General features: G+C 62.6%; 43 protein-coding genes, 1 tRNA gene and 1 rRNA gene. 29 read left to right on the top strand and 16 right to left on the bottom strand.

The window, feature by feature from the left end; genetic code table 11:
• Positions 1–109: ribosomal RNA gene (locus MRBLMS1_RS18810) — 16S ribosomal RNA — on the bottom strand; the annotation flags it as partial.
• 482 nt (positions 110–591) lie between these two features.
• Here MRBLMS1_RS18810 and MRBLMS1_RS18805 point away from each other — a divergent pair.
• Entirely contained in the window at positions 592–1,971 is a 1,380-nt protein-coding gene (locus MRBLMS1_RS18805; protein ID WP_485881016.1) for a sodium-dependent transporter, read from the top strand.
• Here the strand turns inward: MRBLMS1_RS18805 and MRBLMS1_RS18800 are convergent, their stop codons facing one another.
• From MRBLMS1_RS18800 to MRBLMS1_RS18770, 7 genes are all read right to left on the bottom strand, one after another.
• Positions 1,972–2,586 (bottom strand): M15 family metallopeptidase, encoded by a 615-nt coding sequence (locus tag MRBLMS1_RS18800; RefSeq protein WP_485881014.1) that lies wholly within the window; start codon positions 2,584–2,586, stop codon positions 1,972–1,974.
• Entirely contained in the window at positions 2,586–3,488 is a 903-nt protein-coding gene (locus tag MRBLMS1_RS18795; protein WP_485881012.1) for a LysR family transcriptional regulator, read from the bottom strand. Before MRBLMS1_RS18795 ends, MRBLMS1_RS18800 begins: the two co-directional genes overlap by 1 nt.
• Positions 3,489–3,571: 83 nt before the next feature.
• The gene (locus tag MRBLMS1_RS18790; protein WP_485881010.1) at positions 3,572–4,372 is read right to left on the bottom strand and encodes an N-acetylmuramoyl-L-alanine amidase; all 801 of its coding nucleotides are present in this window, start codon (positions 4,370–4,372) and stop codon (positions 3,572–3,574) included.
• Positions 4,369–5,349, bottom strand: coding sequence for an N-acetylglucosamine kinase (locus MRBLMS1_RS18785; protein WP_485881008.1), 981 nt, complete (start codon positions 5,347–5,349; stop codon positions 4,369–4,371). The genes MRBLMS1_RS18790 and MRBLMS1_RS18785 overlap by 4 nt, the downstream gene beginning before the upstream one ends.
• Positions 5,350–5,442: 93 nt before the next feature.
• The gene (locus MRBLMS1_RS18780) at positions 5,443–7,104 is read right to left on the bottom strand and encodes a glycoside hydrolase family 10-like protein (RefSeq protein WP_485881006.1); all 1,662 of its coding nucleotides are present in this window, start codon (positions 7,102–7,104) and stop codon (positions 5,443–5,445) included.
• A gap of 91 nt (positions 7,105–7,195) precedes the next feature.
• The gene (locus MRBLMS1_RS18775) at positions 7,196–8,506 is read right to left on the bottom strand and encodes an MFS transporter (RefSeq protein ID WP_485881004.1); all 1,311 of its coding nucleotides are present in this window, start codon (positions 8,504–8,506) and stop codon (positions 7,196–7,198) included.
• A 45-nt stretch (positions 8,507–8,551) separates the two neighbouring features.
• Positions 8,552–9,433 carry an N-acetylmuramic acid 6-phosphate etherase gene (locus MRBLMS1_RS18770; RefSeq protein ID WP_072456195.1) on the bottom strand — a complete coding sequence of 294 codons (882 nt, stop codon included), beginning with the start codon at positions 9,431–9,433 and terminating at the stop codon, positions 8,552–8,554.
• A gap of 120 nt (positions 9,434–9,553) precedes the next feature.
• On the opposite strand from MRBLMS1_RS18770, the gene MRBLMS1_RS18765 reads away from it, so the two are divergent.
• Both MRBLMS1_RS18765 and MRBLMS1_RS18760 read left to right on the top strand, forming a co-directional pair.
• A complete protein-coding gene (locus MRBLMS1_RS18765) occupies positions 9,554–10,678 on the top strand; it encodes a helix-turn-helix transcriptional regulator (protein ID WP_485881001.1) in 1,125 nt (374 codons plus the stop codon).
• Positions 10,679–10,805: 127 nt separating this feature from the next.
• Positions 10,806–11,951 carry a nuclear transport factor 2 family protein gene (locus tag MRBLMS1_RS18760; RefSeq protein WP_485880999.1) on the top strand — a complete coding sequence of 382 codons (1,146 nt, stop codon included), beginning with the start codon at positions 10,806–10,808 and terminating at the stop codon, positions 11,949–11,951.
• 2 nt (positions 11,952–11,953) lie between these two features.
• Here the strand turns inward: MRBLMS1_RS18760 and MRBLMS1_RS18755 are convergent, their stop codons facing one another.
• The gene (locus MRBLMS1_RS18755; RefSeq protein WP_034752424.1) at positions 11,954–12,694 is read right to left on the bottom strand and encodes a GntR family transcriptional regulator; all 741 of its coding nucleotides are present in this window, start codon (positions 12,692–12,694) and stop codon (positions 11,954–11,956) included.
• 226 nt (positions 12,695–12,920) lie between these two features.
• Between MRBLMS1_RS18755 and MRBLMS1_RS18750 the strand changes: the two genes are divergently transcribed.
• The 12 genes from MRBLMS1_RS18750 to MRBLMS1_RS18695 all read left to right on the top strand — a co-directional run bounded on the left by MRBLMS1_RS18750 (position 12,921) and on the right by MRBLMS1_RS18695 (position 27,099).
• Complete coding sequence (locus tag MRBLMS1_RS18750; RefSeq protein WP_485880997.1) at positions 12,921–14,249, top strand: serine hydrolase domain-containing protein; 1,329 nt, start codon at positions 12,921–12,923, stop codon at positions 14,247–14,249.
• Between the two features lie 81 nt (positions 14,250–14,330).
• Entirely contained in the window at positions 14,331–15,617 is a 1,287-nt protein-coding gene (locus MRBLMS1_RS18745; protein ID WP_485880995.1) for a D-amino acid dehydrogenase, read from the top strand.
• A gap of 81 nt (positions 15,618–15,698) precedes the next feature.
• Positions 15,699–16,142 carry a YchJ family protein gene (locus MRBLMS1_RS18740; protein ID WP_139092149.1) on the top strand — a complete coding sequence of 148 codons (444 nt, stop codon included), beginning with the start codon at positions 15,699–15,701 and terminating at the stop codon, positions 16,140–16,142.
• Between the two features lie 40 nt (positions 16,143–16,182).
• Complete coding sequence (locus MRBLMS1_RS18735; RefSeq protein ID WP_034752436.1) at positions 16,183–17,805, top strand: carboxyl transferase domain-containing protein; 1,623 nt, start codon at positions 16,183–16,185, stop codon at positions 17,803–17,805.
• Between the two features lie 12 nt (positions 17,806–17,817).
• Positions 17,818–18,606 (top strand): enoyl-CoA hydratase/isomerase family protein, encoded by a 789-nt coding sequence (locus MRBLMS1_RS18730; protein ID WP_034752440.1) that lies wholly within the window; start codon positions 17,818–17,820, stop codon positions 18,604–18,606.
• Between the two features lie 46 nt (positions 18,607–18,652).
• Positions 18,653–19,981, top strand: a complete 1,329-nt coding sequence (gene bioA / locus MRBLMS1_RS18725) for an adenosylmethionine--8-amino-7-oxononanoate transaminase (RefSeq protein WP_485880992.1) — start codon at positions 18,653–18,655, stop codon at positions 19,979–19,981.
• Position 19,982: 1 nt separating this feature from the next.
• Positions 19,983–21,179, top strand: coding sequence for an 8-amino-7-oxononanoate synthase (gene bioF / locus MRBLMS1_RS18720; protein ID WP_139092146.1), 1,197 nt, complete (start codon positions 19,983–19,985; stop codon positions 21,177–21,179).
• Positions 21,169–21,954, top strand: coding sequence for a dethiobiotin synthase (gene bioD, locus MRBLMS1_RS18715; protein WP_485880989.1), 786 nt, complete (start codon positions 21,169–21,171; stop codon positions 21,952–21,954). The genes bioF and bioD overlap by 11 nt, the downstream gene beginning before the upstream one ends.
• A 45-nt stretch (positions 21,955–21,999) precedes the next feature.
• Positions 22,000–23,046, top strand: coding sequence for a biotin synthase BioB (bioB, locus tag MRBLMS1_RS18710; protein ID WP_070303144.1), 1,047 nt, complete (start codon positions 22,000–22,002; stop codon positions 23,044–23,046).
• Positions 23,047–23,206: 160 nt separating this feature from the next.
• Positions 23,207–25,234: an acetyl/propionyl/methylcrotonyl-CoA carboxylase subunit alpha gene (locus tag MRBLMS1_RS18705; RefSeq protein ID WP_485880986.1), complete on the top strand. Its 2,028-nt coding sequence runs from the start codon at positions 23,207–23,209 to the stop codon at positions 25,232–25,234.
• A gap of 10 nt (positions 25,235–25,244) precedes the next feature.
• Positions 25,245–26,177, top strand: coding sequence for a 2-hydroxyacid dehydrogenase (locus tag MRBLMS1_RS18700; protein ID WP_485880984.1), 933 nt, complete (start codon positions 25,245–25,247; stop codon positions 26,175–26,177).
• A gap of 1 nt (position 26,178) precedes the next feature.
• A complete protein-coding gene (locus MRBLMS1_RS18695; RefSeq protein WP_485880982.1) occupies positions 26,179–27,099 on the top strand; it encodes a hydroxymethylglutaryl-CoA lyase in 921 nt (306 codons plus the stop codon).
• Positions 27,100–27,228: 129 nt separating this feature from the next.
• Here MRBLMS1_RS18695 and MRBLMS1_RS18690 read toward each other — a convergent pair.
• Positions 27,229–27,305, bottom strand: a tRNA-Pro gene (locus MRBLMS1_RS18690).
• Positions 27,306–27,453: 148 nt separating this feature from the next.
• Here MRBLMS1_RS18690 and MRBLMS1_RS18685 point away from each other — a divergent pair.
• The 3 genes from MRBLMS1_RS18685 to MRBLMS1_RS18675 all read left to right on the top strand — a co-directional run bounded on the left by MRBLMS1_RS18685 (position 27,454) and on the right by MRBLMS1_RS18675 (position 29,166).
• Positions 27,454–28,113, top strand: a complete 660-nt coding sequence (locus MRBLMS1_RS18685; protein ID WP_485880980.1) for a hypothetical protein — start codon at positions 27,454–27,456, stop codon at positions 28,111–28,113.
• 65 nt (positions 28,114–28,178) lie between these two features.
• Positions 28,179–28,790: a nucleotidyltransferase domain-containing protein gene (locus MRBLMS1_RS18680; RefSeq protein ID WP_252867093.1), complete on the top strand. Its 612-nt coding sequence runs from the start codon at positions 28,179–28,181 to the stop codon at positions 28,788–28,790.
• Entirely contained in the window at positions 28,729–29,166 is a 438-nt protein-coding gene (locus MRBLMS1_RS18675) for a hypothetical protein (protein WP_485880977.1), read from the top strand. The genes MRBLMS1_RS18680 and MRBLMS1_RS18675 overlap by 62 nt, the downstream gene beginning before the upstream one ends.
• A gap of 5 nt (positions 29,167–29,171) precedes the next feature.
• Here the strand turns inward: MRBLMS1_RS18675 and rsmI are convergent, their stop codons facing one another.
• A complete protein-coding gene (gene rsmI / locus MRBLMS1_RS18670) occupies positions 29,172–30,080 on the bottom strand; it encodes a 16S rRNA (cytidine(1402)-2'-O)-methyltransferase (RefSeq protein ID WP_128140647.1) in 909 nt (302 codons plus the stop codon).
• 165 nt (positions 30,081–30,245) lie between these two features.
• On the opposite strand from rsmI, the gene MRBLMS1_RS18665 reads away from it, so the two are divergent.
• The 7 genes from MRBLMS1_RS18665 (at position 30,246) to MRBLMS1_RS18635 (ending at position 35,135) form a co-directional block, all read left to right on the top strand.
• Complete coding sequence (locus MRBLMS1_RS18665; RefSeq protein WP_485880975.1) at positions 30,246–31,457, top strand: penicillin-binding protein activator; 1,212 nt, start codon at positions 30,246–30,248, stop codon at positions 31,455–31,457.
• Positions 31,458–31,466: 9 nt separating this feature from the next.
• Entirely contained in the window at positions 31,467–31,826 is a 360-nt protein-coding gene (locus MRBLMS1_RS18660; protein WP_128140648.1) for a YraN family protein, read from the top strand.
• 57 nt (positions 31,827–31,883) lie between these two features.
• Positions 31,884–32,480: a phosphoheptose isomerase gene (locus MRBLMS1_RS18655; RefSeq protein WP_034752465.1), complete on the top strand. Its 597-nt coding sequence runs from the start codon at positions 31,884–31,886 to the stop codon at positions 32,478–32,480.
• Entirely contained in the window at positions 32,473–33,156 is a 684-nt protein-coding gene (locus MRBLMS1_RS18650; protein WP_139092136.1) for a BON domain-containing protein, read from the top strand. The genes MRBLMS1_RS18655 and MRBLMS1_RS18650 overlap by 8 nt, the downstream gene beginning before the upstream one ends.
• Positions 33,157–33,238: 82 nt before the next feature.
• A complete protein-coding gene (locus MRBLMS1_RS18645; RefSeq protein ID WP_034752467.1) occupies positions 33,239–33,760 on the top strand; it encodes a peroxiredoxin family protein in 522 nt (173 codons plus the stop codon).
• A 92-nt stretch (positions 33,761–33,852) separates the two neighbouring features.
• Positions 33,853–34,443, top strand: coding sequence for a sigma-70 family RNA polymerase sigma factor (locus tag MRBLMS1_RS18640; RefSeq protein WP_034752469.1), 591 nt, complete (start codon positions 33,853–33,855; stop codon positions 34,441–34,443).
• Entirely contained in the window at positions 34,440–35,135 is a 696-nt protein-coding gene (locus MRBLMS1_RS18635; RefSeq protein ID WP_485880972.1) for an anti-sigma factor, read from the top strand. The genes MRBLMS1_RS18640 and MRBLMS1_RS18635 overlap by 4 nt, the downstream gene beginning before the upstream one ends.
• A 106-nt stretch (positions 35,136–35,241) precedes the next feature.
• On the opposite strand, the gene MRBLMS1_RS18630 is transcribed toward MRBLMS1_RS18635, so the two are convergent.
• Together MRBLMS1_RS18630 and MRBLMS1_RS18625 are read right to left on the bottom strand one after the other, a co-directional pair.
• Positions 35,242–35,664, bottom strand: coding sequence for a PaaI family thioesterase (locus MRBLMS1_RS18630; RefSeq protein WP_034782761.1), 423 nt, complete (start codon positions 35,662–35,664; stop codon positions 35,242–35,244).
• Between the two features lie 84 nt (positions 35,665–35,748).
• Complete coding sequence (locus MRBLMS1_RS18625; RefSeq protein ID WP_485880969.1) at positions 35,749–36,906, bottom strand: PepSY-associated TM helix domain-containing protein; 1,158 nt, start codon at positions 36,904–36,906, stop codon at positions 35,749–35,751.
• A gap of 221 nt (positions 36,907–37,127) precedes the next feature.
• Between MRBLMS1_RS18625 and MRBLMS1_RS18620 the strand changes: the two genes are divergently transcribed.
• The 4 genes from MRBLMS1_RS18620 to MRBLMS1_RS18605 all read left to right on the top strand — a co-directional run bounded on the left by MRBLMS1_RS18620 (position 37,128) and on the right by MRBLMS1_RS18605 (position 41,147).
• Positions 37,128–37,673 carry a YbhB/YbcL family Raf kinase inhibitor-like protein gene (locus MRBLMS1_RS18620; protein WP_485880967.1) on the top strand — a complete coding sequence of 182 codons (546 nt, stop codon included), beginning with the start codon at positions 37,128–37,130 and terminating at the stop codon, positions 37,671–37,673.
• On the top strand, positions 37,663–38,484 hold the full coding sequence (locus MRBLMS1_RS18615) for a helix-turn-helix transcriptional regulator (RefSeq protein WP_485880965.1): 822 nt from the start codon (positions 37,663–37,665) through the stop codon (positions 38,482–38,484). The genes MRBLMS1_RS18620 and MRBLMS1_RS18615 overlap by 11 nt, the downstream gene beginning before the upstream one ends.
• Positions 38,485–38,552: 68 nt before the next feature.
• Positions 38,553–38,900: a hypothetical protein gene (locus MRBLMS1_RS18610; protein WP_485880963.1), complete on the top strand. Its 348-nt coding sequence runs from the start codon at positions 38,553–38,555 to the stop codon at positions 38,898–38,900.
• 90 nt (positions 38,901–38,990) lie between these two features.
• A complete protein-coding gene (locus MRBLMS1_RS18605) occupies positions 38,991–41,147 on the top strand; it encodes a TonB-dependent receptor (protein ID WP_485880961.1) in 2,157 nt (718 codons plus the stop codon).
• Positions 41,148–41,215: 68 nt separating this feature from the next.
• Here MRBLMS1_RS18605 and ung read toward each other — a convergent pair whose 3' ends face one another.
• The 3 genes from ung to MRBLMS1_RS18590 all read right to left on the bottom strand — a co-directional run bounded on the left by ung (position 41,216) and on the right by MRBLMS1_RS18590 (position 42,524).
• Positions 41,216–41,878 (bottom strand): uracil-DNA glycosylase, encoded by a 663-nt coding sequence (gene ung / locus MRBLMS1_RS18600; RefSeq protein WP_485880959.1) that lies wholly within the window; start codon positions 41,876–41,878, stop codon positions 41,216–41,218.
• Between the two features lie 90 nt (positions 41,879–41,968).
• Complete coding sequence (locus MRBLMS1_RS18595; RefSeq protein ID WP_456148085.1) at positions 41,969–42,274, bottom strand: Txe/YoeB family addiction module toxin; 306 nt, start codon at positions 42,272–42,274, stop codon at positions 41,969–41,971.
• Entirely contained in the window at positions 42,255–42,524 is a 270-nt protein-coding gene (locus MRBLMS1_RS18590; protein WP_128140656.1) for a type II toxin-antitoxin system Phd/YefM family antitoxin, read from the bottom strand. Before MRBLMS1_RS18590 ends, MRBLMS1_RS18595 begins: the two co-directional genes overlap by 20 nt.
• Positions 42,525–42,590: the final 66 nt, after the last annotated feature.

Raw genomic sequence — 42,590 nt, 5'->3', positions numbered from 1 at the left:
CACCCGTTCGCCACTCGCCACCAGAGCAAGCTCCGTGCTGCCGTTCGACTTGCATGTGTAAGGCATGCCGCCAGCGTTCAATCTGAGCCAGGATCAAACTCTTCAGTTTAATCTCTGTTACTTTGCCGTTTTACCGGCACCGTCTTGCGACGGGTCGCTCACTCAAAAAACTGACAGGCCACTACTTTCGTAGCGCCTATTTCATTATTTCTTGTGAACATTTGATATTTTAAGTTAGACGCCAATCCGAAGATTGACGCTGCACTTACATCAAATGCCCACACTTATCGACTGTTAATTGTTAAAGAACTGTATTCGGTTACTGCTTTCGCGCTATCGACAAAGCGTTGTGTTTGTCAGCTGCGAAGAAGGAAGAGTATGAAGCATTTCGCTAAATCCGTCAACTCCTTCTTTTCCTGCTCATCGCCGTTTCCGGTGATCCTCAACTGCCGCAGTGACTGCGTCTCATTGGGGAGGCGAACTATAGCAAAGCCCCCCGGGAGTAGCAAGGCTTTTCCCGGGTATTTGCGGCCAACTGCTACAATTTCGCCCCCTCAGCGCAAATTCGCGTCCCACCATAGAAGATTCACCATGAAACAACAAGCTCAAGGATCAGGCCTGACCCTGAAACGGGCTGGCTTTACCACTGGCTTCGGCGTGCTCGCCGCCACCCTCGGTTCCGCAGTCGGTCTCGGTAACATCTGGAAGTTCCCCTATCTGACAGGCGCCAATGGCGGCGCCGGCTTCCTGCTCATTTATTTACTCGCTACCTTATTAGTGGGACTGCCCGTGATGATCGCGGAAATCACCCTGGGACGCCGGGCCAAGGTCAATCCCATCTCGACCATGGAGCAGCTGGCACCGAAGGGCAAGCCCTGGTGGCTGGTCGGCTTCATCGGCATGATCGCCGCCTTCCTGATCGTCGCGTTCTATTCGGAAGTGGTGGGCTGGGTATTTGCCTATATTGCCAAGGCCATCGATGGCTCCATTCTCAGCAGCGACAAACTGGTGACGGAAGCGGCCTTCGCCTCCCTGATCAGCAATCCTCTGCAATCGCTGTTGTGGCAATGGGGCGTGCTGCTGTTTATCGGCGGCATATTGATGCTGGGCGTGACCAAGGGTATCGAGGCGATCGCCAAGAAACTGATGCCGCTGCTGTTCCTGTTACTCCTGCTGCTCTGTGCGGTCAGCCTGTCGCTCGATAAGGCAGGCGAAGGCCTGGCCTTCCTGTTCCGTCCTGATTTTTCCAAGCTGACGGCCTCCGTCGTGCTGACAGCCATGGGCCTGGCCTTCTTTAAATTGTCTGTCGGCATGGGCACGATGATGACCTACGGCAGCTATTTCCGCGACGACCAGAATATCCCCGTCACGACCTTGCGCGTGATGGCGGCCGACCTCGGTGTATCAATGCTGGCCGGCATCGCCATCTTCCCCGCCGTGTTCACATTTGGCTTCGCACCCAGTGCGGGACCGTCGCTGGTGTTCATCACCATTCCGGCCGTGTTTTCGCAAATCCCCATGGGGCAAGTCCTGATGGTGGTGTTCTTTATCCTCGCCGCCGTGGCCGCCACGGGGGCGATGCTGTCGCTGATGGAAGTGCCCGTGGTGATTTTCCATGAACGCTTTGGCTGGACGCGCACCAAGGCAACGGTCGTGACCATGCTGCTGCTGGCCGTGCTCGGTTCCGTGTGCGCCTTGAGTAACAGCACCTTGGCGAACTTCAAGCTGTTTGATTTGAATATGTTTGATCTGTTCGACTTCGTCTCGTCGAATATCTTCTTGCCCGTGGGCGGCATCGCGATTGCCTTGTTTACCGGCTGGGCCTGGGGCAAGCAGCATTTCATCGATGCGATCAGCAATCACGGCCAGTTGCAGAACAGAAAACTGGCACATGTGCTGCTGTTCCTGCTGCGCTTTGTCTCGCCCGTGCTGATCCTGATCGTGATGCTGAAGGGACTGAACGTCTTCTAGTCAGAGCACCCGGGTGTAGGTCTGGCGCACCAGCACCCGGTCGCCGCAATCGAAATGCCACCATTCGCTGTTGATGCCAAAGAAACCCGCCTGGAACATGGCCTCGCGCAACAATCGGCGATTGTCCACTTGCTGCTCCGTAATTTCTCCCCTTTCCAGCATCACCAGTTCCAGTGCCGGATGCGAGCGCTCACTTAGGTCATCAAAACCCGTGCCCATGTCCAGTTCCTGCCCGTCCGGCCCGACGATGGTGATGTCGAGCGCCATGCCGAACGAGTGGATCGAGCCACGCGACGGCTCGGCGATGTAGCCGAGCAACTCCGTTCCCTGCAGCGCATCCCATAGTTGCTGCTGCACCCGCTGCGGGCGCAGGGCGTCGAGCACCAGCAGATGATGATCGGGCCGCCGTTCGCCCAGCCACGCCACGGCTTTCTTCAGCGCCACTGCCGCATCGCGGTGCAGCCAGGCGCAATCGATGGGGCTGTATAAGTCGCGGCCGACAAAATTGTCGGGCGTGGCATAGCGCAAGTCGACGGCGATGCCGGCGATGCTGCTCAGGTGGCGAAATTGCGGATCGCTGCCGACCGCTTCCAATTGCAAACTTGCAACAGACATCAGACTCCTCTTTCCAGGCAATTGCGCGCCGCCACACCGATGCTGTCGGCCAGGCGCCGCGCGCCATGCGACAGCGGCGAGTGGCTCGCCGTCAATAAATACAGTTGGATCGGTATCGTCGGCGCCCAAGGACGGCGCTGCAGCCGCTCGGGCGAACCGGACGCAGCCGTAAACGGATCGACCACGGCCATGCCGGCGCCCGCTTCCACCAGCGAGCGGGCGATTTGATAAGTCTGCACCACGGTAGAAAACACGGGGTGGATATCCTGCGCCTCGCAAGCGGCGATCACCAATTCGCCTAGCGGATCGTTGTCCGTATGGCCGATCAGCTCGCCGTTCAGGCCATGCGCCGTCAACGGGGTGCCGCAATCGGCCGCGCGCCAGGTGCCAGCCGGCGCGATCACCGTCATGACGCCCTGCGTGATCGGTTCGGCCACGATGCCCGGATGGCGCGGGTCTTGCAGCGATACGGCCAGGTCCGCTTCACCGAGGCGCAAGGTATTGACGATCTCGCCCGTGTGATGGGTGGCCAGCTGGCAACGCGTGTGGGGAAAGTCGCGCCGCCACTCCGTCATGGCAAACGGCAAGACGCTGATGGCGATCGTCGGCGTGGAGACCAGGCGGATGGTTTCCACCGCATGGCCCTTCAGGCTGGCCGCCAGGCGGCGGATGCCCAACAAATCGCGGTTGAGCTTTTCCGTCTCGACAAACAGGCGGTGCGCCTCGGGTTTCGGGTACAGCTTGCCCCGCACGCGCTCGAACAGCGGCATGCCCAGTTGCAACTCGCAATGCTGCAAGACCTTGGTTACGGCCGGTTGCGAGATATGCAGCACCTGGGCGGCGCCGCTGATGGTGCCAACTTGCATGATGGCGTGAAACACTTCGATATGACGCAGCCGCATGAGCTATTCCTTTACCTTGCCGTGGCCGCCTTGGCCGTCAACGTTCAGCATATAAGAAAAAGTCATGGGCTGGAACGGCTATGCTACTTTGCAACAACAGCTGGCGCCGGCGTCGTCAGCACTTCCAGCAGGGCCGCCGTTTCGCCGTCGGGTGTGCCGTCAAACAAGGTGTTGCGGTATTTCATCTGGAAGGCGATCAGCACATTGCGCGTCGCCTCGTCGAAAACGCCCGTGTTCGGCGTCGCATAACCGTGCTGGGCCAGCTTTTTCTGGAACCAGACGGCGTCCGGTACTTGCTGCTCAAAAATAAGGCGCTGCGCGGCAACACGGTTCGCATCGGGCCAGACGATCAGGCCCGCATCGGCCAGCTGGCGCCAAGGAAACAGCGGCCCCGGGTCCTGCTTGCGCTGCGGGGCGATCTCGTTATGGCCGAGGATATTTTCCGGCGCGATGTTGTAGCGGGCCTGGATATCTTTCAGCAGTGGAATCAGCTCATCGATCTGTGCCTGGGGAAACGGATACCAGAGGCGGCCTTCCGGCGTGTCCTTGTAGCCGGGATTGACGATCTCGATGCCGATCGAGCTGACATTCAACTGTGTATAAGTCTTCCAGTTACTCACACCCGCGTGATTGGCCTGGCGCGATTCGTCGACCAGCACGTAAAACTTCGGCTTGTCCGTGTCCGTCAGCAAATAATGGCTGCTGACCACTTGTTCCGTCAGGATCTTGATCGAGCGGGGCAGGTCGCTGACCGTGTAATGAATGATGATGAATTTGACGCGCGGGCTCTGGCTGCGCGCGCTCAAGCTGTGGTCGAGGTGCGGTGCGGGCGTGGTACAGGCGGAGAGCAGGGCCACCAGCAGGGCGAGGGCGATTTTTTTCATGAAATATCCATGTTGGGGTTAATAAAATGTTCAGTATTGGCCTGTGTCTTGACCGCCGCCTTGACGGCTATCCTGGCTGCTGCGTCATGTGGACGGGCAACTTTCTGTTCCATCGTCAACGATACAGGCAAAGCGGCGCGCATGGCTGATGCGATGGCAGGGTGCAATTGCGCCGCGCGGCCGGCCAGCACCACGGGACGCGGACCATGGCGCGATACCAGTGCCAGGGCCAATCGCGCCAGTTCCTGTCCCGCGCGCTGCAAGATGTCCAGCGCCAGCGGGTCGGCGTCGGCACTGGCGGCCACGGCCAGCGCCAGCCGGCCGATGGCGCCCCGGTCCTGGCCATACATGAAGGCGCGCGACAATGACCAGTCGCTGCCGCCCAGTTGCGCAAACACGGCCTCGGCCATGGGCGACGCTTGCCAGCTGCCGGGCGCCTCGTCTTCGCGGCGCCAGATGTGGCGCAAGGCTTCGCGCGCGACCCAGTAACCGCCGCCGCCATCGTCGAGCAGCACGCCGCGCCCGCCTGCGCGGTGAAACACGCCATCCGCATCGATCCAGGCGGCAATCGAGCCCGTGCCAGCGTAGACCAGATAACCTTCGCCTGGTTCAAAACTGTCGCGATAAGCGATGTCGATATCGTTGCCCAAGCGGACGTCGACGGCGTCCAGCGCCAGCAACTCCGCCAGCAACTCCGCCAGCGTCACATCGTCGCCGCCAAAGCCCGTCAAGCCCGCCACCACGGCGCGCGGGTGGCCAACGGCCAGCACAGCCTGAGACAATTTCGCAAACGTGGCGTGCACGGCTGCGCGGCCCGCATCGCTGCTCATTTGCAAGGCAGACAAGCCTTCCACGGCCCCGTCCGCCACGATGGCGCCATCCGCGCCGGCCAAAGCCCAGCGCGTCTGCGTGCCGCCCGCGTCGATGCCCAGCCCGAGTACGGCCGTGTCAATATTGATTGCAGGGAAGGAAATCATGGCATGAGTGTAAAGCCAAGCGGAGCTTGCAGGCATGAAAGCTTGCGCATGTTTCATGCCTGCAGGTTATGGATTGCCGGTAAACCGGCAAAATTACTTGGCGGCGACCGTAAACGGTGCGCGCACGGTGACGCGGGGGCTTTCATTGCCGAGGCGGTCCACGGCGCTGACCACCACCGCATTGACTTTACCAATGGCATCGTCGATCAGGGTCAGTTCGCCTTGCACGCCTGTGACCACGGTAAAACGCCAGTCCTCGCCGTAGCGGGCCCAGACGGCGTACTGCGCCACGGGTTTGCCGCCGCCCGCCGTCAATTTGATGTTCAGGCTGGTGGAATCGCGGCGCAAGGCCAGCACGGGCGTACCCGGTGCTTCCTTGCCCAGCCATGGCGTGGCGGGAATCAGGGCAGGGCTTTGATACACGCTCGCCTTGAGTTGCTCGCTGACACCCTTGCGGTTCTGCATCAGGGGCACCATGCTGAAATGCACTTGGCCATTCGCGCCGGGGCGCGTGCGCGTCACTTCGATTTGCTTGATGATCTCTTGCGGCGTGAAGGACTTGGCGGAATTGTCGATACGGCTCGTGTACAGGCCAGGCCACACATGGCGGCCATACGGGTTTTGCGCCAGCCAATAATCGAGCAGCACGCCAAACGCTTGCGGCGCCTGCGCCACGGGCCAGTACAGCTGCGGCGACAGGTAATCGAGCCAGCCCTTGGCCAGCCACAACTCCGCGTCCGCATACAATTTATCGTACTGGCTGAAGCCGACGATGCCGGCAGGGCGGCGGTCCGGACGGCCGATGCCGAACGGGCTGATGCCAAAGCGCACCCAGCTCTTTTCGCGGTGGATGCCTGTATACAAAGCCTCGATCAGCTGGTTGACGTTCTGGCGGCGCCAGGAAGCGCGGTCCAGCTGGCCGCCGGCCAGCAGATATTGCTGCCAGGAAGGCTCATCGGGAAACGGCAGTTCGCGCTTGGCGCCGCCATTGCCCGCGTCCAGCGCGGCTGTTTCCGCACCGGCGCCGGCGCCAGGCGCGTCGATCGGGTACGGGTAAAAGTAATCGTCGATGTGCACGCCGTCGATATCGTAGCGGCGCACCACGTCGAGCACCACGTCCGTCGTGTGCTTGGAGGCGGCGGCGTCGCCCGGGTCCATCCACAGGTAGCGGCCGTATTGCTTGACGGACGCCGGGTTGGTGGAAGCGAAACTGTCGCGCGCCAGCGGCGACTTGGCCGTCGCGTGACGGGCCCGATACGGGTTGAACCAGGCATGCAATTCCAGGCCGCGCGCATGCGCCTGTGCCACCCAGAAGGCCAGCGGGTCATACAGGGGCATTGGCGGCTGGCCTTGCTTGCCGGTCAGGTATTCCGACCACGGCTCCAGCTGCGATGGGTAAATCGTGTCGGCGCTAGGGCGCACCTGCAGCACAATCGCGTTCAAATTCAAGGACTTGGCACGGTCGAGGATGGCCAGCGCTTCCGCTTGCTGCTTGGCGACCGGTAAATTGCTGCGGCTGGGCCAGTCGATATTGGCCACCGTCGAGACCCAGGCGGCGCGGAATTCGCGCGGCGCCGGCGGCGGCACTTCGCCCGTGATGTGCTGCACGGGCGGCACGGCTGGCAAACCCGCTGCACCCGGCGTCACTGCGGAGGGGATCCTGGTGCTGGTACAGCTGCTGAGCAATGTGGCGGTGGCCAGCGCGGCCAATACGCCGGCGCTGGCGCTCAGGCGTTTTTTAAAAGTAGACAACAAAACAATTCCTTGCAGTGGTGAAGCGCAGGTCTATCGGTGCGGGCATTTTACTGTGCGCCCGCCATCCATGCGGGCGCACGGTTCAAAAGAATCAGGCCTCGGCCTTCTTGCCGAATTCGGGATCGATCTTGACCAGCGCGGCCATGATGAAAGCAGGAATGGTGGCGATGCAGACCCAGATGAAGAAGTGCTGGTAGCCGAGCATTTGCTGGATCCAGCCGCTGGCCATGCCCGGCAACATCATGCCCAGGGCCATGAAACCCGTGCAGATCGCGTAATGGGCCGTTTTATGCGCGCCATCGGAGACCATGATCATGTACAACATATAGGACGCGAAACCGAAGCCATAGCCAAATTGCTCCAACGCAATGCCACCGGCGATCACATAAATGCTGCTGGGCAAGGCGGTGGCCAGGTAGACAAAGACCAGGTCGGGCAGGTGGACGGACAGCACCATGATCCACAAACAGCGTTTCAAGCCGAAGCGGGAAATGATGAATCCTCCCAGCAAGCCGCCCAGGGTCAGGGCAATCACGCCGATGGTGCCATAGACGAGTCCCACCTGTTCCGTGCTAAGGCCCAGGCCGCCCTTGGCGACGGGGTCGAGCAGGAAAGGCGCGGCCAATTTGAGCAGTTGCGCTTCGCCGAGGCGAAACAGCAGCAAAAAGCCCAGGATGACGACAATATCCTTTTTCTTGAAGAAAAAGGCAAAGGTGGCGATGAATTCCTGCAAGGGAGAAACACCGGCGCCCTGGATGCTGGGGCGGTCGTCCTTCGGTTTCGGCAAGACAAAATAGTGGTACAGGAAAAGGGCGATGAACAGGCCCGCCAAAATCGCAAACACGACGGACCAGGCCAGCTGCACATTGCCCGTCGCATGCGTCAAATAGCCGGCCAGATACACGAGGCCGCCCTGGCCGGCGATCATCGCCAGGCGATAGAAAGTGCTGCGCACGCCGACGAAGGCCGCCTGCTGATGCTCTTCCAGGCCCAGCATATAAAAGCCGTCGGCGGCAATGTCATGCGTGGCGGAACTGAAAGCCATCAGCCAGAAGATGGCCAGGCTGATCTGGAAAAAGTGCGGCAAGGACGTCGTCAGGGCCACCAGCGCCAGCGCGGCGCCGATCACCAGCTGCAAGCCGACGATCCAGAAACGCTTGGTGCGGTACATATCGATGAAGGGCGACCACAGGGGTTTGATGACCCATGGCAAGTACAACCAGCTGGTGTACAGGGCAATATCGGTATTGCTGAAACCGTAGTTCTTGTACATGATCACGGACAAGGTCATGACCACTACATAGGGAATGCCCTGGCCGAAATACAGGGAAGGGATCCACAGCCACGGCTTATTTGACGGCTTATTTGCGCGTGCCGCGGCGGTTTGTTTCACTAGCTCCATACATCCTTCTTTGTCTCCCAGACAGAAGAATGCCGCGCCATCGGATCACGCCGCCAGTGCCGCCCGCACACTGCCGTTCGCGCCGGCCAACAATGCCTGTGCCTGGTTTGTGTTGATTTTTTTGATCAAGGCAACAATCGCCACCTTGACGTGATAGTGGCATTGCTCCAGCACGGTCCTGGCCTGCACTTCGCTGGCGCCGGTGGCGTGCATGGTCAGACGCACCGCCCGCCAGATCAGTTTGGCGTTGGTCGGCTTCAAGTCTACCATCAAGTTTCCGTAAGTTTTGTGCAAACCGACCATCAGGGCGCTGGAAATCGTGTTCAGGGTGATTTTTTGCGCCGTACCCGCTTTCAGGCGCGTGCTGCCGGATATGACTTCCGTACCCGTGTCGAGCACGATGCCGCATTGCGCCTCGTGCGCCACGGGGGCATCCACATTGTTCGCGATGCCTATCGTCAAGGCGCCCGCCTGGCGCGCGGCCAGCAAGGCGCCCAGCACATACGGCGTGGCGCCGGAAGCGGCCAGCAGGATCACGACATCATTTGCTTGCGGCTGCAGGGCCAGTAAATCCGCCTCGCCTTGCTGCAAATCGTCTTCCGCGCCTTCGACGGCCGTGAACATGGCGCCCGCGCCGCCGGCCAGGATGGCGACGGCCCGCTCGGGCGGCCAGGAAAACGTGGGATTCAATTCAACGCTGTCGAGCACGCCCAGGCGTCCCGACGTGCCCGCCCCCACATACAGCAGCCGTCCACCGGCCGCGATGCGGGGCAGGGCGGCCGTGATGGCGGCAGCGATGTCGGGCGACGCCAGCCGCACGGCCTCGACAGCCCAGAACTGGTCATCGACCAGCGCCGCCACCAGCTGCTCCACCGGATACAGGTCCAGATCCGGATGCCGCCGGCTCGGGGTTTCAGTTTTCAACATGATTTCAGAACATGGTTGAAGGTGAAACCAGTTTAATACCAACGAGCAATATCAGCCATGAAAGGTTGGCGGGCGGGCATAACGGGAGTTTATGGCTGGTGCAGGCACGTGGTGTACTACATGTACTTCGATACGCTCCCGTTTGTGTCTATACTTGGGTTCGACGCCAACATCAACGACATCCCCATGATCGCTCGCCAATTGCTGTTCCTGTTTAGCGCCCTTGGCGCCATCAACGGCATTTTCCTGGCCGTCTATTTTTTCAGCCGCCGGCCTCGCTGCCTCGCCGACTGCATGCTCGGCGCATTGCTGCTGGCCGTCGGGGTGCGCACCGCCAAATCTGCCTTCCTCTTCTTCAACCCAGCGATCGCACTCGAATTCCGCCAGCTGGGTCTGTCGGCCTGCCTGTTGATCGGTCCCTTGACCTATCTCTATGTGCGCTCTTTTCTGGCCGGGCTCGGACAATTGCCTACTGGACAACAATGGCGTTGGCATCTCGGCCTGTCCTTCCTGCTGATAGGCATTGGCGTTGCCTTTCCATATGCCGCGTATCGTTCTGTGTGGAACCTGTCGAGTCATGCCATTCATGTGTTCTGGCTATGCTACCTGCTGGCGGCCGCCAGGCTGCTCTGGCAAAGCCGCCGTGCATGGTTGAACGACGGACAGCGGATGGCGACCAGCAACGTGCTCCTGCTGAGCGTCTTTGCAGGCAGCTGTGTCATGCTGGCGGCGTACGCGAGCACGCCGTTCACGTCCTATATCGTCGGTGCCTTGTCGTTCACCTTCTCGCTGCATGTCGCGGTCATGGTTTTTCTGCTGAGAAAAGAAACCTCGACGCCTGCCGAGCCAAAACAGAAGTACCAGCATAGCCGCCTGACGCACGACGATGCGCTTGCCGTGCTCGCTGCGCTGGAACAACAGATGACCGGGCAACAATCCTATCTGAATCCGAATCTGACCCTGGCCCAACTGGCCAAACGGGCGGGATACACGCAGGCGCAGGTGTCGCAGGTACTCAATGACAAGCTGAGCAAGAGTTTCAACACCTACGTCAACGAATACCGCATCGCCGAGGCAGAACAGGTGTTGACGGGTGAGCCACAACTGAACATGGATACCGTTGCCGAGCGCTGCGGGTTCAATTCCAGTTCCACCTTCTACTCGACCTTCAAGAAAGTGGCTGGACAGACTCCCGCCAGCTTCCGGGCCCAATCCGGCCAGGCCGTCAGGGCCGTTTCCGCGTAAAACCCCTCCGGAATCGTCATTCCGGAGTCTGACATCCTGTTTGGCGACATCAATTCCCCTGCGCTTCGCTAAATTATCGACCATCAGCGATCTGAAATAGTCGTTGCTCCGATAAACGAAATTCTTCATGCAGGGTAAAACCATGATCCAGTTTTTAGTGCGAACCGTACTCGCCTGTTGCTTGCTTGGCATCACCGCCGTCAGCACCGCCGCAACCGCAGAGCAGGACGAACATGCCATCCAGGAAACCGTACGCTTGTATCTGCATGGCACCAGCTTCAACGTACAGGACGAGATCAAGCAGGCCTTCCATGCCAACGCCCGCCTTTACCTGGACGGCAAAGACGATGCGGAATGGGAGTTGAGCGGTCCCGAATACGCCAAACTCTTTACCGATGAGAAAAAAGGGCAATTCAATGGACGCCACGGGCGGCTGATCAAGGTGGATATGAACGGCAAAGTGGCCACCGCCAAGGCCGAGATCCACATTCCCGCACAAGGAGTCCGCTATGTGGATGTCTTCCTTTTGAAAAAGATCGCCGGCAACTGGAAGATCGTCAGCAAGTCGGCCCATCGCGAGCAAGCGGCGCGCCATGCACGCAAGGTGCTGCTGGTCGTGTCGAATGTGCATCAATATCCCGGCACAAAAGTTAACGCAGGCAATAATTTTCCCGAGCTTGCCTATACCTATGGTGCATTTCGCAAAGCAGGGTACGCGGTCGACTTCGTCAGTCCCGAGGGTGGCGCCGTTCCCCTGGAAATGATCGTCACGTCGGACGAGTTGCTCAAGAAGTATCTGTACGACAGTGATTTCATGTGGGCACTGGCCCATACCAAACCCGTCGCCGAGGTCAAGGCAGACGAGTATGCGGGCATGGCTTTCGTCGGCGGCGGCGCGGCAATCGTCGGCATCCCGGACAACAAGCCGCTGCAGGACATCGCCTTGCGTATCTATGAACAGCAGGGCGGGGTGATCGCGGCCATCTGCCATGGCACCGAGGGCATCAAGAACCTGAAGCTCAGCGACGGTACTTTCCTCATCCAGGGCAAGACGCTCACCTCGTTCCCCGATGCGTTTCTCAACAAGGAATCGCCGGTATACAAAGCCTATCCCTTTTCGGCGGAAGGCAGCATCAAGCGCCAGGGCGGCATATTCAGGCACGGCGCCAGCGGACAGAGCCACGTCGAGGTCGATGGCCGGCTGGTGACCGGCATGAGTTGGGAGTCGTCCGTCGGCGTGGCGGAATCCATGATCCGCCTGATCGAGCAGTAAGTTTATGGCGCGCGGCGCATTTCCGCCACGAAATCGTAATGGTCGCTGCGGCAATACGAATGCGTGAGTTCCACCGCTTCGCCCGTCTCCAGGTAGGCGATGCGCGTGATGAACAGCACGGCCTGGCCATCGGGGATACCCAGTTGCTTGGCCAGCACGTCCGTCGCATTCATGGCGCGGATGTGCTGCAAGGCGCGCACGGGGGCCTTCTTGATGCTGCTCAAGTATTCATACAGCGAATCGCCCATGGCGTCCGGGTCCGGCACCACGCTGAAGGGCAGCACGCTCACTTCATACGCCATCACCACGTCGTCGGCCAGGCGCAAGCGCTCGAGGCGCGCCACTTTCGTGTTCTGCGCCAGGCCCAGGCTCAGCTGTTCATCGCTGCTGGCGATGACGACTTCACGCTTGAGCCAGCGCGAGCCGGGGCGGTAGCCGCGCTGCTGCAGCTGCTCGGAAAAGCTCGACAGGTTCGACAGCGGCTGCTCGATGCGCGGGGCAATATAGTTGCCCGAACCGCGGCGGCGCACGACGAGACCTTGCTCGACGAGCTGGTCGATGGCCTTGCGGGCAGTCACGCGCGATACGTCAAGCAGTTCGGACAGGGTACGTTCGGATGGCAGGGCCTGGTCTACCTGGTAGCGGCCGTTGCGTACGTCATCGCTCAACTTGCGGGCGATCTGCATATATAAAGGCGAATTGTCATTTAAATCGACCTTGAGTTCTACGCTGGTCTGGCTCATACAGTTCTCCTTGTCCTCCTAGTGTAATAGCGATGGCGCTTGTGCGTAGCCCGTCCACCCATGAATAAATGGAAAATGGCCATAAATAACGGTTATACACTTAAAAAAACAATGTTTTACCGTACGTATAGCTTTGCATTATAGATAAATAAGCAATTTTCATTGGCGTCGTGAAGCATCCCGCCCTATGCTGGCGATGCCTCCACTACGCCGTGAACAGGGAAACATGCACAATAAAATGACGGGTTTGCTGGGCTTGCTGCTGCTGGGCACGACCTGGAGCGCACTGGCCGCCCCGCCCGGTGGCGGCAAGGACCAGCAGCGCGCGCTCGATGCCACGCTATCGGCCATCGTTGATGATCCGCTCCACCCGCTGGCCAGCCTGTCCGTGCTGGCCATACGCCACGGCAAGGTGTCGTATGAGCAACAATTTGGCTACCGGCACATCGGCGCCACGCCGGCGGACAGCTTGCCCGTGACGCCGGCCACCCTGTTCCGCATCGCCTCGGTTTCGAAGATGATGACCACACTGGGGTTGATGCGGCTGGTCGAGCAGGGCAAGCTGAGCCTGGATCAGGACGTGGGCATCTATCTGGGCTTTTCCCTGCGCAACCCGCATTTCCCCCAACAACCGTTGACCTTGCGCAGCCTGCTCAGCCACACCTCCTCGCTGCGCGACGCAGGCGGCTATGCCTGGGGTCCCGAACGCAGCCTGCGCGACGTGTTTACGGCCGGCGGCGACACCATGTGGGACAAGCAAACGGCGCCGAGCCGCTATTTCACGTACGCCAACCTGAACTGGGGCGTGATCGGCACGGTGATGGAAAAAGTCACGGGCGAGCGCTTCGACTTGCTGATGCGGCGCTTGCTGCTCGATCCCCTCGATGTGCGCGGCGGCTATCATCCGGCCGCATTTTCCACGGAAGACGTGGCGAATACGGCCACCCTGTACCGCAAGCGCACCTTGGACACGGAAACCTGGCAGCCGCAAGGGTCGTGGATCGCGCAAGCCGACGATTTTCATGCACGCCCGCCGTCTGGCCTGGCCAACTATGTGATCGGCAGCAACGCCACCGTCTTCAGTCCCACGGGCGGCTTGCGCATTTCCGCCGCGGGATTGGGCAAGGTCATGCAGATGCTGCTCGACGGTGGCCGCTACCAACATCAGCAACTGTTGCAGCCGGCCAGCATCGCCTTGATGTTTGGCCCCCAATGGCAGCTGGCGCCCGATGGCGGCAATGGCGACAGCGAACGGGGCCTGTACCGCGCCTGGGGCCTGGGCAACCAGCAGTTCGATGCGGTGGCGGGGCAGGGCAACCGTCTGGTTGAGGGCGCCAGCTTCACGGCCGTAGGCCACCTGGGCGACGCGTATGGCCTCGTCTCCGCCTTCGTGCTCGATTTCAAAAACAGGAACGGCATGGTGATGCTGGTAGGCGGCACGGGCAGCGATCCCGAGCAGTATCCGGGCACGTATTCCGCCATGGGGCGCAGCGAGGAACGGATACTCACCGCGCTATACCGTGGTGCGATGGACAACAATCTATCCTTGCATTGAAATGGTGCATTCCTGAAAGTTATGGCTGCACCATGATGTTTCATTGGCTGCGTTGGCGGCCAGCCTCTAAGCTCTTCCCGAATGCTCCCGCACCATGGGAGCGCAACGCAGCGAGGCAACATGCAGCAACAAGTCATCATCATCGGCGGCGGCGTCGTCGGTCTGACATCGGCCTGGTGGCTGGCCGAGGCCGGCTACAAGGTCACCTTATTGGAACGCAATGAGCAAGTGGCGATCGCCGCCAGCTACCGCAATGGCGGCCAGCTCAGCTATCGCTATGTAGCACCGCTGGCGGACGCGGGCGTGCCCTTCAAGGCCCTGCAATGGCTGCTGCAGAAAGACGGTCCGCTGCGCTTCCGCCCCGAGGCCGACTGGCGCCAATGGCGCTGGATGGCCAGTTTCCTGCGCAATTGCAACAGCGCCAGCAATGCCCGCACGACGGCCAAGCTGCTGCAACTGGGAGAATGGAGCCGCGCCGGCATGGCGCAACTGGAATTGACGGTGCCGCCCGAAGCGTATGCCCGCCGCGATGCGGGCAAGCTCATCGTCTACCGCTCTCCCGCCATCTTCCAGCGTGCCGTGGCGCGGCCCGAATCGGAAGAGGCACGTGTCGTCTTGTCTCCGACGGAAGCCGTGCAGCGCGAACCGGCGCTGGCCGCCTTGCAGGGTTCCCTGGCGGGCGGCATCTTTACGCAGGGCGAAGCGGTGGCCGATTGCCACGCCTTTTGCCTGGCGCTGGAAGCGCGCCTGCTGCAGCACCCGAATTGTTCGCTCTTGTTAAAAGGCGAGGCGCGCCGCCTCGTCATGCACAAGGGCAGGATCACGGGCGTCGACACCAGCCTGGGCCTGTTGCAAGCGGATCACTACGTGCTGGCGGCCGGCATCCAGAGCCGCGACCTGGCCGCCACGGCAGGCATTTACCTGCCCCTGTATCCATTGAAGGGCTACAGCCTGACGGCGCCCATCCGCGCCCAGCACCGTGCGCCCGCGATCAGCATCACGGATTTCGAACGCAAGGTGCTGTATGCGCGCATCGGTGGCGACCTGCGCGTCGCCGCCATGGTCGACATGGTGGGCGCCGACAACAGCATCGACTGGGGCCGCATCGCCGGCCTGACGCGGCTGGCGCGCGAAGCCATGCCGCACGGCGCCGACTACGACCAGGCCACGGCTTGGGCCGGCCTGCGCCCCGCCACGCCGAACAGCGCGCCGCTGGTGGGCGCCAGCAAAGTGGCGAACTTGTGGCTGAACGTGGGCCATGGTCCGCTGGGCTTTACCTTTGCGGCCGGCACGGCGCGCATCCTGGCCGACCTGATGGCCGGCAAGGCGCCGCCGTTCGCGCTGGACTTCCTCGTGCCTAAAAAATAGGCGGACCGGCGGCAGCGGCGACCAGCGCCGCCGTTATGGCGGATAATTGCGGAACTTTTCCGTTCCCCTATTTGCCAGCGCATGCCCACACCCTCGACATCTGCCGCCTGCCCCTGTGGCGGCGCCTCCTACGCCAGCTGCTGTGGCCCGTATATCGCGGGCGACGCCTTGCCGCCGACGGCCGAAACGCTGATGCGTTCGCGCTACACGGCGTTTACCTTGCGCGACGAACCGTATCTGCTTGCCACCTGGCATGCCAGCACCCGTCCCACCGACGCTTTATTTGCCGAAGAAGAAAAAGTCCACTGGCTGGGACTTGAGGTAAAATCTGCTTTACGTTTACGTCAACGTAAAGCAGAATCAGACGATCAAGCCGAAGAGATACATCGCGACAGCGTCGAATTCGTGGCCCGCTACAAGGTCAACGGCCGCGCGCACCGCCTGCATGAAGTGAGCCGCTTTGTGCGTGAAGCTGGTGACGGTGGCATGCGCTGGTTTTATCTCGACGGCAGTTTTCCCGAATAGCGCGACCCGAGAGACCGGGCGATAATAAAAAGGAACCGCAATGCCGCACATCGAAAGCAAACTCAATCCGCGCAGTGAAGATTTCAAGGCCAATGCCGCGGCCATGCAAGCCATCGTCGACGATTTGCGCGACAAGGTGGAAAAGATCGCGGCCGGCGGCGGCGAAGCGGCTGCCGCCAAGCACCTGGCGCGCGGCAAACTGCTGCCGCGCGACAGAGTGCAGATGCTGCTCGATCCCGGCACGCCCTTCCTCGAGTTTTCCCAGATGGCGGCCTACGCCATGTACCAGGACGCCAAGGGCGTCGATGCGGCGCCCGCCGCCGGCATCATCACCGGCATCGGCCGGGTCTCGGGCCAGGAATGCGTCATCGTCTGTAACGACGCTACGGTCAAGGGCGGCACGTATTATCCGATGACGGTGAAAAAACACTTGCGCGCCCAGGAAATCGCCGACCAGAACAACCTGCCCTGCATTTACCTGGTCGATTCGGGCGGCGCCAACCTGCCGAACCAGGACGACGTCTTTCCCGACCGCGACCATTTCGGCCGCATCTTCTACAACCAGGCGAATCTATCGGCCAAGGGCATCCCGCAAATCGCCGTCGTGATGGGTTCTTGCACGGCCGGCGGCGCCTACGTGCCGGCCATGAGCGATGAATCGATCATCGTCAAGGAGCAGGGCACGATTTTCCTCGGCGGCCCGCCGCTGGTGAAAGCGGCGACAGGTGAAGTGGTGACGGCTGAAGACCTGGGCGGCGGCGACGTGCACACGCGCTTGTCCGGCGTGGTCGACCACCTGGCGCAGAATGATCTGCATGCGCTGTCGCTGGCGCGCACCATCGTCTCGAACCTGAACCGCACCAAGCCGCAGCAGATGGCGCTGCGCGAGTCCGTCGAGCCGAAATACCCGACGCAGGAACTGTATGGCGTGATCCCCGTCGATACGCGCAAGCCGTTCGACGTGCGCGAAGTCATTGCGCGCATCGTCGACGGCAGCGATTTCGACGAATTCAAGGCCCGCTACGGCACCACCCTGATCTGCGGCTTTGCGCATATCTATGGGGTCAAAGTCGGCATCATCGCCAACAATGGCATCTTGTTCTCGGAATCGGCGCTGAAAGGCACGCATTTCATCGAATTATGCTGCCAGCGCAAGATCCCGCTCGTCTTCCTGCAAAATATCACGGGCTTCATGGTGGGCCGCAAGTACGAAAACGAGGGCATCGCCCGCAACGGCGCCAAGATGGTGACCGCTGTCGCGACGGCCGCCGTGCCGAAGTTCACGGTCATCATCGGCGGCAGCTTCGGCGCCGGTAACTACGGCATGTGCGGCCGCGCGTTTTCCCCGCGTTTCATGTGGATGTGGCCCAATGCGCGCATCTCCGTCATGGGCGGCGACCAGGCCGCTTCTGTGCTGGCGACCGTCAAGCGCGACGGCATCGAGGGCAAGGGCGGGCAGTGGAGCGCGGACGAGGAAGCGGCCTTCAAGCAGCCGATCAAGGATCAATACGAACACCAGGGCCACCCCTACTATGCCACCGCGCGCCTGTGGGACGATGGCGTGATCGACCCGGCCGACACCCGCATGGTGCTGGGCCTGGGCCTGTCGGCCGCGCTCAACGCCGAGATCCCGGACACGAAGTTCGGCGTATTCCGCATGTAAGGGGAGAAGACCATGGAATTTGAAACCTTAAAGCTGGTCATCGAGGGCAATGTCGCCACCGTGACCCTGAACCGTCCCGACGTACGCAATGCCTTCAACGAGACGACGATCGCCGAACTGGCGCGCGCCTTCGAGGGCCTGGGACGCAGCGACATGGTGCGCGCCATCGTGCTGGCGGCGAATGGCGCGGCCTTTTGCGCCGGTGCGGACCTGAACTGGATGAAGAAGATGGCCGGCTACACGCATGCCGAAAACCAGGCCGACGCGCTGCAGCTGGCGCAGATGCTGCGCACGATTTACCTGTGCCCCAAGCCCGTCGTGGCGAAGATCCAGGGCGACTGTTATGCGGGCGGCATGGGCCTCGTCGCCGCATGCGATATCATTCTGGCTGCGGAAGACGTGCATTTCTGCCTGAGCGAGGTGCGCCTGGGACTGATCCCGGCCACTATTTCACCGTATGTCATCAAGGCCATGGGCGAAAACGCGGCACGCCGCTATTTCCTGACCGCGGAGCGATTCTCCGCTCAGGAAGCGCTACGCATCGGCTTTGCCCACGAGGTAGTCGAGGCAAGCGCGCTGGACGCGAAAACCGCCGAGGTGCTCAAAGCGCTGACGGGCAACAGCCCGCACGCCGTGGCGCAAGCGAAAATGCTGGTGCGCGAGATCGTTGGCCAGCCGGTCGATGACGCGCTGCTGGCCGACACGGCCGAGCGCATCGCGCAGATCCGCGCCTCGGAGCAGGGCCGCGAAGGCGTGCAATCGTTCCTCGACAAGCGCAAGCCGAGTTGGCTCATGGGCTAGTTAAAATAGTCCAAAGCCCATGGACTAAGAAATCATTGGAGCAGTTTTGAAAGCAGAAAAACAATCGGGCTGGGCCGAACGCAGTCTGCGCAGCGTGTGGCATCCGTGCACGCAAATGCAGCACCACGAGACTGTACCGCTCATCCCCGTCAGCCATGGCCGCGGCGCCTGGCTGTATGACCACGACGGCCGACGCTACCTGGACGCCATCAGCTCCTGGTGGGTGAACCTGTTCGGCCATGCGAATCCGCGCATCAATGCGGAACTCAAGGACCAGCTGGACCGCCTGGAACACGCGATGCTGGCCGGTTTCACGCATGAACCGGTGATCGAGCTGTCGGAAAAACTCTCCGCATTAACCGGCGGCGTGCTTGGCCACAGCTTTTACGCTTCCGACGGAGCGTCGGCCGTGGAAATCGCCCTGAAAATGAGTTTTCACGCATGGCGCAACAGCGGCAAGAGCGAGAAACAGGAATTCGTCTGCCTGAAAGGCAGCTACCACGGCGAAACCATCGGCGCCCTCGCCGTCACCGACGTGGCCCTGTTCAAGGATGCCTACGGCCCCCTGCTGCGCGCCACGCAGACGGTGATGTCGCCCGACTTCCGCCAGGCAGCCGAGGGCGAGACCGCCGAGGACGTGGCGCGCCGCGCGGCCGCCGAAGTCGAGCAGCTGTTCCAGCAAAAAGCCGACAAGATCGCCGCCATCATCATCGAGCCGCTGGTGCAATGCGCGACCGGCATGGCCATGCACGACCCGCTGTACCTGTCCCTGGTGCGCGCCCTGTGCGACCGTTATCAAGTCCATTTGATACTCGACGAAATCGCCGTCGGCTGCGGCCGCACGGGCACCTTCTTTGCGTGCGAGCAGGCCGGCATCTGGCCCGATTTCGTCTGTCTCTCCAAGGGCATCAGCGGCGGCTATTTGCCGCTGTCCCTCGTGATGACGCGCGAAGACATCTACCAGGCGTTCTACAGCACCGACGTGCGCCGCGGCTTTTTGCACTCGCATTCGTACACGGGCAACCCGCTGGCCTGCCGCGCGGCGCTGGCGACCTTGTCGATTTTCGAGGAAGACGATGTGCTGGCGGCCAACCGCGTGCGCGCCGAAAAAATCACGCAAGCCCTGGCGCCGCTGGCGCAGCACGAGCGCGTAAAACACTTCCGCCAGCAGGGCATGATCTGGGCCTTCGATGCGGTGAACGCGGCGCCCGATTTTTCGCGCCGTTTCTTCAGCACGGGGCTGGAACATGAACTGTTGATGCGCCCCATCGGCTCCACCGTCTACCTGATGCCGCCGTACATCCTCGACGACGAGGAAATCGCGGGCCTGGGCCAGCAAACGCTGGCCGTCTTCAATCATGTGATCGGGGCCTGAGATGGAACTGATCGCGCGATTGCAACAGCAGCTGCAAGGGCTGGAAGAACGTAGCCTGATCCGCCGCCGCCGCACCGTCGACACGCCATGCGCGCCGCGCCTGACGGTCGATGGCCGCGACATGCTGGCCTTTTGCAGCAATGACTACCTGGGCCTGGCCGCGCATCCGCGCATCGTGGAAGCGTTGAAAGAGGGCGCCGACCTGTATGGCGCCGGCAGCGGCGCTTCGCACCTGATCAGCGGCCACAGCCGCGCCCACGCGCAGCTGGAAGAGCGGCTGGCCACTTTCGTGGGCGCCAACCTGGAACAGGCGCGCGCCCTGTATTTCTGCACCGGCTACATGGCTAATCTGGCTGTGCTCACCGCCTTGTCGGCGGGCGATCCGGACGCCGAGATTTTCTCGGAAGCGCTGAACCACGCTTCGCTGATCGACGGCACGCGCCTGGCCCGCGTCAAGACGCGCGTGTATCCGCACGCCGACCTCGATGCCCTGACGGCCCTGCTGGCGGCCAGCACGGCACAGACGAAAATCGTCGTCACCGACAGCGTCTTCAGCATGGACGGCGACCTGGCGCCGCTGCCCGCGCTGCTGGCCCTGTGCGAGCGCTATGGCGCCTGGCTGGTGGTCGACGATGCGCACGGCTTCGGCGCGCTGGGCGCCGCTGGCCGTGGTGCGCTCGAACATTTCAATCTGCGTTCGCCCTACCTCGTGTATGTGGGCACCCTGGGCAAATCGGCCGGCGTGGGCGGCGCCTTTGTGTGCGCGCACGAAGCCGTGATCGACACCCTGATCCAGAAGGCGCGCCCCTACATCTTCACCACGGCAGCAGCCCCCGCGCTCGCGCATGCGCTCTTGGCCAGCCTGGACATCATCGCCGGGGAAGAAGGAAAACAACGCCGGGCTCACCTGGCGGCGCTGGTGGCGCAATGGAACGAGGGCTTGCAGCTGCGGCGCTGGCAAGCCTTGCCGTCGGTGACCGCCATCCAGCCCGTCATCATCGGCGAAAATGCGGACATGCTGGCCGTCGCAGCCCAACTGTACCAGCAGGGACTGTGGGTCGGCGCCATCCGCCCGCCCACCGTGCCAGCGGGGTCGGCACGCCTGCGCGTGACCCTGTCGGCCGGCCACACGGCGCAGGAAGTGGCGCAATTGATCAACGCAGTCAACACCCTGGAAAGGACTCGCCATGAGCCTTGATGATCCTATCGTGGCGGACGTGCTGGCGGACCTGGCGCCGGCCGTGCAGCCGGCGCCGGCCACCACCGGCCTGCCATCGCGCTTTGCCTGTTTCGTCACCGGCACCGACACGGAAATCGGCAAGACCCTGACCTCGTCGGCCCTGCTGCACGCGCTGGTCGCGCGCGGCGTGCGCGCCTGCGGCATGAAGCCCGTGGCTGCCGGCGCCGAAATGCGCGACGGCGAACTGCATAATGAAGATGCCGACAGCCTGATCGCCGCCGGCAACGTCACCATGCTGCGCAGCCTGACGACGCCCTACATGCTGAAAGAACCAGCCGCGCCGCACATCGCCGCCGCGCTTGAAGGCGTCAGCATCGAGTCCGTGCCGATCCTGGCCGCCTACCTGGAAATCGCCGCCGCCTCGGACGCCGTCGTGGTCGAAGGCGTGGGCGGCTTCCGCGTGCCGCTCTCCAGCGATTTCGATTCGGCCGACCTGGCGCAGCAGCTCGATCTGCCCGTGATCCTCGTGGTCGGCATGCGTTTGGGCTGCATCAGCCAGGCTTTGCTGACGGTGGAAGCCGTCGAAGCGCGCGGTTTGACGGTGATCGGCTGGGTCGCCAACACGCTGGAAGTGGAAATGCGCTTCCTCGACGAAAATATCGATGCGCTGATCGAGCGCATCCCGGCGCCGCTGCTGGGCAGGGTACCGCGCCTGGCGCACCCGAGCGCGAAAGCGGCGGCCGCGTATCTCGATTTCACCGGCTTGCCCAACTGGCCGGCGCAGCAGAATTAAACCGAACACTTAACGTAGCTAAAAAATAGAAGCGAAGGAATCACCATGTCCGTAGTCCAAGAAGCAGCAAAAACCGTCGAACTGCACCGCCCTGCGGCGCGCATCACCCTGCCCGAAGCGGCCACCTGGCCCATCGATGATGTGCTGGCCCTGTTCGACCTGCCTTTCAATGACCTGATGTTCAAGGCCCAGCAAACCCACCGCGCCAACTTCCCCGATGGCGACGTGGAACTGGCGACCCTGTTGTCGATCAAGACGGGCGGCTGCGAGGAAGACTGCGGCTACTGCCCGCAGGCGGCCCGCTACGACACGGGCGTGGAAGCGAAAAAAATCCTCGACATCGACACGGTGCTCGACGCGGCCCGCCAGGCGAAAGCCAATGGCGCCACGCGCTTCTGCATGGGCGCCGCCTGGCGCGGCCCGAAAGACCGCGACATGGACAAAGTCGAAGAGATGGTCAGCAAAGTCAAAGCGCTGGGCCTGGAAACCTGCGCCACCCTGGGCATGCTGGAAGAGGGACAAGCGGACCGCCTGAAAAACGCGGGCCTGGATTTCTATAACCACAACCTCGATACGGCGCCCGAGTTCTACGACAACGTCATCTCGACGCGCGAATACCAGGATCGCCTGGATACCCTGGGCCGCGTGCGCGAAGCGGGCTTGAAAGTATGCTGCGGCGGCATCGTCGGCATGGGCGAGACGCGTCTGCAGCGCGCGGGCCTGATCGCCCAGCTGGCCAATCTGAATCCGTATCCGGAATCGGTGCCCGTCAACCACCTGGTGCAGGTGGAAGGCACGCCGTTGTTTGGCCTGGAAGCGCTGGACCCGTTCGAATTCGTGCGCACGATCGCCGTGGCCCGCATCACCATGCCGAAAGCGCGCGTGCGCTTGTCGGCCGGCCGCCGCCAGATGGGCGAAGCCGTGCAGGCGATGTGCTTCCTGGCTGGCGCCAACTCCATCTTCTACGGCGACAAGCTGCTCACCACCGACAACCCGGAAGCGGAAGACGACCGCGTCTTGCTCGGCAAACTGGGCTTGCAGACGCGCGGCGCCATGCTCGAATCGGTACAGAAAGAGAAGTGCGGCTGCTGATGACAGCCTTGTCGGGTTACGCCGTGCCGGCTAACCCGACCTACGAATACCGCCTCACCAATGCGTAGGTCGGCTTGGCGCAAAGCGCGTAAACCGACACACCAGCAGACAAGGTCCGCCAAGAGACAGCTGCCCCTTTTTGAGAGAATAGAGAGAGACCATGTTCACTAAAATCCTGATCGCCAACCGCGGCGAAATCGCTTGCCGTGTCGCCGCTACCGCGCGCCGCATGGGCATCCAGACCGTCGCCGTATATTCGGAAGCGGACGCCAATGCCAAGCACGTCGCCGTGTGCGACGAAGCCGTGTTGATCGGCCCTGCGCCGGCCAAGGAAAGCTATCTGTGCGGCGACAAGATCATCACCGTGGCGCTGGCGACAGGTGCGCAGGCGATCCACCCAGGCTATGGTTTCCTGTCCGAGAACGCCGACTTTGCCGACGCCTGCCACGCTGCGGGCCTCGTCTTCATCGGCCCGCCGGCATCGGCCATGCGCGCCATGGGCTCGAAGTCGGCCGCCAAGTCGCTGATGGAAAAAGCCAATGTGCCGCTGGTGCCCGGCTACCACGGCGACGAACAGGATGCGGACTTCCTGCACGGGCAGGCCGACAAGATCGGCTACCCGGTGCTGCTGAAAGCCTCGGCCGGTGGCGGCGGCAAGGGCATGCGCGTCATCGAGCATTCCGATGATTTCAAGGCCGCGCTGGCCTCGTGCAAGCGCGAAGCGATCAGCTCTTTCGGCGACGACAAGGTGCTGGCCGAAAAATACCTGTCGCGTCCGCGGCATATCGAAATCCAGGTGTTTGCCGATACCCTGGGCAACTGCATTTATTTGTTCGAGCGCGATTGCTCGGTGCAGCGCCGTCACCAAAAGGTGCTGGAAGAAGCCCCGGCGCCGGGCATGCCAGCCGAACGCCGCGCCGCCATGGGCGAAGCGGCCGTCGCCGCCGCCAAGGCCGTCGGCTACGTGGGTGCGGGCACGGTGGAATTCATCGCCAACCAGGATGGCTCGTTCTACTTCATGGAGATGAACACGCGCCTGCAGGTCGAGCACCCGGTGACGGAGATGATCACCGGCACCGACCTGGTGGAATGGCAGTTGCGCGTCGCCTTTGGCGAACCGCTGCCGAAAAAACAGAGCGAATTGACGATCCACGGCCACGCCATCGAAGCGCGCATCTATGCGGAAAATCCGGAGAAGGGCTTTTTGCCGTCGATCGGCACCCTGCGCCACATGCAGTCGCCATCGGCCGTCACGTTCGAACTCGGTGGCACGGTGGTGCCGGCGTCCGTGCGTATCGATTCGGGCGTGCGCGAAGGCGACGCGATCTCGCCATTCTATGATCCGATGATCGCCAAGCTGATCGTCTGGGGCGCGGACCGCCGCGAAGCGCTGGCGCGCATGGCGCAGGCGCTGTCCGACTACCAGATCGTCGGCCTGGCCAGCAATATCGCCTTCTTGAAACGCCTGGTCGAAGGCCAGGCATTTGCCAGCGCGGACCTCGACACGGGCCTCATCGAGCGCAATCAGGCGTCGCTGTTCCCCGCCCTGCAGGCGGCGCCTGACACGGCCCTGGCGCTGGCGTCCGTCGCCCTGCTGCTGGAAGAAAAAGCGGCGGCCGAAACGCAATCGGCCAACCGCGCCGACCCGTGGGGCAATGCCCTGGGCTGGCGTCTGAACAGCACCCTGGGTCGCAGCCTGTCGTTCGCCGATGAATTCACCTTGGCTGGCGAGGGCAAGGCCTACGCAGCGCGCGTTGCCTACAAAACGGATGGCTGGCTGTTCAACGGCCAGCCCTTGAGCCTGACGGCGCGCACAGGCAACGAGCTGCATATCAAGCTCGGTGAGCGTGCCGTGCATGGCACCGTGCTGCGCGACGGCGAGCAGTTCCACGTATTTACCGGCGGCTTGCACCATACCTTGCATTACAACGACCCGATGGCGCATGCGGGCGAAGTGGAAGCGGAGGGCGGCCGCCTGACGGCGCCGATGCCGGGCAAGGTCGTCGCCGTGCTGGTGAACAAGGGCCAGGACGTCAAGAAGGGCGAGCCTCTGGTCATCATGGAAGCGATGAAAATGGAGCACACGATCGCCGCGCCGCACGATGGCCTGGTGGAAGACGTGCTGTATGCGGTCGGCGACCAGGTGGCCGATGGTGCGCCGCTGCTGGCCTTCAAGGCTGCCGCATAAGGGTAAGCACATGCGCATCCTGTTACAACGTTCGGACGGCAAGGAAGCGGGGTGGATCAGCGACTTCCGCGACTTGCTGCCCGAAGCCGAGATTGTCTTCTGGCGCGAAGGCGAAGCGGTTGAACCATGCGACTACGCCGTCGTGTGGCAGCCGCCCGCCGCCATGCTGCCCGAACTGGCCAAGGTCAAAGCCATCTTCAACACGGGCGCCGGCGTCGACGCGCTGTTGAAGTTTGGCGACGCGCTGCCGGCCCACGTGCCACTGGTCCGCCTCGATGACGCGGGCATGGGCGTGCAGATGGCCGAATATGTAAGCCATGCCGTGCTGCGCCACTTCCGCCGTTTCGACGATTACGAGGCGCAGGGCCGCGCCGGCATCTGGCAGCCGCTGCCTGCCTTCGACAAGACGGATTTCCCCGTCGGCGTGCTGGGCATGGGCGTGCTGGGCACGCGCGTGCTCGAAGCGCTGGCGCAGTTCGAGTTCCCTTTGCGGGGCTGGAGCCGCAGCCGCAAGCACGCCGATGGCGTGGCGTGTTTCGCGGGCGACGAGGGACTCGAAGCATTTTTGCGCGGCACGCGCGTGCTCGTGTGCATGCTGCCGCTCACGCCAGAGACGCATAACCTGCTCGACCGCGCGCGCCTGTCGATGCTGCTGCCAGGCGCCTACGTCATCAACGTGGCACGCGGCGCGCATATCGCCGAACCCGATTTGCTGACGCTGATCCGCTCCGGCCATATCGCCGGGGCGACCCTGGACGTGTTCCGCAACGAGCCGCTGCCGCAGCAGCACCCGTTCTGGCAAGAACCGCGCATCACCATCACGCCGCATATTTCGGCCGCCACCCTGCGCCGCGAAAGCGTGGCGCAGATCGCCGCCAAGATGCGCCGCCTGCAAGCCGGAGACTCTGTCGCCGGCATCGTCAACCGTTTGCAAGGATATTGAAATGAATGCTCAAGCCAGTTTGCCCAAGCAGGTCAAGATCGTCGAAGTGGGCCCGCGCGACGGCCTGCAAAACGAGAAGGAAACCATCAGCGCCGCCGTCAAGATCGAACTGGTCGACCGCCTGACGCAGGCGGGCTTTGCCAATATCGAGGCGGCGTCCTTCGTGTCGCCGAAATGGGTGCCGCAGATGGCCACCAGCGCGGAAGTGATGGAAAAGATCGCGCGCCGCGCCGGCACGATTTACTCGGCGCTGACGCCGAACATGCAAGGCTTTGACGCAGCGCTGGCGGCGAAGGCCGATGAAGTGGTGATCTTCGGTTCCGCGTCCGAAGCGTTCTCGCAAAAGAACATCAATTGCTCGATCGCCGAATCGATCGCCCGCTTCGAAGGCGTGGCGAAAGCGGCCAAGGAACACGGCCTGCGCCTGCGCGGCAGCATCAGCTGCGCCTTCGGCTGCCCCTACCAGGGAGACGTGCCGCTGGACGCCGTGGCCGACGTGGTGGGCCGCATGCGCGACCTCGGTTGCGACGAGATCGACATCGCCGACACCATCGGCGTGGCCACGCCGCGCAAGACGCAGGCGGTAATGGAGCGCGCGATTGCCGCCTTCCACGTGGGCGGGCTGTCCGGCCACTTCCACGACACCTATGGCCAGGCGCTGGCAAATATCTATGCGAGCCTGGAAACGGGCATCGCCATCTATCACTCGTCCGTGTCCGGCCTGGGCGGCTGCCCGTACGCCAAGGGCGCCACCGGCAACGTGGCCACCGAGGACGTGCTGTACATGATGCAGGGACTGGGCATCGCCACCGGCATCGATCTGGACCTGGTGGTGGACGCGGGGCAGTTCATCGCGCAGCAGCTGGGGCGCAAGGGATCTAGCCGCGCGGGTAATGCCATCGCGGCGAAGCGCGCCGGCTGAAATTTGGGGTCAGACCCTCAATGCCGCTGACGTCAAGCTCTGCGCCAACACATCCGGGGGTCTGACCCCGGCAGTACAGACGAAAAAAGACCCAAGAGCCGAAACTCTTGGGTCTTTTTTCTACAAATTTGGTCGGAGTACAAGGATTCGAACCTTGGACCCCCTGGTCCCAAACCAGGTGCGCTACCGGGCTGCGCCACACTCCGAAGACCAAGATAATACAGGCCGTATCGACTTCGGTCAAGGGTCAGGTGAAACTCTCTGTAAATTATTTACGCGCGGCACTGGGATGCATGTATTTTTCAACATGCCGCAAATATGCGACACTGGCTTGGCAAGTTTTCCCGATCAGACATGAAGGCGACGACGGCAATGGAGTTCAGGATAGAAACAAGCGGCGGCGGCCAGCCCGTGCCGAAGCGCCGCGGCATCGTGCTGGGCATCGCCGTGTCCTTGCTGCTGCATGGCGCATTGATCACTCTGTGGCGCCATGTGCAGCCGGCCGCGCCACCGGACACGGCCCCCCGTGTGGAGTCGATCGCCGTGTGGATACGTCCGCTGGCCGCCAAGCCGCCCCCGCCGCCCGTCGAAGTCGTCAAGCCGAAGCGCGAACCAAAACCCATCAGCAAGCCGAAACTCGCCACGACCCGGGAAACGCCGGCGGCAACCACGGCGCCAACATCGAGCCCGCAAGCCATCACGGTCGTGCCGGCATCACCGGCCACACCGGCGGCCAGTCCCGATACCCTCAGGCAAGAAACCCCGGAAACGCCAAAGTTCGACATGGAAGCGGCCAGGAAAACGGCACGCAAGATGGCCGGCGAGCGCGATCCATCCAAGGTGGGTACGGCCGTGGGGCAAATCCCCGACAAGCCGCTGCAAACGGAAACCCAGCTGGCGCGCGACATCGCGCAGGGCAAGCGCGGCGATTGCCGCACCGCCTACTCAGGCGCAGGCTTGCTGGCGCCCGTGTTGATGTTGCTGGACAAGAAGGATAGCGGCTGCAAGTGGTGAGGGCTGGCTTGACTATACCCATATTGGGTACTAACATACCCAATATGGGTATTTATGCAGACACATTGTTTTCCAAGACACAGCAGCGCGTGCTGGCCTTGCTCTTTGGCCAGGCACAACGGTCTTTCTATGCGAATGAAATCATTGCCTTCGCGGCTATCGGCTCCGGCGCCGTGCAACGCGAGCTGGCCAAGCTGGTGAAATCGGCTCTGGTCACGGTGAAAAAAGTGGGCAACCAGAAGCATTACCAGGCAAATCACGATGCGCCGATATTCGATGAGCTGCGCAGCATCGTACTGAAAACCTTCGGCGTGGCAGATGTGCTGCGCGTCGCGCTGCAGCCGCATTGGCAGGAAATCGACCTGGCTTTCGTGTACGGTTCGATGGCCAAGGGCACGGAACAGGCGCACAGCGATATCGACCTGATGCTGATTGGCAGCATGGCGTCGAACGCCCAGTTGCTGGAAGCACTGCAGCCAGCACAGCAGCAGCTGGGGCGCAGCATCAACCCGACCTTGTACACGCCAGAAGAATGGCGGCAAAGAATAGACGAGGGCAAGTCGTTCGTCGTGCGCGTCCTCGAACAGCCCAAGATTTTTGTCAAAGGGGGCGACGATGAACTCACCAAGCTCGCAGGCGCTGGCGAATCTGGCACGCATCGGCCAGCTCAAGGCTGAGCCACCGGACGCACGCGAACGGGCCGGCTTGCTGCGCTCGGCCAGCGTGCGCCTGCACGATGCCAGGCAGGTGATACTGTCACTGGAAAGCCGCTTCGACCTGGCATATAACGCGGCGCATGCGGCCGCCTTGTCTGCGCTGCGTCAACATGGTTATCGCAGCGACAACCGCTATCTGGTCTTTCAAAGCCTGGAACACACGCTGGGGTTCACGCCACAGCAGTGGCTGCTGTTAAATCAGGCGCACAAGAAGCGCAACCTGGCCGAATATGAGGGCGAACTCGATGTCACGGCAGGCTTTGTCGATGAGCTGATCGAACATGTGGAACGGTTACTCGTGGCGGCAAAGGGACTGGATGTCCAACCGCCCTCCTGATTCCCTTATTCCTGCCCCTTCAACTGCAACGCCCGCTCATACAGGGCATTCTTCTTGCGGCCCGTGATCTGTGCCGTCAAATTCGCCGCCTGCTTGACGCTGCATTCGGCCAGCAGGATATTGAGGATGCGCTCCGCTTCCACGTCTTCCGCGTCCTGCGCTTCCGTGGCGCCTTCGAGCAGGACGACGAATTCTCCCTTTTCGCGGTGCGCATCGGCACGGATCCAGCTTTCCGCTTCCGACAGGGGGCAACGGTGGATTTCCTCGAACAGTTTCGTCAGTTCGCGCGCGAACACCACCTGGCGCGTCGGTTCGAACGCTTCCACCAGGGCCGTGGCGCAATCGAGGATGCGGTGCGGCGCTTCATAAAACACCATGGTGGCCGTCACGCCGCGCAGGCTGTGCAGCATGTTTTCGCGCTGCTTGGCTTTCGCGGGCAGGAAGCCGACAAAGTAAAACTGGTCGTTCAACAGGCCGCTGGCGGAAATGGCGGTGATCGCCGCCGACGGACCGGGCAGGGGCAGCACGCGCAGGCCGGCCGCGCGCACGGCGTCGACGATACGCGCACCGGGGTCGGACACGGCGGGCGTGCCGGCGTCGGAAACGAGGGCGATGCGCTCGCCGGCCTGCAGGCGGGCGATCAGGGTTTGCGCCACTTCGCGCTCGTTATGTTGATGCGCCGCAATCAGGGGCTTGTTCAAGCCAAAGCGCGTCAGCAGGTGCGCCGTGTTGCGCGTATCTTCACAGGCGACGGCATCGGCAAGGCTCAGCAAATGCAGCGCGCGCAGGCTGATATCGGTCACATTGCCGATCGGCGTGGCCACTATATACAATGTTGCGATAGGATAGACCTGGTGCGCCGCCTCTGTCATGATGGGCAGGCTGGCGATGGAACTGATTTCTTGTACGGTCATTTTGGAGGTTAAATGCTTGCTAATAGTGTGAAGTTACTGCTTGTTTGTGCCGCGACCGGCATGCTGAGCGCTTGCAGCACGCCTTGCGACGCGCCCGGGCAATTGTGCGCGCCTATTGAATCTAACACAAGGGCGCTGCCCCCACCGAAGCCGCTGCCGCCGCCCGTGCCGCCCAAGCCGCCCGCGCCCGAACCGGTGACGTTTGCCGTGGCCGTACCCGATATTACCGCCTACGACGGCAACGGCGCCCCATTGGCGCCCATCAATACCAAGCCGGCGACCGGCACGCAGCAGGACATGCCGGCCGCCACGGCGCCGGCGCCATCCGACGGCAAGGTCCACCACATCGGCCTGCTGCTGCCGCTGCGCTCCGCCTCCCTGGGGCCGGCCGCCGAACTGCTGCGCGCCGGTTTCATGGCCGCGTACGAGCGCGACCGCAGCGGCTTTGAAGTGACGGTGATCGACACGGGCGACGGCAGCAGCGACGTGCTGAACAAATTTGCGCAAGCACAGGAAGAGCAGGATATCGTCGTCGGTCCTTTGCCGCGCTCGGCCGTCACGGCCGTGGCCAACAGCGACCTGGTACGCAAGCCAACGATCGCCCTGAACCACCCCGACAACCGCGGCGAAGCACGCCTGCCGGCCAAGCTGCTGGTGATGGGCTTGTCGATCGAGGCGGAAGCGCGCCAGGTCGCCGCCTGGGCCGCCAGCGAACAGCCGGGCGCCAGCGCACTGATCCTGTCGGCCGGTTCGCCCTCGCAGCGCCGCATCAGCGCCGCCTTCAAGCAGGAATGGCTGCGCCAGGGCGGCAAGATCGAGGCGATGGACTTGACGGCCACGAATGGCTACCTGAGCGATGCCGAGCTGGTACAGCTGCGCGCGCGCCTGGCCGCCACGCCGCCTGGCCTGCTGTTTGCCGCGCTCGACGCCGACCAGGCGCGCCAGCTGCGCGTGGCCATCGGCAGCGATCTGCCCCTGTATGGCACCTCGTCCTTGAATCCCGGCGCCGGACGCGGCGCCAGCGGCCCCGAGCTCGACGGCGCGCGCCTGCTGGACCTGCCATGGCAAGTGCAGCGCGAGCATCCGCAAGTGATGGTGTATCCGCAGCCGCCGCAACCGGCCGACACCCGGCTGACGGCCGACATGGAACGCCTGTACGCGCTGGGCATCGACGCCTTCCGCGTGGCGCGCGAAGTGGCGCTGCGCCCGAACGCGCCATTCACGCTCGATGGCGTAACGGGCCGCCTGGCCGTGCGCTTCGAGAATGAGCAAAGCATATTCGAACGCACGGAACAGGCCGCCACCTATCAGCAAGGCGTGCTGGGCACCTGGCCACCGGCCGCGCCGGCGCCTGTCGCCGTGCCGCCGGCCCAATAAGGACACGCCATGCCACCCCTGCCTTTCCAGAATAAACAGGCACGGGGACGGCAAGGGGAAGACGATGCGCTCGCGTATCTGCTGCTGCAAGGCCTGGTGCTGCTGGAACGTAACTATCTGTGCAAGGGCGGCGAACTGGACCTGATCATGCGCGATGGCGCATCGGTCGTCTTCGTCGAAGTGCGGCTACGCAGCAGTGCAGCCTTCGGCGGCGCCCTGGCCAGCATCACGCCAGCCAAGCAGCGGCGCATGGTCGTGGCCGCGCAAACCTGGCTGCTGGGGCAAAAAACCGTGCCGCCGTGCCGTTTCGACGCGCTGGCCATCGATGGCGGGCGCATCAGCTGGCTGAAGAACATCCTCGATATGTAAGCATTTTTAACAGTGCTTGTCCGCCATGCCGCGCGCCTGCACTATAATCGGCAGACTATGAATAATCAACGCATCCTCTCGCACTTCCACGAAAGTGCCGAACTCAAGATCCAGGCAGCCACCGTACTGGCGCAACCCATTGCGCAGGCGATCGACCTGATGTTTTATGCATTGTCCAACGGCAACAAGATTCTCGCCTGCGGCAACGGCGGTTCCGCCGCCGACTGCCAGCATTTCGCAGCCGAGCTGGTGGGGCGCTTCGAACGCGAGCGCTTTCCGCTGCCGGCCCTGGCGCTGACGACGGATACGTCGATCCTGACGGCCGTGGCCAACGACTACAGCTACCGCGAGATTTTCTCGAAGCAGGTGCAAGCGTTCGGCCAGGCCGGCGATATCCTGCTGGCCATCTCCACGTCGGGCAATTCGGCCAACGTGATGGCCGCCGTGGAAGCGGCGCTCGAGCGCGAAATGCGCGTCGTGGCGCTGACGGGCAAGGACGGCGGCGCCATCGGCAAGATGCTGACGGACGCCGACGTGCATATCTGCGTGCCGGCCGAGCGCACGGCGCGCATCCAGGAAGTCCACCTGACCACCATACATTGCATCTGCGACGGCATCGACGTCGCGCTATTCGGAGGAGACGTGAATGACTAAATTCGGTACTGGCCCAGGCTGGAAACGCGTACAACGCCCGCTGGCCACCGCACTGCTGTGCGGCGCCATGCTCACCTCGCTCACCGGCTGCATCGAATTGATGGTCGGCGGCGCGGTGATGGGCGGCGTTGCCGCAGCGGACCGCCGCACCTTGGGCGCCCAGACCGAAGACAAGTCGATCGCCGTCAAAGGCGAGTCGCGCATCCCATCGATCACCGGCGACGTGGGCCATGTGAACGTCACCAGCTTCAACCGCCGCGTCCTGCTGACGGGCGAAGTGCGCGACGAGGCGATGAAAAATGCCGTCGAGCGCGAAGTGCGCAATATCGAAGGCGTGGAATCGGTGGCCAATGAACTGATCATCGCCGGTCCGGCCAGCTACACCTCGCGTTCGAACGACGCCCTGATCACCACCAAGGTCAAGGCCAGCCTGGTCGACATGAAAACCATCTCGGCCGCCTCGTTCAAGGTCGTCACGGAAAACGCCACCGTCTTCCTGATGGGCCGGGTCACCCAGCGCGAAGGCACGGTCGCGGCCGACGTGGCGCGCGGCGTGGGCGGCGTGCAGAAAGTGGTCAAGCTGTTCGACTACATTTCGGAATCGGAACTGAAGCAGCTGCAGCCCGATCCGGCGCCAGCACGCACCACCAGCACTGGCGACACGGCGCTGCAATAAGCGCCTCCTCCGTTTGACCTACGGCTTTGATGCGGCGATATGGCTATAATGGCCGCATCGCCGCGCTTTTCAAGTAAAAACCATGTCAACTTCGCCATCCGCAAGCAAGTCCTGGGTCAAGCCAGCCCTGATCGCCGTCTTCGTGGCAGGCGTGGCCGCTGCCGCTTATCTATCGCTCAATGACAAGCAAAGCGCGCCGGACGTGACCTTCCACGGCATCCATGGCGAGAAAATCACGTCGGCGAGCCTGCGCGGCAAGGTCGTGATGGTCAATTTCTGGGCCACCTCGTGCACCACCTGCGTGGCGGAAATGCCGGACATGGTCGACACCTACAACAAGTACAAGGGGCAGGGACTGGAATTCGTGGCCGTGGCCATGAAATACGATCCGGCCAACTACGTGCTGAACTTCGCCGAAACGCGCCAGCTGCCGTTCAAGGTGGCGCTCGACGTGACGGGCGAAGCGGCCAAGGCCTATGGCGACGTGGCCCTCACGCCCACCACCTTCGTGCTCGACAAGCAGGGCAAGATCCTCAAGCGCTACGTGGGCAAGCCGGAATTCGCGGAACTGCACAAGTTGCTGGAAACGGCTATCGCCGGTTAAGGCTCGGCACCGCACAAAACCTTGTTGCCAAGTGTTATCAACCTGTTATAACCTTCCCAGGCGTGATCCCACTCACCTTGTGAAGGCCAGCCGTGCCCCTAGCCGCTCAATCGCTCGACCCGCAGCAACTGAAAACCTGGCTGCTCGCCACCGGCAACAAGGACGCCACCGCGTTCCGCCAGCTATATAACTCCACCTCATCGAAACTGTTTGGCTTCGCGCTGCGTATATTGCATAAGCAAGAGCTCGCAGAAGAAGCCTTGCAAGAGGGTTTCGTCGCCATCTGGAACAACGCCGCCACGTATCAAAGCCATCTGGCGGCGCCGATGACCTGGATGGCCACCATCGTGCGCAACAAGGCGTTCGATGTGCTGCGGCGCAGCGACGATACCGTGGAAATCGATGCCGAACAGTTTGATAGCGAAGTCATGAATGCACTCCGAGACCCCCAGGCCACGCCGATCGAGTCACTGCAGCTAAGCGGTGACGCCAAGGCGCTGGCGTTTTGCATGTCCGCCCTGGAGGGGCTGCACCGGCAGGTGGTCGCCCTGGCGTTCTATCACGACCTGTCGCACAGCGAAGTGGCGCAGCAGATGTCGCTGCCGATCGGCACCGTGAAGACCTGGATACGCCGCAGCCTGGAACGGCTGCGCACGTGTCTGGCGAAACGGGAGGCATCATGAATATCCGCGGCAATGACACCCTGCGCCAGAAACTGGCCTCCGAATACGTGCTCGGCACCCTGAAAGGGGGCGCGCGGCGGCGCTTCGAAGGCTGGCTGCACAACGACGCCGACTTGCGCAATATCACCGCCGAATGGCGCCAGCGCCTGGAACCGATGGCCGAATTTGCCACGCCCGTGGCGCCGCCCAAGCGCGTGTGGCAGCAGATCGAACAACGCTTGCACCTGGCGCCGCAGGGCGGCTGGTCCTGGTTCCGCGATTCCCTGTCGTTCTGGCGTTCGCTGGGCATGGCCTCGAGCGCCATCGCCGCGCTGCTGGTGATCGTCGTGGCCACGCGCATGATGGACGCGCCGCAGATCAGCTATGTAGCCAGCTTGACGGACGAGAAAGCACAAACGGCCCTGCTGCTGACGGCCGACAGCCGCCACGGCGCGCTCGAAGTGCGCATGGTGGGCAACGCACCCGTGCCGAGCGATAAAGATCTGGAACTGTGGGCCGTGCCGAAGAGCGGCAACCCGCGCTCCCTGGGCTTACTGGCAGACAAGGGCAACGTGAAACTGGCCTTGTCCCAGCGCGCTATCGGCAGCGACGTGGCCCTGCTGGCCGTCACCCTGGAGCCGAAAGGCGGTTCGCCGAATCCGAATGGGCCGACGGGACCGATCTTGTACAAGGGTAACTGGGTGAAAATCTAACCCGAAGGCAAAAATCCGGGGTCAGTCCCTTCGGGATCGGAATTTGCCCCATTGGGACAAATTCCCCCGCCGGGTCTGACCCCAGCAGTTGATTTAGGGTGTCGATTTATTTGGGATACAGAATCATCTGCGTGCAGCGGAACAAGGCAATCGTCTTGCCCGTTTCCTTGCTTTTCACCACGGCATCCCACACTTGCGTGTTGCGGCCCTTGTGTTCGACTTTGGCCGTGCAGGTGAGCGTGCCTTCACGGGCCGTGCCCAGGTGGTTCGATTTCAGTTCGATGGTCGTGAAATTGCTGGCGCCTTCAGGCAGGTTGACGATGCAGCCGTAGCCGGAAGCTGTGTCGGCCAGGGTCACCACGCTGCCCGCATGCAGGTAGCCGTTCGGCGCCAGCAAATGCGGCAGCACGGGCAATTCCGCCGTCAGCTGGCCGTCGCCCACTTCCGTGATGACGATGCCCAGGTGGCCGGGCAGGCGGCCCGTGCCGCGTTCATTCAACATTGCTACGGTGATCTCGGGATTGCTCATGCTGGTCCTTGTGCGGGTGAGTCGGGGATACGCCGGAAAATACTATGATGATAGCAACTTTCCCGGCAACGGTCTGGCGACCGCTTATTTCCGGCCGCGCCGCCGTTTCCACCACACCAGCGTCCCCGTCAGCATGAACAGCAGCGGCATCAGGCCGAAGGCGGTAATAAAACTGCGCCCGGCCACGCCAAACGCCTGGCCCGAGTGCAGGGGGAATTGCCAGCCCAGGAAGACGTCTCCGGCCGGCGCCCGCAAGGGATCGCGTATGCGCAGGGGCAAGCCGCTGCGCGCGTCCAAGGTGATGCGCGTGGCGCCGTCGCCCTCGGCGATTTCACCGGGCTGGCGCACGCGCACGTCATACGGCTGGTCCTTGCTGGCCGGCAGCACGATGCGCGACACGCGTGCCTGCGGATACAGCTGTTGCGCGGCGGCCATGGCCTGGCCAGCATCGAGCAGGTCGCCGTCCTGCCGCAGATTTTTCAGTTTGGCCTTGTCCGGCGCCGTCGACACGAGCTCCACCAGCGGCACGATCAGCTGCGGCAAATTGAAATAGATACCGGAAAAAGCGAGCACGGCCAGTACGGGCGCGGCAAAAAAGCCCGCCGCCTTGTGCAGGGTGTAATTGAAGCGGGGCCAGGAACCGCCATGCGACACCGTCAGCGCGCGCTTGATGGCCGCCCACTGCAGGCGCGGCCACCACAGGTAGATGCCGCTCAAGGCCATCAGCAGCAACAGCACACCCGAGATGCCGGTAATCGTCTTGCCCACCTCGCCGGACAATAAATAGCGGTGCAGATGAAACATGCCCGACATCAGCAGCGGGCGCGTGAGGCCGAAACGCCCCCAGTCGCGCTCGCCTTTGACTTGCAGGGTGTAAGGGTCGACCATCACCTGGCGCACGATGGCCTGGCTGAAGGCAGACGGCTTGCCGGCCTGGCGGTACGAGGCCACGTACACGTCGCGTGCATCGGCGGGCGGATTGAGCTGGGCCGGCTTGCCGTAGGCGGGGTCGGCCGCGAGCCCGTCCACCACCGCTTGCACCGTGCGCGGCGTCACCTGGAACACCTGGCCGGGCGCGGGCGTGCTCGCCTGCAACAGGGTCGGATTCAGGTACGCGTCAAGCTCCGGCATCCAGGCGATGGCGGAACCCGTCAAACCCAGCAAAACGAACAGGGCGCCGAACCACAGGCCCGCATACAGGTGCAGCTTGGCGAACAACCACTTGATCGGGCGTTTGGACATGGGGAGGCGACTCGGGGAAATTTGGGCTGCAGAACGATAGCATGAAAGCTCCGCAGTGAAAATCATGCACAGGCAGGAAACGGCAAACGCAACAACACGCTCATGGGAACATTGAAATCAGGTAGAAACGAGCGTTTTGGCACCATCATCGAGCGCATCGGCATCGCGGGTAACTGTTGCACGACATACACTTTCCCCTATACTTCATCGAAAGGAAAACCATGACCACCTGCCGTTTGCTCGCCGTCACGCTGGGTCTCGCTCTGCACTTGGGCGCCCACGCCGCCGATTTCACAGTCACCAGCACCGACATCGCGCCGGGCCAGACCCTGGCGCCGGCGCAAGTATTCCAGGGCTTCGGCTGCACGGGCGGCAACCTGTCGCCGCAATTGTCATGGCACGGCGCGCCGGCCGGCACCAAAAGCTACGCCGTCACCCTGTACGACCCGGACGCGCCCACGGGCAGCGGCTGGTGGCACTGGAGCGTGTTCAATGTGCCTGCCAGCACCACGTCCTTGCCAGGCGGCGCCACGGCCAGCACCCTGCCGGCGGGCGCCATACAAGGACGCAACGATTACGGCGACAGCGCCTACGGCGGCGCCTGCCCGCCACCGGGCGACAAGGCGCACCGTTACCAGATCACCGTGTGGGCGCTGAAAACGGACAAGTTGCCGCTGGACCAGCACGCCAGCGGCGCCATGCTCGGCTACATGCTCAACGCCAACGCGCTGGGCAAGGCGCAGCTGACGGGACTGTATGGCCGATGAGATGGACGCGGTGGCCCTGAGCGAGCTGCGCATCGCCCACGGCACCATCGAGGCGCGCCGCGCGCAAACCTTGCGCCGCGTGCCCGTCTTCCAGAGCGCCCTGTGCCGCGTGCGGCAGGGAACGAAGCTGCTGGAATGGGGCGCTCGCCAGGCCCGCGCCGGCACGCACGACGTGGTGCTGATGCCGGCGGGACAGGAACTGGGCGTGGCCAACCTGCCCGGCGCGCAAGGCTACCGGGCCGAAGTGCTGAGTTTTTCACCGGCCCTGATCGCCCGTTTCCGCACGCGCCATGGCGGCCTCGTCGATACCCAGCTGCGCCAGGCGGCCACGGCCAGCCTGTGCGTGCCACTCGACGTGCATGCGGCACTGGCCTGGGACCAGCTGATGGCCAGCCTGGCGAGTAGCGCACCGCCTGCGCTGCTGGCGCACCAGGCGGAAGGCTTGCTGCTGGCCCTGGCCTTGGGCGGCCATTGCGGCCCGCTGTTGCTGGACCGCCGCGATCCGCTGGCTGCGCGCGTGCAGCAAGTACTGCTGCTGGACCCGGGCGCCGACTGGAGCGTGGCCAAAGTCGCCAGCCATCTGCACCTGGGCGCGTCCACCCTGCGCCGCCAACTGGCACTGGAACAGCGGCATTTCCGCGCCATCCTGGAAGACGTGCGGCTGGGACTGGCCTTGCAGGAATTACAATCTGGCATCTTACCCATCGGCGACATCGCGGCCGCCTGCGGCTATGCCTCGCCATCGCGCTTCGCGGCCCGTTTCCGCCAGCACTACGGCCTGTCGCCGCGCGCACTACGCGCCACCCTGTAGCTCCCTCTAGCGCAAATCAATTGCAACAAGCGCTGACAATGGGGCGATTTTCTTGCTACTATGCGCCCATGTCTTCCCGCCAGCCCACCCGCAAGCTTGCTCATCACGGTGCCGCCGCCCTCGCGCGCACGCCGTGGCGGCTGTGCGTGGCGCTGTTCAGTGCGCTGGCCCTCGTGTTCCTGCTGTCGACGGCCGCCTCGCACCTGCACAAGACGTCGCTCGACGCGGAAGAGTGCGCGCTGTGCGCCACGGCCATCGACAAGGTGGCCGACATCGCCGTACCGCCGGCCATCACCGAGCCACCACCCGCCCAGTTACTGCCATACCGCTTGCTGGCCATCGCGCCCGCCACCCTGGCGCCCATCACCGCCCTCGTTCTGCCGCCCGTGCGCGGCCCGCCTGCCGCCTCACTGTAGTTCCCACGCTGTTTTTCCTTTTTCAGGCTGCCCCTAGCCGCGCGATCATGCGCGCCGGGCCGCCTGGCGTTGACTATTTTGAGGTTCATCATGCAACACACACCACGCCTGAGCGCGCTGTCGCTCGCCCTTGCCAGCCTGTTCACCGTTTCCGCCCACGCCGCCGAGCCTGCCGAGGCCAATACCGATGCTGCCCCCCAGGACATGCAAAAGGTCGAAGTCACCTCTGCCCACCTGAAAAGCGCGCGCATCGAGCTGTCGCCGAAAGTCGGCACCACCATCTACAGCATCGACAGCCACATGGTCGACATGCTGGGCCAGGGCGACAACACGCCATTCAATGAAGTGCTGCTGCGCCTGCCGGGCGTCTCGCAGGATTCGAAAGGCTCGGGCGCCTTGCACGTGCGCGACGACCATGCCAACGTGCAATACCGCATCAATGGCGTGCAACTGCCGGAAAGCATCACCGGCTTCGGCCAGTCGATCGACACACGCTTGATCGACAAAACGGATTTCATGACGGGCGCGTTGCCGGCCCAGTTCGGCCTGCGCACGGCGGGCATTGTCGATATTGAAACGAAAGAGGGTGGCATGACGCCGGGTGGGCGCATCGGCATCATGGTCGGCAGCCACGATCACGTGGAGCCGAGTGCCGAATTTTTTGGCAGCGTGGGCAAGTTCAATTACTACCTGTCCGGCAGCTACCTCGGTAACTCCCTGGGCGTGGAAAACCCGCAAGACACGCGCAGCGCTCTGCACGACAAGACGCGCCAGAACAAATCGTTCGGCAGCCTGTCGTATTTCCTCGATGACAATACGCGCCTGGGCGCCATGTTCGGCACCTATAACGGCCGCTTCCAGATCCCGAACAACCCGAACCAGGCGCCCGCTTTCAGTCTCGATGGCCACAGCGATGCGCAGGCGGGCACGTCCACGTTACCGTCGTCCCAGCTCAATGAAAACCAGCGCGAAGTGAACCGCTTCCTCGTGCTGTCGCTACAAAAAAGCCTGGGCGACGTCAATTACCAGGTGTCAGCCTTCCACCAGTATTCGGAACTGCACTTCACGCCGGACTCCATCGGCGACCTGATCTACAACGGCGTAGCTTCGGACTCGCGCCGCGCGAACAGCGCCTCCGGTGCCCAGTTCGACATCAGCTACAAATTGCACCAGGACCACACCGTGCGCGCGGGCCTGGCCTACACGCGCCAGAAGACGACCAGCGACAACACGGTGGCCGTCTTCCCCGCGATCGATGGCGCGCAAACGTCCACCACGCCCATCACGGTGCTGGACAACAGCGGCAAAACGGGCACCCTGGCCAGCTTTTACCTGCAGGATGAATGGCATATCAGCAAGCCTTTGACCCTGAACTATGGCGCCCGCTTCGACAAGGTCTCGGCCTACACGAGCGAGCAGCAATGGAGCCCGCGCGTCAACTTGGCCTACCAGATCGCGCCAGGCACGGCCCTGCACGCCGGCTACTCGCGCTACTTCACGCCGCCGCCGCAGGAACTGGCCGCGCAAGGCAGTATCGACCTGTATGCGAACACGACGAATGCGCCGGAAATCGGCCAGTCGGACAACGTCAAGGCCGAGCGCACGCATTACTACGACGTGGGCATCAGCCACCAGGTCAATTCAAAACTGACCGTGACGGCCGATGTGTACTATAAAAAGATCAACAACCTGCTGGACGAAGGCCAGTTCGGCCAGGCGCTGATCCTGACGCCATTCAATTACGCGGACGGCTACGCCAAGGGCCTGGAGTTATCGGCCATCTACAGCGAGAAAAACTGGGGCCTGTTCCTCAACGCCAGCACGCAAAAGGCGCAGGGACGCAACATCAATTCGGGCCAGGCCCTGTTTGGCGCCGATGAGTTGAACTACATCAGCCAACACTATGTCTACCTCGATCATGACCAGAAATACACCTTGTCGGGCGGCGGACACTATCACTTTGGCGATTCACAAGTGAGCGCTGACTTCCTCTACGGCAGCGGCCTGCGCATGACCCCGGACGGCGGCGCGCCGAATTCCGGCCATTTGCCCGGCTATTTCACCGTCAACACGGCGCTCACACATACGTGGAAAAACACGCCGGTCGGCAAAGTGGAAGGACGTTTGGCCCTGATCAACCTGTTCGACAAATCGTATCTGCTGCGCGACGGTTCCGGCGTGGGCGTGGGTGCGCCGCAGTACGGCGCCCGCCGCAGCATCTATGCAGGTCTCTCAACCAGCTTTTAACCGTTACGCGCGAAGACAGCGGCAGGGAGCAACGCCTGCCGCTGTCGGTTGCCGTACTATTTCATGACTTATCCCCAGGTGATGCCTTCCTGGCCATGCGCCTGCAAATACGCATTCGCCTGGCTGAACGGCTTGCTGCCAAAGAAACCTTTGCTGGCCGACAAAGGAGAGGGGTGCGGCGCCACCAGCACCAGGTGCTTGCCAGGATCGATCAGGGTGCGCTTGGCTTGCGCATAACCGCCCCACAGGATGAACACGAGATTATTGCGCTCGGCGGACAGGTGGCGGATGGCGCTATCCGTCAATTTTTCCCACCCCTTGCCCGCGTGAGAGCCGGCCGCCCCGGCGCGTACCGTCAGCACGCTGTTGAGCAGAAACACGCCTTGCTCGGCCCAGTCAGACAAATCCGTGCGCGTGCGCGCCACGCCCATGTCGCTGTGTAACTCCTTGAAGATATTTTGCAGGCTAGGCTGCGGCGGCGTGCCATCGGGAATCGAAAAGCACAGCCCCATGGCCGCACCGGGCGTGTGATACGGATCTTGCCCCAGGATCACGACCTTGACTTGCTCGAACGGCGTCAGGTCGAACGCCCGGAAGATGGTTTTACCCGGTGGAAAACACGGCCCCGCCGCATACTCTTCCTTCACGAACGCGGCCAGGCGTTCCCAGTAGGGCTGGGCAAACTCGCCCTCCAGCCGCGCCTTCCACGATGCGTCGATGCGTACGTCCATGGCTCCCCCGTCAATCATGCTTTTAAAACATCATCGATCAGTATAGCCGCGTCACGTCCGTCACCGCGTTACGGTACGGCTGGGCAAAACTTATTTGTCGTCGTAGTGGTAACGGCACGCGGCCACGTAGATGCAGCCCGCGTCAGGCAGATACACGAGCCGGTGCTGGCGGTCGATGCGGCGCGACCAGAAACCAGTCAGATCGCCTTTCAGCGGTTCCGGCTTGCCTGTGCCCTTGAAGGGGTCGGCCAGGCATTCGTCGAGCAAGCCATTGATTTTTTGCAGGATTTTCAGGTCGCTCTCTTGCCAGAACAGATAATCTTCCCAGGCATGATCGGTCCAGGCCAGCACGGCGGCATGCGCCTGCTGCTTGTTCTCAGTCTTCCTGTTTTTCATGCCGCGCCAATTCCCTGGGCGTCGCCTTGCCCGCCCTGATCTGCGCCACGGACGCCATCAGGCGGCTGGCATTCTTGGCCGTGCCCAGCAAATACAGGGTTTCCTCGATGCTGTTGTAGTCCGACAAGGACAGCATCACCACGTGTTCGCCATTCACGCGAGTGATCACCGTGGGCGTGTGGTCGTTGCAGACGTCGTCCATCACGCTTTTCAGGCCCGCGCGCGCCTCGCTGAAAGTCAGGATATTCATGCCGTGCCACCGCTCCCTTGAAAGTACATGTCAATAATTGTACAGGATGTTGTACATCACCTCAAT

The organism is Massilia sp. LMS1-1-1.1, assembly GCF_040815535.1.
Classification (GTDB): Bacteria; Pseudomonadota; Gammaproteobacteria; order Burkholderiales; family Burkholderiaceae_D; genus Janthinobacterium; species Janthinobacterium aestuarii.
The sequence above is the reverse complement of the archived record's forward strand: the minus strand, read 5'-3'. Positions and strand labels throughout refer to the sequence as shown.

What these genes read in the sequence shown, in the direction of transcription:
- MRBLMS1_RS18805 (WP_485881016.1), top strand. Translation starts at nt 592, where the DNA reads ATGAAACAACAAGCTCAAGGATCAGGCCTGACCCTGAAACGGGCTGGC.
- MRBLMS1_RS18800 (WP_485881014.1), bottom strand. Translation starts at nt 2,586, where the DNA reads ATGTCTGTTGCAAGTTTGCAATTGGAAGCGGTCGGCAGCGATCCGCAA.
- MRBLMS1_RS18795 (WP_485881012.1), bottom strand. Translation starts at nt 3,488, where the DNA reads ATGCGGCTGCGTCATATCGAAGTGTTTCACGCCATCATGCAAGTTGGC.
- MRBLMS1_RS18790 (WP_485881010.1), bottom strand. Translation starts at nt 4,372, where the DNA reads ATGAAAAAAATCGCCCTCGCCCTGCTGGTGGCCCTGCTCTCCGCCTGT.
- MRBLMS1_RS18785 (WP_485881008.1), bottom strand. Translation starts at nt 5,349, where the DNA reads ATGATTTCCTTCCCTGCAATCAATATTGACACGGCCGTACTCGGGCTG.
- MRBLMS1_RS18775 (WP_485881004.1), bottom strand. Translation starts at nt 8,506, where the DNA reads ATGGAGCTAGTGAAACAAACCGCCGCGGCACGCGCAAATAAGCCGTCA.
- MRBLMS1_RS18770 (WP_072456195.1), bottom strand. Translation starts at nt 9,433, where the DNA reads ATGTTGAAAACTGAAACCCCGAGCCGGCGGCATCCGGATCTGGACCTG.
- MRBLMS1_RS18765 (WP_485881001.1), top strand. Translation starts at nt 9,554, where the DNA reads ATGTACTTCGATACGCTCCCGTTTGTGTCTATACTTGGGTTCGACGCC.
- MRBLMS1_RS18760 (WP_485880999.1), top strand. Translation starts at nt 10,806, where the DNA reads ATGCAGGGTAAAACCATGATCCAGTTTTTAGTGCGAACCGTACTCGCC.
- MRBLMS1_RS18755 (WP_034752424.1), bottom strand. Translation starts at nt 12,694, where the DNA reads ATGAGCCAGACCAGCGTAGAACTCAAGGTCGATTTAAATGACAATTCG.
- MRBLMS1_RS18750 (WP_485880997.1), top strand. Translation starts at nt 12,921, where the DNA reads ATGCACAATAAAATGACGGGTTTGCTGGGCTTGCTGCTGCTGGGCACG.
- MRBLMS1_RS18745 (WP_485880995.1), top strand. Translation starts at nt 14,331, where the DNA reads ATGCTCCCGCACCATGGGAGCGCAACGCAGCGAGGCAACATGCAGCAA.
- MRBLMS1_RS18740 (WP_139092149.1), top strand. Translation starts at nt 15,699, where the DNA reads ATGCCCACACCCTCGACATCTGCCGCCTGCCCCTGTGGCGGCGCCTCC.
- MRBLMS1_RS18735 (WP_034752436.1), top strand. Translation starts at nt 16,183, where the DNA reads ATGCCGCACATCGAAAGCAAACTCAATCCGCGCAGTGAAGATTTCAAG.
- MRBLMS1_RS18730 (WP_034752440.1), top strand. Translation starts at nt 17,818, where the DNA reads ATGGAATTTGAAACCTTAAAGCTGGTCATCGAGGGCAATGTCGCCACC.
- bioF (WP_139092146.1), top strand. Translation starts at nt 19,983, where the DNA reads ATGGAACTGATCGCGCGATTGCAACAGCAGCTGCAAGGGCTGGAAGAA.
- bioD (WP_485880989.1), top strand. Translation starts at nt 21,169, where the DNA reads ATGAGCCTTGATGATCCTATCGTGGCGGACGTGCTGGCGGACCTGGCG.
- bioB (WP_070303144.1), top strand. Translation starts at nt 22,000, where the DNA reads ATGTCCGTAGTCCAAGAAGCAGCAAAAACCGTCGAACTGCACCGCCCT.
- MRBLMS1_RS18705 (WP_485880986.1), top strand. Translation starts at nt 23,207, where the DNA reads ATGTTCACTAAAATCCTGATCGCCAACCGCGGCGAAATCGCTTGCCGT.
- MRBLMS1_RS18700 (WP_485880984.1), top strand. Translation starts at nt 25,245, where the DNA reads ATGCGCATCCTGTTACAACGTTCGGACGGCAAGGAAGCGGGGTGGATC.
- MRBLMS1_RS18695 (WP_485880982.1), top strand. Translation starts at nt 26,179, where the DNA reads ATGAATGCTCAAGCCAGTTTGCCCAAGCAGGTCAAGATCGTCGAAGTG.
- MRBLMS1_RS18685 (WP_485880980.1), top strand. Translation starts at nt 27,454, where the DNA reads ATGAAGGCGACGACGGCAATGGAGTTCAGGATAGAAACAAGCGGCGGC.
- MRBLMS1_RS18675 (WP_485880977.1), top strand. Translation starts at nt 28,729, where the DNA reads ATGAACTCACCAAGCTCGCAGGCGCTGGCGAATCTGGCACGCATCGGC.
- rsmI (WP_128140647.1), bottom strand. Translation starts at nt 30,080, where the DNA reads ATGACCGTACAAGAAATCAGTTCCATCGCCAGCCTGCCCATCATGACA.
- MRBLMS1_RS18660 (WP_128140648.1), top strand. Translation starts at nt 31,467, where the DNA reads ATGCCACCCCTGCCTTTCCAGAATAAACAGGCACGGGGACGGCAAGGG.
- MRBLMS1_RS18655 (WP_034752465.1), top strand. Translation starts at nt 31,884, where the DNA reads ATGAATAATCAACGCATCCTCTCGCACTTCCACGAAAGTGCCGAACTC.
- MRBLMS1_RS18650 (WP_139092136.1), top strand. Translation starts at nt 32,473, where the DNA reads ATGACTAAATTCGGTACTGGCCCAGGCTGGAAACGCGTACAACGCCCG.
- MRBLMS1_RS18645 (WP_034752467.1), top strand. Translation starts at nt 33,239, where the DNA reads ATGTCAACTTCGCCATCCGCAAGCAAGTCCTGGGTCAAGCCAGCCCTG.
- MRBLMS1_RS18635 (WP_485880972.1), top strand. Translation starts at nt 34,440, where the DNA reads ATGAATATCCGCGGCAATGACACCCTGCGCCAGAAACTGGCCTCCGAA.
- MRBLMS1_RS18630 (WP_034782761.1), bottom strand. Translation starts at nt 35,664, where the DNA reads ATGAGCAATCCCGAGATCACCGTAGCAATGTTGAATGAACGCGGCACG.
- MRBLMS1_RS18625 (WP_485880969.1), bottom strand. Translation starts at nt 36,906, where the DNA reads ATGTCCAAACGCCCGATCAAGTGGTTGTTCGCCAAGCTGCACCTGTAT.
- MRBLMS1_RS18620 (WP_485880967.1), top strand. Translation starts at nt 37,128, where the DNA reads ATGACCACCTGCCGTTTGCTCGCCGTCACGCTGGGTCTCGCTCTGCAC.
- MRBLMS1_RS18615 (WP_485880965.1), top strand. Translation starts at nt 37,663, where the DNA reads ATGGCCGATGAGATGGACGCGGTGGCCCTGAGCGAGCTGCGCATCGCC.
- MRBLMS1_RS18610 (WP_485880963.1), top strand. Translation starts at nt 38,553, where the DNA reads ATGTCTTCCCGCCAGCCCACCCGCAAGCTTGCTCATCACGGTGCCGCC.
- MRBLMS1_RS18605 (WP_485880961.1), top strand. Translation starts at nt 38,991, where the DNA reads ATGCAACACACACCACGCCTGAGCGCGCTGTCGCTCGCCCTTGCCAGC.
- ung (WP_485880959.1), bottom strand. Translation starts at nt 41,878, where the DNA reads ATGGACGTACGCATCGACGCATCGTGGAAGGCGCGGCTGGAGGGCGAG.
- MRBLMS1_RS18595 (WP_456148085.1), bottom strand. Translation starts at nt 42,274, where the DNA reads ATGAAAAACAGGAAGACTGAGAACAAGCAGCAGGCGCATGCCGCCGTG.
- MRBLMS1_RS18590 (WP_128140656.1), bottom strand. Translation starts at nt 42,524, where the DNA reads ATGAATATCCTGACTTTCAGCGAGGCGCGCGCGGGCCTGAAAAGCGTG.